Annotated in this window: 52 protein-coding genes and 2 pseudogenes (2 of these 54 cut by a window edge); 29 read left to right on the forward strand and 25 right to left on the reverse strand. The window is 63.9% G+C overall.

The annotated features are described in order from the left end of the window. The 7 genes from ABIB91_RS03565 to ABIB91_RS03595 all read left to right on the forward strand — a co-directional run. Positions 1-1,215, forward strand: partial view of an amidase gene (locus ABIB91_RS03565; RefSeq protein WP_354159899.1) — the 3' portion only. The gene continues 300 nt to the left of window position 1, outside the view; the window shows 1,215 of its 1,515 coding nt (coding positions 301-1,515); the start codon falls outside the window, past its left edge; the stop codon is at positions 1,213-1,215. 108 nt (positions 1,216-1,323) lie between these two features. After that, positions 1,324-2,181: a branched-chain amino acid ABC transporter permease gene (locus tag ABIB91_RS03570; RefSeq protein WP_063992465.1), complete on the forward strand. Its 858-nt coding sequence runs from the start codon at positions 1,324-1,326 to the stop codon at positions 2,179-2,181. 4 nt (positions 2,182-2,185) lie between these two features. Further along, on the forward strand, positions 2,186-3,403 hold the full coding sequence (locus tag ABIB91_RS03575) for a substrate-binding protein (protein ID WP_354159896.1): 1,218 nt from the start codon (positions 2,186-2,188) through the stop codon (positions 3,401-3,403). Between the two features lie 6 nt (positions 3,404-3,409). After that, positions 3,410-4,516 (forward strand): branched-chain amino acid ABC transporter permease, encoded by a 1,107-nt coding sequence (locus tag ABIB91_RS03580; protein WP_354159894.1) that lies wholly within the window; start codon positions 3,410-3,412, stop codon positions 4,514-4,516. Next, positions 4,503-5,237, forward strand: coding sequence for an ABC transporter ATP-binding protein (locus tag ABIB91_RS03585; RefSeq protein ID WP_354159892.1), 735 nt, complete (start codon positions 4,503-4,505; stop codon positions 5,235-5,237). Before ABIB91_RS03580 ends, ABIB91_RS03585 begins: the two co-directional genes overlap by 14 nt. Next, complete coding sequence (locus ABIB91_RS03590) at positions 5,230-5,925, forward strand: branched-chain amino acid ABC transporter ATP-binding protein (protein ID WP_007599215.1); 696 nt, start codon at positions 5,230-5,232, stop codon at positions 5,923-5,925. Before ABIB91_RS03585 ends, ABIB91_RS03590 begins: the two co-directional genes overlap by 8 nt. 209 nt (positions 5,926-6,134) lie before the next feature. Further along, on the forward strand, positions 6,135-6,332 hold the full coding sequence (locus tag ABIB91_RS03595) for a hypothetical protein (protein WP_246648572.1): 198 nt from the start codon (positions 6,135-6,137) through the stop codon (positions 6,330-6,332). 174 nt (positions 6,333-6,506) lie between these two features. On the opposite strand, the pseudogene ABIB91_RS03600 reads toward ABIB91_RS03595, so the two are convergent. From ABIB91_RS03600 to ABIB91_RS03620, 5 genes and pseudogenes are all read right to left on the reverse strand, one after another. Further along, positions 6,507-6,611, reverse strand: a pseudogene (locus ABIB91_RS03600) (AbrB/MazE/SpoVT family DNA-binding domain-containing protein); the annotation flags it as partial. 56 nt (positions 6,612-6,667) lie between these two features. Further along, the gene (locus ABIB91_RS03605) at positions 6,668-8,212 is read right to left on the reverse strand and encodes a L,D-transpeptidase family protein (protein ID WP_354159888.1); all 1,545 of its coding nucleotides are present in this window, start codon (positions 8,210-8,212) and stop codon (positions 6,668-6,670) included. Between the two features lie 453 nt (positions 8,213-8,665). Further along, entirely contained in the window at positions 8,666-9,628 is a 963-nt protein-coding gene (locus ABIB91_RS03610) for an acetyl-CoA carboxylase carboxyltransferase subunit alpha (protein ID WP_007599220.1), read from the reverse strand. A gap of 285 nt (positions 9,629-9,913) precedes the next feature. After that, positions 9,914-10,894 carry a site-specific tyrosine recombinase XerD gene (gene xerD, locus ABIB91_RS03615; protein ID WP_354159885.1) on the reverse strand — a complete coding sequence of 327 codons (981 nt, stop codon included), beginning with the start codon at positions 10,892-10,894 and terminating at the stop codon, positions 9,914-9,916. A 17-nt stretch (positions 10,895-10,911) separates the two neighbouring features. Next, on the reverse strand, positions 10,912-11,058 hold the full coding sequence (locus ABIB91_RS03620) for a hypothetical protein (protein WP_035669499.1): 147 nt from the start codon (positions 11,056-11,058) through the stop codon (positions 10,912-10,914). Positions 11,059-11,242: 184 nt separating this feature from the next. On the opposite strand from ABIB91_RS03620, the gene ABIB91_RS03625 reads away from it, so the two are divergent. From ABIB91_RS03625 to ABIB91_RS03635, 3 genes are all read left to right on the forward strand, one after another. Further along, positions 11,243-11,866 carry a shikimate kinase gene (locus tag ABIB91_RS03625; RefSeq protein WP_354159883.1) on the forward strand — a complete coding sequence of 208 codons (624 nt, stop codon included), beginning with the start codon at positions 11,243-11,245 and terminating at the stop codon, positions 11,864-11,866. Beyond that, a complete protein-coding gene (aroB, locus tag ABIB91_RS03630; protein WP_354159881.1) occupies positions 11,863-13,011 on the forward strand; it encodes a 3-dehydroquinate synthase in 1,149 nt (382 codons plus the stop codon). The genes ABIB91_RS03625 and aroB overlap by 4 nt, the downstream gene beginning before the upstream one ends. A gap of 92 nt (positions 13,012-13,103) precedes the next feature. Further along, entirely contained in the window at positions 13,104-14,408 is a 1,305-nt protein-coding gene (locus ABIB91_RS03635) for an HlyC/CorC family transporter (RefSeq protein WP_354159879.1), read from the forward strand. A 142-nt stretch (positions 14,409-14,550) separates the two neighbouring features. Here ABIB91_RS03635 and ABIB91_RS03640 read toward each other — a convergent pair whose 3' ends face one another. Then, entirely contained in the window at positions 14,551-14,826 is a 276-nt protein-coding gene (locus tag ABIB91_RS03640; RefSeq protein ID WP_354159877.1) for a BolA family protein, read from the reverse strand. A 159-nt stretch (positions 14,827-14,985) separates the two neighbouring features. Between ABIB91_RS03640 and ABIB91_RS03645 the strand changes: the two genes are divergently transcribed. Next, a complete protein-coding gene (locus tag ABIB91_RS03645; RefSeq protein WP_027515160.1) occupies positions 14,986-15,621 on the forward strand; it encodes a J domain-containing protein in 636 nt (211 codons plus the stop codon). A gap of 200 nt (positions 15,622-15,821) precedes the next feature. Here the strand turns inward: ABIB91_RS03645 and ABIB91_RS03650 are convergent, their stop codons facing one another. Further along, positions 15,822-16,916, reverse strand: coding sequence for a citrate synthase/methylcitrate synthase (locus tag ABIB91_RS03650; RefSeq protein ID WP_354159874.1), 1,095 nt, complete (start codon positions 16,914-16,916; stop codon positions 15,822-15,824). 75 nt (positions 16,917-16,991) lie between these two features. On the opposite strand from ABIB91_RS03650, the gene ABIB91_RS03655 reads away from it, so the two are divergent. Further along, positions 16,992-18,212 (forward strand): citrate/2-methylcitrate synthase, encoded by a 1,221-nt coding sequence (locus tag ABIB91_RS03655; protein ID WP_354159872.1) that lies wholly within the window; start codon positions 16,992-16,994, stop codon positions 18,210-18,212. Here ABIB91_RS03655 and ABIB91_RS03660 read toward each other — a convergent pair whose 3' ends face one another. The 3 genes from ABIB91_RS03660 to ABIB91_RS03670 all read right to left on the reverse strand — a co-directional run bounded on the left by ABIB91_RS03660 (position 18,213) and on the right by ABIB91_RS03670 (position 19,500). After that, positions 18,213-18,542: a type II toxin-antitoxin system PemK/MazF family toxin gene (locus ABIB91_RS03660; RefSeq protein WP_354159870.1), complete on the reverse strand. Its 330-nt coding sequence runs from the start codon at positions 18,540-18,542 to the stop codon at positions 18,213-18,215. Then, positions 18,529-18,741 carry a hypothetical protein gene (locus ABIB91_RS03665; protein WP_354159868.1) on the reverse strand — a complete coding sequence of 71 codons (213 nt, stop codon included), beginning with the start codon at positions 18,739-18,741 and terminating at the stop codon, positions 18,529-18,531. The genes ABIB91_RS03660 and ABIB91_RS03665 overlap by 14 nt, the downstream gene beginning before the upstream one ends. A 96-nt stretch (positions 18,742-18,837) precedes the next feature. Beyond that, a complete protein-coding gene (locus ABIB91_RS03670; protein WP_354159866.1) occupies positions 18,838-19,500 on the reverse strand; it encodes a DedA family protein in 663 nt (220 codons plus the stop codon). Between the two features lie 334 nt (positions 19,501-19,834). Between ABIB91_RS03670 and cobS the strand changes: the two genes are divergently transcribed. From cobS to ABIB91_RS03695, 5 genes are all read left to right on the forward strand, one after another. Further along, entirely contained in the window at positions 19,835-20,833 is a 999-nt protein-coding gene (cobS, locus tag ABIB91_RS03675) for a cobaltochelatase subunit CobS (RefSeq protein WP_007599232.1), read from the forward strand. 145 nt (positions 20,834-20,978) lie between these two features. Further along, complete coding sequence (gene cobT, locus ABIB91_RS03680; protein WP_354159863.1) at positions 20,979-22,883, forward strand: cobaltochelatase subunit CobT; 1,905 nt, start codon at positions 20,979-20,981, stop codon at positions 22,881-22,883. Beyond that, complete coding sequence (locus ABIB91_RS03685; RefSeq protein WP_354159861.1) at positions 22,880-23,953, forward strand: esterase-like activity of phytase family protein; 1,074 nt, start codon at positions 22,880-22,882, stop codon at positions 23,951-23,953. The genes cobT and ABIB91_RS03685 overlap by 4 nt, the downstream gene beginning before the upstream one ends. A gap of 266 nt (positions 23,954-24,219) precedes the next feature. Next, positions 24,220-25,332 carry an NADH:flavin oxidoreductase/NADH oxidase gene (locus ABIB91_RS03690; RefSeq protein ID WP_354159859.1) on the forward strand — a complete coding sequence of 371 codons (1,113 nt, stop codon included), beginning with the start codon at positions 24,220-24,222 and terminating at the stop codon, positions 25,330-25,332. Positions 25,333-25,609: 277 nt separating this feature from the next. Continuing rightward, on the forward strand, positions 25,610-26,020 hold the full coding sequence (locus ABIB91_RS03695; protein WP_007599237.1) for a hypothetical protein: 411 nt from the start codon (positions 25,610-25,612) through the stop codon (positions 26,018-26,020). Positions 26,021-26,211: 191 nt separating this feature from the next. On the opposite strand, the gene ABIB91_RS03700 is transcribed toward ABIB91_RS03695, so the two are convergent. The 3 genes from ABIB91_RS03700 to ABIB91_RS03710 form a co-directional block, all read right to left on the reverse strand. Further along, the gene (locus tag ABIB91_RS03700) at positions 26,212-26,457 is read right to left on the reverse strand and encodes a PilZ domain-containing protein (RefSeq protein WP_007599245.1); all 246 of its coding nucleotides are present in this window, start codon (positions 26,455-26,457) and stop codon (positions 26,212-26,214) included. 176 nt (positions 26,458-26,633) lie between these two features. Beyond that, positions 26,634-27,974 carry a T6SS phospholipase effector Tle1-like catalytic domain-containing protein gene (locus ABIB91_RS03705; protein ID WP_354159856.1) on the reverse strand — a complete coding sequence of 447 codons (1,341 nt, stop codon included), beginning with the start codon at positions 27,972-27,974 and terminating at the stop codon, positions 26,634-26,636. A gap of 287 nt (positions 27,975-28,261) precedes the next feature. Further along, the gene (locus ABIB91_RS03710; RefSeq protein ID WP_007599247.1) at positions 28,262-28,393 is read right to left on the reverse strand and encodes a hypothetical protein; all 132 of its coding nucleotides are present in this window, start codon (positions 28,391-28,393) and stop codon (positions 28,262-28,264) included. A gap of 359 nt (positions 28,394-28,752) precedes the next feature. On the opposite strand from ABIB91_RS03710, the gene ABIB91_RS03715 reads away from it, so the two are divergent. From ABIB91_RS03715 to ABIB91_RS03725, 3 genes are all read left to right on the forward strand, one after another. After that, entirely contained in the window at positions 28,753-29,010 is a 258-nt protein-coding gene (locus ABIB91_RS03715) for a hypothetical protein (protein WP_007599250.1), read from the forward strand. A gap of 1 nt (position 29,011) precedes the next feature. Continuing rightward, positions 29,012-29,308 carry a hypothetical protein gene (locus tag ABIB91_RS03720; RefSeq protein WP_007599252.1) on the forward strand — a complete coding sequence of 99 codons (297 nt, stop codon included), beginning with the start codon at positions 29,012-29,014 and terminating at the stop codon, positions 29,306-29,308. A gap of 197 nt (positions 29,309-29,505) precedes the next feature. Next, positions 29,506-29,784, forward strand: a complete 279-nt coding sequence (locus tag ABIB91_RS03725; RefSeq protein WP_354159854.1) for a DUF1488 family protein — start codon at positions 29,506-29,508, stop codon at positions 29,782-29,784. Between the two features lie 8 nt (positions 29,785-29,792). On the opposite strand, the gene ABIB91_RS03730 is transcribed toward ABIB91_RS03725, so the two are convergent. The 3 genes from ABIB91_RS03730 to rpmB all read right to left on the reverse strand — a co-directional run bounded on the left by ABIB91_RS03730 (position 29,793) and on the right by rpmB (position 35,219). Beyond that, positions 29,793-30,776: a DUF4917 family protein gene (locus ABIB91_RS03730; protein WP_354159852.1), complete on the reverse strand. Its 984-nt coding sequence runs from the start codon at positions 30,774-30,776 to the stop codon at positions 29,793-29,795. A 39-nt stretch (positions 30,777-30,815) separates the two neighbouring features. Then, complete coding sequence (locus ABIB91_RS03735; protein WP_354159850.1) at positions 30,816-34,673, reverse strand: AAA family ATPase; 3,858 nt, start codon at positions 34,671-34,673, stop codon at positions 30,816-30,818. Between the two features lie 234 nt (positions 34,674-34,907). Next, positions 34,908-35,219: a 50S ribosomal protein L28 gene (gene rpmB / locus ABIB91_RS03740; RefSeq protein ID WP_354159848.1), complete on the reverse strand. Its 312-nt coding sequence runs from the start codon at positions 35,217-35,219 to the stop codon at positions 34,908-34,910. A 605-nt stretch (positions 35,220-35,824) separates the two neighbouring features. On the opposite strand from rpmB, the gene ABIB91_RS03745 reads away from it, so the two are divergent. From ABIB91_RS03745 to ABIB91_RS03765, 5 genes are all read left to right on the forward strand, one after another. Then, a complete protein-coding gene (locus tag ABIB91_RS03745) occupies positions 35,825-36,634 on the forward strand; it encodes a DUF3108 domain-containing protein (RefSeq protein ID WP_354127132.1) in 810 nt (269 codons plus the stop codon). A gap of 593 nt (positions 36,635-37,227) precedes the next feature. Then, positions 37,228-40,635: a helicase-related protein gene (locus tag ABIB91_RS03750; RefSeq protein WP_354159845.1), complete on the forward strand. Its 3,408-nt coding sequence runs from the start codon at positions 37,228-37,230 to the stop codon at positions 40,633-40,635. An 84-nt stretch (positions 40,636-40,719) separates the two neighbouring features. Further along, the gene (locus tag ABIB91_RS03755; protein WP_354160002.1) at positions 40,720-40,989 is read left to right on the forward strand and encodes an RNA-binding S4 domain-containing protein; all 270 of its coding nucleotides are present in this window, start codon (positions 40,720-40,722) and stop codon (positions 40,987-40,989) included. 132 nt (positions 40,990-41,121) lie between these two features. After that, on the forward strand, positions 41,122-41,460 hold the full coding sequence (gene fdxA / locus ABIB91_RS03760; RefSeq protein WP_007599264.1) for a ferredoxin FdxA: 339 nt from the start codon (positions 41,122-41,124) through the stop codon (positions 41,458-41,460). Positions 41,461-41,804: 344 nt separating this feature from the next. After that, the gene (locus ABIB91_RS03765; protein ID WP_354159843.1) at positions 41,805-42,641 is read left to right on the forward strand and encodes a CarD family transcriptional regulator; all 837 of its coding nucleotides are present in this window, start codon (positions 41,805-41,807) and stop codon (positions 42,639-42,641) included. A 182-nt stretch (positions 42,642-42,823) separates the two neighbouring features. Here the strand turns inward: ABIB91_RS03765 and ABIB91_RS03770 are convergent, their stop codons facing one another. From ABIB91_RS03770 to cyoA, 7 genes are read right to left on the reverse strand one after another with little or no spacing between them, the layout of a single operon-like run. After that, positions 42,824-43,357: a response regulator transcription factor gene (locus ABIB91_RS03770; protein ID WP_007599266.1), complete on the reverse strand. Its 534-nt coding sequence runs from the start codon at positions 43,355-43,357 to the stop codon at positions 42,824-42,826. Continuing rightward, positions 43,347-44,726 carry an ATP-binding protein gene (locus ABIB91_RS03775; RefSeq protein ID WP_354159841.1) on the reverse strand — a complete coding sequence of 460 codons (1,380 nt, stop codon included), beginning with the start codon at positions 44,724-44,726 and terminating at the stop codon, positions 43,347-43,349. The genes ABIB91_RS03770 and ABIB91_RS03775 overlap by 11 nt, the downstream gene beginning before the upstream one ends. Continuing rightward, a complete protein-coding gene (locus tag ABIB91_RS03780; RefSeq protein ID WP_354159839.1) occupies positions 44,698-45,558 on the reverse strand; it encodes an SURF1 family protein in 861 nt (286 codons plus the stop codon). Before ABIB91_RS03780 ends, ABIB91_RS03775 begins: the two co-directional genes overlap by 29 nt. Beyond that, positions 45,555-45,941: a cytochrome o ubiquinol oxidase subunit IV gene (gene cyoD, locus ABIB91_RS03785; RefSeq protein WP_354159837.1), complete on the reverse strand. Its 387-nt coding sequence runs from the start codon at positions 45,939-45,941 to the stop codon at positions 45,555-45,557. The genes ABIB91_RS03780 and cyoD overlap by 4 nt, the downstream gene beginning before the upstream one ends. After that, entirely contained in the window at positions 45,938-46,567 is a 630-nt protein-coding gene (gene cyoC, locus ABIB91_RS03790; RefSeq protein WP_007599270.1) for a cytochrome o ubiquinol oxidase subunit III, read from the reverse strand. Before cyoC ends, cyoD begins: the two co-directional genes overlap by 4 nt. Then, entirely contained in the window at positions 46,568-48,565 is a 1,998-nt protein-coding gene (gene cyoB / locus ABIB91_RS03795) for a cytochrome o ubiquinol oxidase subunit I (RefSeq protein WP_354159834.1), read from the reverse strand. It abuts the gene before it with no gap. 11 nt (positions 48,566-48,576) lie between these two features. Next, entirely contained in the window at positions 48,577-49,737 is a 1,161-nt protein-coding gene (gene cyoA, locus ABIB91_RS03800) for a ubiquinol oxidase subunit II (protein WP_354159833.1), read from the reverse strand. A 182-nt stretch (positions 49,738-49,919) separates the two neighbouring features. Between cyoA and ABIB91_RS03805 the strand changes: the two genes are divergently transcribed. Further along, a complete protein-coding gene (locus ABIB91_RS03805) occupies positions 49,920-51,245 on the forward strand; it encodes an MFS transporter (protein ID WP_354159832.1) in 1,326 nt (441 codons plus the stop codon). A 122-nt stretch (positions 51,246-51,367) separates the two neighbouring features. Here ABIB91_RS03805 and ABIB91_RS03810 read toward each other — a convergent pair whose 3' ends face one another. Further along, positions 51,368-52,759, reverse strand: coding sequence for a M48 family metalloprotease (locus ABIB91_RS03810; RefSeq protein WP_354160000.1), 1,392 nt, complete (start codon positions 52,757-52,759; stop codon positions 51,368-51,370). A gap of 131 nt (positions 52,760-52,890) precedes the next feature. Next, positions 52,891-53,685, reverse strand: coding sequence for a thermonuclease family protein (locus tag ABIB91_RS03815; protein ID WP_354159830.1), 795 nt, complete (start codon positions 53,683-53,685; stop codon positions 52,891-52,893). A gap of 296 nt (positions 53,686-53,981) precedes the next feature. Between ABIB91_RS03815 and ABIB91_RS03820 the strand changes: the two genes are divergently transcribed. From ABIB91_RS03820 to ABIB91_RS03830, 3 genes and pseudogenes are all read left to right on the forward strand, one after another. Further along, positions 53,982-55,187 (forward strand): ABC transporter substrate-binding protein, encoded by a 1,206-nt coding sequence (locus ABIB91_RS03820; protein ID WP_354159828.1) that lies wholly within the window; start codon positions 53,982-53,984, stop codon positions 55,185-55,187. 120 nt (positions 55,188-55,307) lie between these two features. Continuing rightward, on the forward strand, positions 55,308-56,096 hold the full coding sequence (locus ABIB91_RS03825) for an enoyl-CoA hydratase (protein WP_354159826.1): 789 nt from the start codon (positions 55,308-55,310) through the stop codon (positions 56,094-56,096). A 2-nt stretch (positions 56,097-56,098) separates the two neighbouring features. After that, positions 56,099-56,433, forward strand: a pseudogene (locus tag ABIB91_RS03830) (VOC family protein) (its annotated part continues 409 nt past the right edge of the window); the annotation flags it as partial.

Genomic DNA, 56,433 nt, shown 5'->3' on the forward strand with positions numbered 1-56,433 from the left:
CTCGCCGGCGTTCCCATGATGAACGGCTCGGCAACGCTCGAAGGTTACGTCCCCGATTTCGACGCCACCATCGTCACCCGCATGCTCGATGCCGGCGCCGAGGTCGCCGGCAAAGTTCATTGCGAATCCTTCTGCATGTCCGGCGGCAGCCACACCAATGCGGTCGGCGCCGTCCACAATCCGCACAAGATGGGCTATTCGGCCGGCGGCTCGTCGTCCGGCAGCGGCGTCGTCGTCGCGCTCGGCGAGGTCGACATGGCGATCGGCGGCGACCAGGGTGGTTCGATCCGCATGCCGTCCTCGTTCTGCGGCACTTATGGCATGAAGCCGACCTGGGGCCTCGTGCCCTACACCGGCATCATGCCGATCGAGGTGTTCGTCGATCACACCGGCCCGATGACGGCGACCGTCGCCGACAACGCGCTGCTGCTCGAAGTGCTGGCCGGCGACGACGGCTACGATCCCCGCATCAAGGCGCCCAAGGTCGAGGAGTACACCAAGGCGCTCGGCCAGGGCGTCAAGGGCATGAAGATTGGGATCCTCAAGGAAGGCTTTGAGCAGGCGAATGCCGAAGCCGCCGTGAACGAGAGCGTGCGGGAGGCCGCAAAGCGTTTTAGGGATCTCGGTGCCACGGTCGAGACCGTATCGATTCCGATGCATCTCATGGGCCCCGCGATCTGGACGCCGATCGGCACCGAGGGCATGACGCAGACCATGATGTATGGCGACGGCTATGGTCTGTCCCGCTCCGACCTCTATTCGACCACGTTGATGGACTTCCATCGCGGCTGGCGCCGGCAGGCGGATTCCCTGTCCGAGACCACAAAGCTGTTCCTGCTGCTCGGCACCTACATCAACAACACTTTCGGTCCGCGCTATTACGGCAAGGCGCTCAACATCTCCCGACGCCTGACCGCGGCCTACGACAAGGCCTTCAAAGACTACGATTTGCTGCTGCTGCCGACCACGCCGATGAAGGCGACGAAGCTGCCGGAAGCCACGGCCAGCCGCGAGGACTATGTCGCGCGTGCGCTGGAGATGATCTCCAACACCGCGCCGTTCGACATCACTCATCATCCGGCGATGTCGCTGCCCTGCGGCATGGTCGATGGCCTGCCCGTCGGCCTGATGCTGGTCGGCCGCATGTTCGAGGAATCCACCATCTACCGTGCCGCCCACGCCTTCGAGCAGATCGGCGACTGGAAGAAGATGTGAGCGAGGCATTGATGCGGGCCAACGGAACAGGGAAGCGTTTTCGGACGCGTCAAGACAACAAGCCGGAGCCCCGTTCCGATCCCGTCGGAACGGGAAAGGCTCTGGCGCATGGCTAACGCGTTCGTCGCGGCTTTCGAGATCCTGAGCTTTGGCGCGATCATCGTCCTGATCGTGCTGGGGCTCGGGATCATCGCCAGCATGATGGGCATCTTCAACTTCGCGCAGGGCGAGTTCGTCCTGCTCGGGGCCTACATCACTTATCTCGCCTACGCCAAGGGCCTGCCGATCTGGGCCGGCATGGTCGCCGCGCCCTTCGTCGTCGGCGCGCTCGGCTTCGTGCTGGAGGCGCTGATCATCCGACGCTTCTACGCAGCGCCCATCGTCGCCATGCTCGGCACCTATGCGCTCGGCCTGATCATCCGCGAATCCGTGCGCGGCCTGATCGGCGGCTTCTATCTCACCGTGCCGGAGCCGATCGGCGGCTCGATCGATATCGGCGCCATGCACATCTCGGCCTGGCGCTTCACCATCATCGTCATCACAGCGCTGGTGATGGGCGGCTGCTATCTGTTGCTGGCGCGCACCAGCTTCGGCCTGCGCGTGCGCGCTACGCTGGAAAATCCCTCGCTGGCCCGCGCCTCCGGAATTTCCACGCCGCTGATCTACGGCGCCACCTTCGCCTTCGGCGCGGCGCTTGCCGGCCTTGCCGGCGCGCTGATCGTGCCGGTGTTCAGCCTGTTCGCCGATCTCGGCCTGCGCTTCCTGATCCAGGGCTTTGTCGCGGTCATGGTCGGCGGCGTCGGCTCCTTCATCGGGCCGGTCGCGGGCGCCGGCGTCATCGGCACGCTCAGTGCCGCGCTCCCTTGGGTAATGGCGCCCGTCGTGGCCGATGTTCTCGTCTTCGTACTCGCCATCGTTTTCATCAAATTCCGGCCGCAGGGCCTCATCGCTGGAAAAGGGGTTTAGTCACATGTCCGATCGCACTCAGCTCTCCCGCCGCCGCTTCCTCTCGAATTTCGCCTTTGCCTCCGGCGCGGTCGCAACCGGCGTCGGCAGTTGGGTGATCCCCGCGCCCTGGGCCAATGCGGCCGAAGCCCCGATCAAAGTCGGCATCGCCACCGACCTCACCGGACCGATCGCCTACGCCGGCAATGCCGACGCCAACGTCGCCAAGATGGTGATCAAGGAGATCAACGCCGGTGGCGGTCTGCTCGGCCGTCCGCTCGAGCTCTATATCGAGGACACCGCCTCGAACGAATCCGTCGCGGTCGGCAATGTTCGCAAGCTGATCCAGCGCGACAAGGTCGATATGGTGCTCGGCGGCATCACCTCGTCGATGCGCAATGCGATCAAGGATCCGATCGTCGCGCGCGGCAAGACGCTCTACATCTATCCCCAGCTGTACGAAGGCAAGGAGTGCACGCCCTATCTGTTCTGCACTGGGCCGACGCCCGCGCAGCAGTGCGACGAGTTCATTCCCTGGCTGATCAAGAACGGCGGCAAGAAATTCGCGCTGCCGAGCGCCAACTACGTCTGGCCGCACACGCTCAACGTCTACGCCCGCAAGGTGATCGAGGCCAATGGCGGCGAGGTCGTGTTCGAGGAATATTATCCGCTCGACCAGGTCGACTTCTCCTCGACCGTCAACCGCATCATCTCCAACAAGGTCGACGTCGTCTTCAACACCGTCATCCCGCCCGGCGTCGGCCCGTTCTTCAAGCAGCTCTATGAGGCCGGCTTCCTCAAGAACGGCGGACGGCTGGCCTGCGTCTACTATGACGAGAACACGCTCAACATCAATCAGGCGGCCGAGATCGAGGGTCTCGCCAGCTGCCTCGATTATTTCAAGGTGCTGACCAAGGAGAACCCGTTCGACGCGAAAATCCAGACGGCCTACGAGAAGGATTTCCCGGGCAACTTCCTGTTCGCCGCCGGCAGCGCCGCCACCGGCACCTATCGCGGCCTGAAGCTGTGGGAAGCAGCCGTCAAGGAAGCCGGCAAGATCGACCGCGAGTCGGTCGCCGCGACGCTCGACCACGCCAAGATCGCCGAGGGCCCGGGTGGACCTGCCGAGATGGTTCCGGGCAAGCGGCACTGCAAGATGAAGATGTACACCGCGGTCGCCAAGGGCGGGAATTACGAGATCGTCGGACGCAGCGACGGGCTCGTCGATCCCAAGGAATGCTAGGGTCGAATGCCGAAAGCGATAGGCGCAGTGAAGCAGGCAGTCCCCGCCGAGATCGGCGGGGAGCCGAACGTTGCCATGGTTGAACACGGATCAGCAGGGCAAGCCGGTTCGGTGCGGAAAATCCTGCCGATCGTGGAGGGCGTCGTGCTCGCCGCGGCGCTGCTCGCCCCGCTGGTGCTGCAGGACTACCTCACGGTATTCGCGACGCGGGTGATCATCCTCGCGCTGTTCGCGCTGTCGTTCGACCTGGTGTGGGGCTATGCCGGCATCATGAGCTTTGGCCAGGCGCTGTTCTTCGGTTCGGCCGGCTATGGCGTCGCATTGCTCGCGCGCGATCTCGACATCACCAACATCTTCCTGGTGCTGCCTGCGGGTACGCTGATCGGCCTCACCTTCGCGCTGCTGCTCGGCGGCTTCCTGCTGCTGGGACGACATCCTTCCAGCGTGATCTTCGTCTCGCTGGGCACGCTGACCGGCTCCTACGCGGCCGATCGGCTGGCGCGCGGCTGGTACTATCTCGGTGGCCAGAACGGCATCCCGTCGATTTCGTCGATGACGCTCGGCAGTTACGAATTCTCGGAAGGGCCGCCGTTCTACTATCTCGTGCTTGGCCTTCTTGTCGTGGTCTATCTCCTCTGCCGTTTTCTGGTGCGCTCGCAGTTCGGGTTGGCGCTCGCGGGCTTGCGCGAGAACGAGCAGCGCATCGCCTTCTTCGGCTACAAGGCGCAGCACTTGAAGGCGATCATCTTCGCGATCGGCGGCGCGGTGGCGGGTCTTGCCGGCAGCCTTTACGCCTTCCACGAAGGTTTCGTCTGGCCCAACATGGTCGGCGTCGTGGTCTCGACGCAAGTCGTGCTCTACGTCCTGTTCGGCGGTTCCGGCACGCTGATCGGCGCCGTCATCGGCGCCGTCATCGTCGAGGGCGTCAGCTTCTGGCTCTCGGACAATTACCGCGAGGTCTGGCCGATCATCCTTGGCGTGCTGCTGTTGCTCGTGATCCTGTTCCGGCCGCTCGGTCTGATCAGTTTTGTGCTCGGCGAGCGCGAGCGGGTCGGCAGCTTTGGTGGCAAGTCCAGGAAGACCGGGAAGGAGAAGCGCGATGCCGCTCCTTGAAGCCACCGGCGTCAAGAAGATCTTCGGGAAGCTCACCGCGCTCGACGGCGCCGAGCTCACTGTCGGCGAGAACGAGTTTCACGGCCTGATCGGACCGAACGGCTCCGGCAAGAGCACGCTGATGAAGTGCATCGCCGGCGCCGAGGTGCCGACGCAGGGCAAGGTGAGTTTCATCAACACCGACATCACCGCGTTCACGCCGACCGAGCGTGCCCGCGCCGGCATGAGCCTGAAATTCCAGATCACATCCGTGCTGCCGACGCTGACGCTCTACGACAACATCCTGCTCGCGCTGCAGGCGCAATCCTCGCTGTTCGATCTCGTGTTCTCGCGCACGCGCGGGCTCCTGCACGATCAGGTCATGACCATGCTGACGCAGTTCCGCCTCGCCGACCGCGCTTTCGATGCGGCCGCGGCGCTGTCGCACGGTCAGCAGCAATGGCTGGAGATCGCGATGGCGCTGGCCGGCAAGCCGAAACTCCTGCTGCTGGACGAGCCGACCGGCGGCATGAGCCTGGAGGAGCGCCGCGTCACCGGCGAATTGCTGCAGCCGATCAAAAAGCATTGCTCGCTTGTCATCGTCGAGCACGACCTCGATTTCATCCGCGACATCTGCGATCGTCTCACCGTGCTCGACCAGGGCAAGGTGCTGGCGTCCGGCACGGTGTCGGAGATCCAGGCCAACAAGGCCGTCCAGGAGATCTATTTGCGCCGTGCCTGAATTTTTGGACATCAAGCATCTCGACGCCGGCTATGGCCGCAGCCAGGTCCTGTTCGACGTCAACCTCGGCATTCCCTGGCGCGGCGGTGTCGCCGTGCTCGGCCGCAACGGCGCCGGCAAGACCACGTTGATGAAGACCATCGTCGGCGAGTTGCCGGCGTGGAAGGGCGAGGTCGCCTTCGATGGCCGCGACATCAGCCGCCGCGCGACCCAGGAGCGCGTCCGCGCCGGCATCGGCTACGTGCCGCAGGAGCATTCGGTGTTCGCGCGTCTGTCGGTGCGCGACAATCTCGCGGTCGGCTCGCTCGCGAGCAGGAAGGCCGACGCGGTCGACCACGTGCTGACCATCTTCCCAAAACTCGGCCAGCGCCTCGACCAGCCCGCCGGCACGCTGTCCGGCGGCGAGCGCAAGATGCTCGCCATCGGCCGTGCCATGCTGGGCGATCCAAAACTGCTTCTGCTCGACGAGCCGACCGAGGGCGTCTGGATCGGCGTGATCGAGGAAATTACCGAGCGCCTGATCGAGCTCGCGAAAACCATCGCCGTGATCATCGTCGAGCAGCACCTCGACCTCGCGCTTCGCGTCGCGGACTACGCCTACGTGCTCGACCGCGGACGAGTCGCGCTGCAAGGCGAGGCAGGCGAGGTGAGGGGCAATCCGGAGCTGCTGCGGTATCTGGCGCCGTAGGGCGCCCCTGCCAGTCCGGTCATCCCCGCGCAATGGCGAAGCCATTGTCGCTGGAGGCGCTCGCGCAGCGAGCCTCGAAGGATGCACGGCCGCGCGGCCAAGCGGGCCGTCGGCCTTCGAGGGTAGCTGAAGAAGCGGACACCTCAGGGTGACGGTGAAGTGCTTCCGAAAAATGGATTGACGATGGACAGCCCGCCGATGCTGCGTCCGTGCTGCATGTCCTCGCTATACAGGGTCTCGCAGCCAGCCTCGATTGCGGCCGCTACGATCAGAGCATCGTAAAAGGCAAGCGTATGGTCGCGCGCAAGCGCAAGCGCCGTAGCGTGCGTGTCGGCAGTGAGATGACGCCGCCGCCGGCAATTGTGGTCAGCGCGCGCTCGCGCCGGATGTCGGCCGAAAAGGCATAGACCAGGATGTTGCTGTCGAAGAACGGGCTTATCTCTCGTTCGCTTCGTCCCGGTCGATTTGTAACCCTCGGGCAGGGGAATCCGGAACTGGTCGGCTTGCCTGAGAAATTCCGCTCGTCTGTCGACCTTCTCTACTGCGATCTGGCCTGTCGAAGTCTCTACGACATTGAGCTCGTCACCGGGGGAGAGGTTCAAAGCCTCAACGAGTGCCTTAGGCAGGCGGACTGCGAGGCTGTTACCCCATTTGGAGACCAGCATGGAATGATATGCCCTGATCATTCGGGACCGCCGTCAGCTCGGTAAAAATCGGGAAAGGGCGAGAGGTTCCCGCCCGCTTACTTCACCGCCCCGAACCGGCTGTCGAACGAGTTCGACTGGACCACCGGCGCGGCGCCCATGATCTGGGTCGCTTCACCCGCGCCATCGGACACCGACGGCTTCAGCGTCGGGCGGGTCGCCGCGAGGCGGGTGTCGGGCTTCGCTGGTTCGGCGGGCTTGGCGACGGCAACGGCTGGCTTCGGCGCATCCTTCCCTGCATCCTTGGACTTGTCGTGTCCCGGCACGAACCGGGTCACTGCGGCCTTCAGTCGGGACGCCGCGGTCGGTGGCGTCGTGGTCGTCGCGGCCGGGGCGACGGATGCCGTGGCCTGCGGCGGTGGCGTGGTCGCCGTGGCGTCGGCGTTGCCGATGCCCATCTTGCGGCCGAGGTTGGAGAAGAAGCCGGATTTCTCCGCCGGAGCAGCGGTGGCGACACGCGTGTTGGCGGCGGGCGCGCTGACGGCGACGACCGGCTCTTCCTGCGGCGAGGGCGCGGCCGCATCGAGATTCGGCTTCGGCGGATTGACGTGTCCAGGAATCGTGCCCGGCGCCTTCGCCATCGCCAGCATCTGGAGCGTGGTGCCTTCGGCGCCTTCCGACAGGCCGGTCGAGCCCTCCGGAATCTTCGCGGCAAAGATCTTGTTCATGCCGCCGTCGATGCCGGTGTTCATGCGCGCAACGGGCGTGCCGCGCGAGACCAGCTTGTTGTACTCGGCCTGTTCGCGTGCATCCTTCTCGCGCACGGCGCTGGCGATCTCCTCGGGGATCACATAGGCCGGGCACTTTGCGGACGCGTCGAACACCGGATCACGCTTGGCGTCGGGCGGCTTCGCCGCGTCGAACACGTACTTCTTTTCGCAGAAATCGACCTTCGGCTCCTGCCGCGTCACCTCGAAATGATCATAGCCTTCCTTGATCATCTTCCAGAACGGCATGTTCGGATTGTTCCGGTGCTTGGCCATGTTCACCGGCGTCATCTTGAACGGATAGGCCTGCAGCTGGAACGCCTTCTGGCCGCCGAAGAAGGACTCGCGCCCGAGCGAATAGATCTCGGCGATCTGCTCGTCCGTCATCGCGTAGCAGCCGCGCGAGGAACAATCGCCATGCACCATCAGCTGCGAGCCGCTGCGGCCCAAAGCCTTGTCGAACGCGTTCGGATAGCCCGTGTTGAACGACAAATAGTACGCCGACTGCGGATTCATCTGGCCCGGATTGATCGAGTAGAATCCTTCCGGCGCCTGGCGGTCGCCTTCGCGCACCTTCGGCCCGAGGTCGCCGGACCAGCGACAGATCGGATAGGTCTTGAGCAGCGCGAACTGGCCGTTGCGGGTCTGCTTCCAGACCTCAAGCTCGGCCTCCTGCTTGAACAGGCGCACCAGGATCGGCGATTGCAGATCCATGTCCTTCTCGACCATCGCGGCGAGAAGCTTTGGCGGCACCGGCTGGTTGGCCTTGGCATTGGTCGCAAGCGAAACCTGGTCGGTGTCGCAACCGGCCAGCACGAAGCTGGCGGCAAGCGCCACCGAGACCAGAAACGCGCGAGCAAGCGAACGAGAAATCAAGATGGACCCCACACCGTCCAGTGCATCGCGCGCAAACCCCAATCTTGAAGCATGATCCGACCGGAGACCCGGACCCGTCGCGACGGGCTTTTTCGCAATCACGCTCCAGCGCTTATGCCCTGAAGCCATTGATTAAAATTCTAACCTCTGGGTCATGTGGTCGCAACCCGAACGGGGATCACGAGCCCGTTGGCCCAAAGGCGTGGTCAACGAAGACTTAAACTGGGCCGTAACTTGGGCCTCGCGGCCAAACCGGTACAGAGATCGCTGATTTGGGCAAAAAAAGGGTTAACGCGGGGTTACCGGGGGCTCTTCACCTCCCCGCTTGCGGGGGAGGCCGGGAGAGGGCTCGTGCCGCATCGGGAGTATCGCGAGAGGAAATACCCTCTCCCCGACCCTCCCCCGCAAGCGGGGGAGGGAGCGCACCGCCGCTGCGGTCCCAAACCGCCCGAATCAGCCCAGTTTCCGGCCGATATCGAGGAATTTCTGCCGCCGATGCTTGCGGATGGCGTCGCCGTCGAGGCCCCGGAGCTCGTCAAAGGCCTTGGCGATGGCGTCGCCCGTGGTGGCGATCATGGCGGCGGGGTCGCGATGGGCGCCGCCGACCGGCTCCTTCAGGATGCTGTCGATCACGCCGAAGCGGAGCATGTCCTGGGCGGTGATCTTCATGTTGTTAGCGGCTTCCTGCGCCTTGGAGCCGTCGCGCCAGAGGATCGAGGACGCCGCCTCGGGCGAGATCACGCTGTAGATCGCGTGCTCCAGCATCAGGACCTTGTTGGCGGTGGTGATCGCGATGGCGCCGCCCGACATGCCCTCGCCGGTGATGATGGCGACGTTCGGCACGGTCAGCGCCATGCAGGCATCGGTCGAACGCGCGATCGCCTCGGCCTGGCCGCGCTCTTCCGCGCCGATGCCGGGATAGGCGCCGGCGGAATCGGCGAGCGACAGCACCGGCAGGCCGAACCGCTCCGCCATCTCCATCAGCCGCACGCATTTGCGATAGCCCTCGGGCCGCGCCATGCCGAAATTATGCTTGATGCGGCTCTCGGTGGAATCGCCCTTTTCCTGGCCCATCACGCAGATGGCCTCGCCGCGGAAGCGGCCGAAGCCGGCCACCAGCGCCTCGTCCTCGCCGAACTTGCGGTCGCCGGCGAGCGGGGTGAACTCGGTGATCAGGCCCTTGATGAAGTCGTTGAAATGCGGCCGCTGCGGATGTCGCGCGACCAGCGTCTTCTGCCACGGCGTCAGGTTCAGATAGAGGTCGGCCATCGCCTGCGCCGCCTTGTCCTCGATCCGCCCGATCTCCTCGGCGATGTCGCTGCCGGAGGCCGCAAGCGTCCGCAATTCGTCGAGCTTGGAATCGAGCTCGGCGACGGGCTTTTCGAAATCGAGATAGCTGCGCATCTGGTCTGGCATCAACTCAATATAGGGAGAACGGGGCGAGGCGGCGAAGCGGATTCGATGTCGTGGAAAGAAATGTAGGTTCGTCAATGAGTTGGCTTGTGTGCTCGCAACGAGCGCAGGCCAAATCATCGTGAGGCCCCGGCTCTTTCTGCGGAGATGTGGCCGAAGTCAAGGCGGTTTCGGGCTCCGACCCGTACCGTAGCCCGGATGAGCGAAGCGAGATCCGGGGCAGGTCGCCCCAATCGTCAATCCCGGATGTCGCTTCGCTCATCCGGGCTACTGCAGCTAGGGCAGCAACTACTTCTCCGCCAGCGGGTGCAGGTCGCGGACCAGGCTCTTCAGCCGCTCCTCGACCACGTGGGTGTAGATCTGGGTGGTCGAGATGTCGGTATGGCCGAGCAGCGTCTGCACGATGCGCAAATCGGCCCCGTTGTGCAGCAGGTGGCTGGCGAAGGCGTGGCGCAGCACGTGGGGGGAGACCAGCCGGGCCTGCAGCCCTGAAGCGACCGCGAGCTCCTTCAAGTCGCGGGCAAAATGCTGCCGCGTCAGATGTCCGCTCTCGCCGAACGAGGGGAACAACCATTTCGAGGCCGCCACGCTGTTCTTCTTGTCTGCCTTGTTGTCCTTGGCCGCCTCTGTCGCCGCGAGATAATCGGCCATCGCCTGGCGCGAGGCCTCGTTGAGCGGCACCAGCCGTTCCTTGTTGCCCTTGCCGCGCACCACGATCATGCGGGCGTCGCGCTTCGCGGCCGTGCGCGGCAGCGCCACCAGCTCGGAGACGCGCAGGCCGGTGGCGTAGAGGACCTCGAGTAGACAATAGAGTCTCAGGGCGCGCAGCCGTTTCGACGGCGAGGCATCCGCCGCCTCGCTCAATTCCTTGGCGCGGCGGAGCATGCGGTCGACATCCGCGATCGACAGCACCTTCGGCAGGCCGCGGCCGCGCTTGGGGCCGGACAGGATCGCCGCGGGATCGTCGGTTCTGATGCGTTCGTTCAGGAGGAAGCGATAGAGATGCCGCAGCGCCGACAGCCGCCGCGCGACGCTGGTGGACTTGAAGCCGCGCGTGTCGAGATCGGTGAGATAGTCGCGCAGCGTCTGTGTTTCCGCATCCGCGAATGCATGGCCGACGCGGCCGAGAAACTCGGAGAAGTCGGTGAGGTCGCGGCGGTAGGCGTCGAGCGTATTGGGGCCGGCGCCCTGTTCCGCGGCGAGCATGTCGAGGAACAGGCCGGTAAGTTTTGTATCTGAGGGCTTGTTATCGGAAGATCTGGCACGCATGCCCCGGAGGCTAGCCCCTATTTCTTGAGAAACTTATCCGGCGGGATCGTCACCGTCATTTCCCGTGGCTTGGGATTGACGAAGTTCGCCAGCGCGAAGACCACGCCATAGACGATGCCGGCGATCACGGCGACGACCGTCAGGAAGCGGAACAGGCTGGGCATCGGCAGGATCTCGGAGAGGGTCTCGGTCAGGGGCTTGGCGGGCAAATTAACCAATGAAATCATCCAACACGTTCGCCGTTTCGTGGCAAGAGTCCTCTGGCGAGGCCCCCTTTGGGGTCGTATAGGTGGCCAAAGGATGCCGCCTTTGGCGGCAGATCGAGCGAGATCCATTCGAGCGAGACAAATGCCCGACGCCGCGTTGCCGATCCAAGCCTCGCCCGAGGCCGACATCCTGTCGGCGCTGGGGACGCGCTCGATCGTGCTCGTCGGCATGATGGGGGTGGGCAAATCCACCATCGGCCGCCGCCTGGCTCTCCGGCTCAAGCTGCCCTTCGTCGATGCCGACACCGAGATCGAGGCCGCGGCCGGCATGACCATACCGGAAATCTTCGAGCGCCACGGCGAGCCGCATTTCCGTGACGGCGAGGCCCGCGTGATCGCGCGTCTGCTCGACGGCGGGCCCATCGTGCTGGCGACCGGCGGCGGCGCCTTCATGCGCGAGGAGACGCGGGGCCGGATCGCGGCAAAGGCGATCTCGATCTGGCTCAAGGCCGATCATGACGTCATCATGCGCCGCGTGCGCCGGCGCGCCGACCGTCCGCTGCTCCAGACCGCCGATCCCGAAGGAACCGTGACGCGCCTGCTCACCGAGCGCGAGCCGGTTTACGGCCACGCCGACCTCACCATCGCCTCGCGCGACGTGCCGCACGACAGAATCGTCGACGAGACCATCGAGACGCTGCGTGCGCATCTTTGCGGCGAACGGGCGTCCCCGCCACCAGCCGACGTCGCGAGTGCCGCACGATGACCGCGCCTTTGAAACATTCCGATCCCGTCAATGTCGAGGTCGCGCTGGAGAATCGCGCCTATGACATCGTCATCGGCCGCGGCGTGCTGGCCTCGCTCGGCGAACGGGTGGCGCGTTTGCGTCCCGGCGTGCGCACCGCGATCGTGACGGATCGCACCGTCGCGAAATACTGGCTCGAACCCGCCGAGGCTTCGCTCGCAGCCGCGGGCATTCCGACATCGCGCATCGTCGTCGAGGAAGGCGAGATCTCCAAGACCTATGCCGGTCTCGAAAAGGTCAGCGAGGCCCTGATCGCCGCGAAGATCGAGCGCAACGATCTCGTCATCGCGCTCGGCGGCGGCGTGGTCGGCGATCTCGCCGGCTTTGCGGCGGCGATCCTGCGCCGCGGCGTCGACTTCGTGCAGGTCCCGACCTCGCTGCTGGCGCAGGTCGATTCCTCCGTCGGCGGCAAGACTGGCATCAATTCGCCGCAGGGCAAGAATCTGCTTGGCGCCTTCCACCAGCCGGTGCTTGTGATCGCCGACACCGCCGTGCTCGACACGCTGTCGCCGCGGCAATTCCGCGCCGGCTATGCCGAGGTCGCCAAATACGGCGTGCTCGGCGACGAGGCCTTCTTCGCCTGGCTCGAGAAGAATCATTCCGACATCTCCAAAGGCGGCTCGGCGCGCGAGCATGCGATCGCGACCTCCTGCCGCGCCAAGGCCGGCGTGGTCTCGCGCGACGAGCGCGAGACCGGCGAGCGCGCGCTGCTCAATCTCGGCCATACGTTCGGTCATGCGCTGGAAGCCGCGACCGGTTTCTCCGATCGCCTGTTTCACGGCGAGGGTGTTTCGATCGGCATGACGCTGGCGGCGCAGTTTTCGGCGAAGCTCGGCATGATCGGCGACGCGGACGCCGCGCGGGTCGAGCGCCACCTCATCGAAGCCGGCTTGCCGACGCGCTTGCAGGACATCGCGGGATTCGCGCAGGAGGGGCTTGCCGATGCCGACGCGCTGATGGCGCTGATGGCGCAGGACAAGAAGGTCGTGCGCGGCAGGCTCACCTTCATCCTGCTGGAGGCTGTCGGGCGCGCAATCGTCGTGAAGAACGTCGAACCGGCTCCGGTGCGCGACTTCCTCAAGGAGAAGCTCGCCCACAAGGCGTGACACGCGGTTGAACGGCGCTAAAGCGTTTTCGAGCGAAATGGGTACCGGTTCGCGTCAAGAAAACGCGTCAAAACAAGAAACCAGAGTGGTTCATGGATTGGCTCGGATTCACCATCGTCATTCTCTGCCTGCTCGTCTCCGGCTTCTTCGCCGCGAGCGAGACCGCGCTGACCGGCGCCTCGCGCGCCAGCATGCTGCGGCTCTCCAAGCAGGGTAATCGCGACGCCGACGTGGTCTCGCAGCTGCTCGACATGCGCGAGCGCCTGATCGGCGCCCTGCTGCTCGGCAACAATATCGCCAACATCAGTGCATCCGCACTGGCCACCAGCATCTTCACGGCCTGGTTCGGCGACGTCGGCGTGCTCTATGCCACCGGCTTGATGACCGCACTGGTCGTGATCTTCGCCGAGGTGCTGCCCAAGACCATCGCGATCAACGCGCCCGACCGCATGGCGCTGGCGGTCGCGCGCCCGATGCGGCTGACGATGTACGTGCTGGGACCGCTGCTGCGGATCGTGGAAGTCATCGTGCGGCTGTTGATGCGCCTGTTCGGCCTTGCCGGCGAACACCAGGCGATCCTGTCGCCGACCGAGCGCCTGCGCGGCGCGGTCGACCTGCTGCATCATGAAGGCAAGTTCGAGAAGCACGACCGCGACATGCTCGGCGGGCTGCTCGATCTGCGCGAGCTCCAGGTTTCCGACGTTATGATCCATCGCACCGAGATGACGATGATCAACGCCGACCTGTCGCCGGAGGATCTGGTGCGCGAGGTGCTGGCGGCCGAATACACCCGCATCCCGCTGTGGCGCGAGAAGCCGGAAAACATCATCGGCGTGCTCCACGCCAAGGATTTGCTGCGCGCGATCCGCGCGGCCGACGGCGAGACCTCGCGCATCGACGTCTCCACCATCGCGCTGCCGCCCTGGTTCGTGCCGGAGATGCGGCCCGTCTCCGAGCAGCTCAAGGCGTTCCGCCGCCGCAAGACCCATTTCGCCCTGGTCGTCGACGAGTATGGCGAAGTTGAAGGTCTCGTGACGCTGGAAGACATTCTGGAAGAGATCGTCGGCGACATCTCCGACGAGCATGACGTCGTGGTCGCGGGCGTGCGCGCCCAGCCGGACGGCTCGGTCGTCGTCGACGGCTCGGTGCCGATCCGCGACCTCAACCGCGCCATGGACTGGCACCTGCCCGACGAAGAGGCAACGACGGTTGCCGGCCTCGTCATTCACGAGGCGCGCTCGATCCCCGATCGCGGCCAGAGTTTCACCTTCCACGGCTTCCGCTTCCGCGTCCTCCGCCGCGAACGCAACCGCATCACCGCACTCCGTATTTCACCGGTGCCGCGCGAGACGGAATTGGAGGAAGCCAAGCGGCGGCGGGCCGGGACGTCGTTTTGACGCGGTAGCTGTCATCGTCCGCCTTGTGCGCGCTTGCGCACTGGAGCGGACGATCCAGTACGCCGCAGCGGCTCGATTCTAGCCGCGCCGCCTCGGAGTACTGGATGCCCGCCTTCGCGGGCATGACAGCCGTATCGGCGAGCTAGCTCCCGCCTTCCCCCGGCGCTTGCGCGTGGATCGCCAGCGCGTGCACGCTGCCTGAGAGTTCCGCGGCCAGCGCCGAATTTATCATGCGGTGGCGATCGACCCGGCTCTTCCCTTTGAAGCCTTGAGACACGATATATACGCGGAAGTGCGTCTCGCCGCTCGGCCGATGGCCGGCGTGGCCCTCATGCAAATGTGACTCGTCGACGACTTGGAGGCTTTCCGGCGTGAAAGCTTCCTGCAACTTGTTGCTGATAGTGTCTCTCATAGCCATGGGTGTGCCATTAAGGTGCGCGACCGCACTCCGTCAATTCCGTAGGTCGCCCTTGGCGGCCGTTCTCGAGAACGCCGAGGCGAAGCTTCGGGTATGTGTTTTCAGCTAATTGCAATGTCAAGACTTGAAGGTTTTTGCATTGCGTAGTCAAAGTCAGCCATGCCGATCGATTCATCAAAGTTCTTCGACTCCATCCGGATCAAGCCGAAAGGCAAGCAGCCGGAAGTGAAGCCGCGCGACGCCGTGGTCAATTGCGAATGGACCGGGTGTCAGAACAAGGGCGCGCATCGTGCGCCCAAGGGTCGCGACAATCAGCGTGAGTACTGGCACTTCTGCCTGAACCATGTGCGCGAGTACAACCAGAACTACAATTTCTTCTCCGGCATGAATGCCGACGCTGTCGCGCGCTATCAGAAAGATGCGCTGACCGGTCATCGTCCGACCTGGAAGATGGGCGCCAATGGCGGCGTCAAGAAAGGCGCGGAGGCCGAGATCGACGGCGCCTTCGATCCGTTCAGCATGTTCCAGGAGCTCAACGGTCGCACCGGCTGGCGCGCCGGGCCGCAGGCCGCGCCCAAGGCCGAGACGCGCAAGATCATGAATGCCGAGCGCAAGGCGCTCCAGGTGATGGGCCTCGGCCCCGAGTCCACGCTCGCCGACGTCAAGTCCAAGTACAAGGCGCTGGTGAAGCAGCACCACCCCGACGCCAACGGCGGCGACCGCTCCACCGAGGACCGCCTGATCGAGATCATCAAGGCGTATAATTATCTGAAGACCGTGGTGCGCGAAGCCTGAGGCCGCGCACTGTCTTCCCTTCTCCCCTTGTGGGAGAAGGTGGCGCGAAGAGCGCCGGATGAGGGCTTGCTTCCTCAAATTCCAATGCAAGGGATTGTGCGGGGAGAGAACCCCTCACCCGTCTCGCCGCTGCGCGGCGAGCCACCCTCTCCCACAAGGGGAGAGGGAAAGAACGCCGTTCCATCTGGGCTACGCATTCCCTACGCCTTCGGCATCGCCCCCACATATGACGAGCTCGGCCGGATCAGCCGTCCCGTCCGCTGCTGCTCGCGCGCATGCGCCGTCCAGCCGGCGGCGCGCGCCACCGCGAAGATCGGCGTGAAGGCCTGTCTCGGAATCGCCAGCGCATCGAGCAGGATCGCGGTGAAGAACTCCACATTGGTCTCCAGCGGCCGGTCCGGATTCTTCTTGCGCAACGCGCTACGGATATAGGCCTCCACCTCGCCGGCAAACGGCAGGTCGGCGCCGTCCGAGGCCAGCGCCTCGATCGCGGTCTTGAGCACGTCGGCGCGCGGATCGCGCACGCGATAGACGCGGTGACCAAAACCCATCATCCGCTCGCCGCGGGCGAGTGCTGCGTCCACCCAGGGCTGGATGCGCTCGCGCGAGCCGATCGCGTCGAGCATTTCCAGCACCGGCTCCGGCGCGCCGCCATGCAGCGGACCCGTCAGCGCGCAATAGCCGGCGGTGACGGCGGCAAACAGGTCAGCCTGCGTTGAGGCCACCACGCGCGCGGTGAAGGTCGAGGCGTTCATGCCGTGATCGCTGGCGGTGACGAGATAGGCGTCCAGTGCCGTGACCTCGAGTGGTTCGGGCGCGCGCCCGTGCAGCATGCGAAGCGTATCGGCCGCATGGCTCACATTCGGATCGGGCGCCACGGGATCGAGACCCCTGGCGCGGCGGACGAGCGCGCCGGCAATCACCGGGAATGCGCCGACGATCGTCGCCTCGTGGGCGAGGCCGTGCTCGGCGCGAAGTCCCGCGACCGCCGCGCGAAACCCGTCGACGACGCCCATGCCGCGCGTTGCCGGCAGCAACTCATCCAGCCGCGCGAAGGCGCGCTCGCGTGCCGCGCCGAGGCTCGCGCGCACATTGGCTTCGTTCAGCGTGGTTATGCTGGCGCCGTTCCAGAGCCGGGCGGTGACGCCTTCAAAGCTCGACTGCCTGGCGAGGGTGCCTACATGCTCGCCGGCGATGATCAACTCGCCGCGTTCGCCATCGACATGGCTCAGCACGGTTTCGGCCGCGGGAACGCCGTCCAGCCCGATCTGGCTTTTGGTGAGGTGGATGTTCATGGCCCAAATCTCCTTTGCACCAGCCAAAGGTCGGGCCTCTCGACAGATTGATCAATCTTGATTACATAAATCAATATGAAAAATTCGGAAGGTCTCTACCTCTCCGCCCGGGAAGCCGCCGCCGAGCTCGCAATCTCGCCGGCCACGCTCTACGCCTATGTCAGCCGCGGCCTGGTCCGCTCCGAGCCGACGCCGGACTCGCGCAAGAACCGCTATCGCGCCGAGGACGTCCGGGCCCTGAAGGAGCGCCGGGTGCCGTCGCCAGAGCCGCGCGGCCTGCGCAGCTTCGATGCCGATCTGCCTGTCATGGACACGGAGATCTCCACCATCACCGAGGACGGCGCGATCTATCGCGGCGTCAATTGCGTTGATCTCGCGGAGAACGACACGCTGGAGCACACCGCGACGCTTCTGTGGGACGTCTCCGGCGTCGATCCCTTTGCGCCGGATAATCAGCCCGCGGTGTCCGATGAGATGCGCCTGATCGCGCAGGCGGCGCGCCGCGCCGCGCCGATCGACCGCGCCATCGCCGTGCTGGCGCTCGCATCGAGCGCCGATCCTCGCGCCTTCACCCGCGCGCATGACGGACGTGCGATGGTCGGAGGGCGCATCGTCCGGCTTCTGGTCGCGACCATGCTCAACACGGAGCCGTCCGCCGAGCCGCTGCACCAGCAGATCGCGAGGGCCTGGGCTCCCGACAACAAGCACGCGGCCGATCTGATCCGCCGCGCGCTGGTTCTGCTCGCCGAGCATGAATTGAACGCGTCCACCTTCACCGCGCGCTGCGCGGCCTCGACCGGCCTCAATCTTTATGACTCCGTCATCGCCGGCCTCGCCGCGCTGAAGGGACCGAAGCACGGCGGTGCCGGCGTGCTCGCCTCGCAGCTCGTCAAGGCGCTGGTCGATCGTGACGTCGAGCCAATGGTCCGCGAACGCGTCGCGCTCGGCGAACGCTTTGCGGGCTTCGGTCACGGTGTCTACAAGCGGGGCGATCGGCGCGCGCAGTCGCTCCTGAATGCCTTGACCCGCGCAGGCGCACCGCGCAAATTCACCAAGGAGGTGCCCGAGCGCATCGCGGAGGCGACCGGCGAGCTCGTCAACATCGACTATGCGCTCGCCGTCCTGGTGCACGCGCTGCGCCTGCCGGCCGGAAGCGAGCTCGCTTTGTTTGCGATGGCCCGCAGCGTCGGCTGGATCGCCCATGCGAGCGAGCAGCTACAGCACGGCAAGCTGATCAGGCCAAGGGCAAGGTATGTCGGGCCGGCGCCGGGAAGAAGGGTAGGGACGGGTACCTGATCAATCCGCAAGCCCCAACACGAACGCCAAAGCAATCCCGAGCCGAGCCATGTCCTGGCTGCCGAGATGCCCGATCTTCTGTCCGATCCGTTCGCGTCTCACGGTGATCGGCTTGTCGGCCATCGCCTGCGATCTCAGTCGCAATCCATTCTCGCGGGTTGGCTCGATGGTCACGCGAAAGTCCGGGGCGTCCGCCAGTTCGGAAGTCAACTGGCAGATCACCACGGAGGCATGAGTTTCGGGGAAAGCGTCGCTCTGCACGATGACCGCCGGGCGGGGCTTGCCATAGTCGCCCGTTGCAGCGACGGCCACCACGTCACCGCGTTGCATCTGCGTCGAACTCGGAGACCGACTCGATCCACTGCAGCGTGCTGCGCTCGCGATCCGGGTCGAGGCCGGCAACCTGCTTCGCCACCCGTCGTCGAACTGACCGCGAGCGAGCATCAGCGACGACGAGGCGCAGTTCGCGCAATCCCCGGACGCGCCTCCGCTGGCGCATCATTTTCATTCTTTCAGCGGGTGCAGTCATTGGAAACGGTCCCATCGTAACGCGTTACACTGTAACGCGTTACGGGTAGAGAGGCAAGGGCGAGGTCCGCAACCGCAAGCAGCGCGCCGCTTGACGCTATCGAGCCGGCGGCTTCGCCATCGCCACACCGCCACCGTTACGGCGGCGATAGATCCAGGCCGCCAGGCCCAGAACGATCGCGACTCCGACCACGGTCAGGATCCAGATGTGCTTGCCGACATGTCCATGGTGGTGCAGCCCGGCATATTCGTGCAGGGCCGACACCGCCAGCACGCCCGGCAGCACATGCGCCGGCGCCCAGACCAGGATCGCCGGGATGTTGATGGCGTAGAAGCGGGCCGGGGGCATGCCCAGCGCGCCCGCCGTGACCGGGACGAAGGCACGGATCGGCGGCACGAAGCGGGCGAAGAACACCGCCCAGGTGCCGAAGCGGTGGAAGAAATTCTCGCTCTGCTCGACCACGCGCGGATAATTGGTCAGCGGCCAGGTGTTGAGGATCTCCCGTTGCTGCCGGTGCCCGATCCAGTACGCCGAACCATCGCCGAGCACCGCGCCGAGCGCTGCCGCCAGCAACACCCATTGCAGCCTAAGCTCGCCGCCAGGAACCAACGCGCTCAGCGCCAGGATGATGGTCGAGCCGGGGATGACCGACCCCACCACCGGAACCGCCTCCAGCAGGGCCGCCAGGAACAGGGTCAGATAGGCCAGCCACGCATGGGCCGAGACGAATGAAATGAGGGGATCGAGAAAGGACGTCACATCGTCTCTGTGGTGGATTGGGCCTTGTGGATTGGGCCTTGTGGATTGGCCTTGGGGATCGGCCTTGGGGTTCGGACCCTACATAAGTAACGAGCGGCGGTAAAAGTGCCACCCGCGTGGGCAGGACCGTGCCTCCGCACGAAATTCAGGCGTGATTCGCAGGGCAGCCTTCCAAAAATCGCGTTCCTTGCCTATCTAAATGAAAAGACAACGGAACTTTGATTGGGGGGCGGGCTTCTGCCCGCACGTTGTCTCTGATAGGTTCGCAACAGCACCCAGCCGCAGCCAACGTGCAATAACTGGTCTCGGGATCGCCCGGGACCTCGGAGGATTGATGACGACCGCCGCGATGTCCAAAGTTGAGGAAGTTTCCGGTTTGCCCGACATGAAGGTGTCGGTGCGCCAGGTGTTCGGGATCGACAGCGATCTCGAAGTCCCCGCTTATTCCGAAGTCGATCCTCACGTCCCCGAAGTCGATTCCGATTACCGCTTCGATCGCGCCACCACGCTCGCCATTCTCGCCGGCTTCGCCCACAACCGCCGCGTCATGGTCACGGGCTATCACGGCACCGGCAAATCCACCCATATCGAGCAGGTCGCCGCGCGGCTGAACTGGCCCTGCGTGCGCGTCAACCTCGACAGCCACATCAGCCGTATCGACCTCGTCGGCAAGGACTCGATCGTGGTCCGCGACGGCAAGCAGGTCACCGAATTCCGCGACGGCATCCTGCCCTGGGCGCTCCAGCATAACGTTGCGCTGGTGTTCGACGAATACGACGCCGGCCGCCCGGACGTGATGTTCGTGATCCAGCGCGTGCTGGAAGTCTCCGGCCGCCTGACGCTGCTCGACCAGAATAAGGTGATCAAGCCGCATCCGGCATTCCGCATGTTCTCGACCGCCAACACCGTCGGCCTCGGCGACACTTCGGGCCTCTATCACGGCACCCAGCAGATCAACCAGGGCCAGATGGACCGCTGGTCGATCGTCACCACGCTGAACTATCTCAGCCATGACGAGGAAGTGGAGATCGTGCTGGCCAAGGCCAAGCACTATCGGACCACGGAGGGCCGCGACATCGTCAACAAGATGGTTCGCCTCGCCGACCTCACCCGCAACGCTTTCGCCAATGGCGATCTGTCGACGGTGATGAGCCCGCGCACGGTGATCACCTGGGCCGAAAACGCCGACATCTTCAGCGACATCGGTTTTGCGTTCCGGGTCACCTTCCTCAACAAGTGCGACGAGCTCGAACGTCCTCTCGTCGCCGAGTTCTACCAGCGCTGCTTCAACGCGGAGCTGCCGGAATCGGCGGTGAACGTGGCGCTCAGCTGATCTCTCTCGGTGTGTCGTCCCGGCGAAAGCCGGGACCCATACCGCGTGATGTCTCGAGTGAAGCGCCGCCGATAATTTCTCCTGACGCAATGATCGCCGGTGATTATGGGTCCCGGCCTTCGCCGGGACGACGGGTAAGGGCGAGATGAGCACCACCTCCAACTCCAAATTCCGCAACACCAAGGAAGCCCCGACCGAGCCGTTCAAGCGCTCGGTGGCCTCTTGCCTCAAGGCGATCGCCAAGGCGCCCGAGCTCGACGTCAGCTTCGCCGCCGAGCGTCCCGGGCTCGCGCCGGGCAAGGCGCGGCTGCCCGAGCCTGCGCGAAAGATGACCAGGCGCGATGCCGCGATCGTGCGCGGCCATGCCGATTCGATCGCGCTCAAGCTCGCCTGTCATGATCCAAAGGTGCATCGCAAGCTGATGCCAGGCAATCCACAGGCGCGCGGCGTGTTCGAGGCGGTGGAGCAGGCCCGGGTCGAGGCGATCGGCGCGCGGCGCATGGCGGGCGTTGCGAAAAACCTCACCGCGATGCTCGACGACCATTTCCATCGCGGCAAGTTCGACGAGATCACCGATCGCGCCGACGCGCCGCTCGCCGACGCGCTGGCGATGCTGGTGCGCGAACGCCTGACCGGCATGGCGCCGCCGACCGCCGCCAAGAAGATGGTCGATCTCTGGCGCCCCATTCTCGAAGATAAGATCGGCAGGCGGCTCGACCGGCTCGACACCGTGGTCGAGGACCAGACCAGGTTCGGCGATGCCGTGCATGATCTCCTGACGGCGCTCGAGATCGGCGACGAGCGCAGCGCCGACAGCGAAGACAATGACGAGAACGACGAGAACCAGGACGGCGACAACGATCAGTCCGGCGCCGAGGGCTCGCCCGATTCCGACGCCGCGCAGGAGATGAGCGCTGATCAGGCCCAGGCGTCGAGCGAGGAGATGAGCGAGAGCGCGATGGAAAGCGCGCAGGCCTCGACCTCCGACACCTTCGACGACGGCGAACTCGGCGACGACGAGACGCCGGGCGAGGCGACGCGGCCGAATTCGCACGGCAAGAACGAGCCGCGCGGGCCGGAATACCACGCCTTCGCGCCGAAGTTCGACGAGATCATCGCCGCCGAAGACCTCTGCGATCATGACGAGCTGGAGCGCCTGCGCGCCTATCTCGACAAGCAGCTCGCGCATCTGCAGGGCATCGTCGCCCGTCTCGCCAACCGGCTCCAGCGCAGGCTGATGGCGCAGCAGAACCGCGCCTGGGAGTTCGATCTCGAAGAGGGCATTCTGGATCCCGCGCGGCTGTCGCGCGTGGTGACCGATCCCTATCACCCGCTGTCCTTCATGCACGAGAAGGAGGCGACGTTCCGCGACACCGTGGTGACGCTGCTCTTAGACAATTCCGGTTCGATGCGCGGCAGGCCGATCACGGTCGCGGCGACTTGCGCCGACATCCTCGCCCGCACGCTGGAGCGTTGCGGCGTCAAGGTCGAGATTCTCGGCTTCACCACGCGCGCCTGGAAGGGTGGCCAATCGCGCGAGGCGTGGCTTGCCGCCGGCAAGCCGGCCAGTCCGGGCCGTCTCAACGATCTCCGCCACATCATCTACAAATCGGCAGACGCCCCGTGGCGCCGTGCGCGGAAGAATCTCGGCCTGATGATGCGCGAGGGGCTGCTGAAGGAGAACATCGACGGCGAGGCGCTCGACTGGGCGCACAAGCGCCTGCTCGGCCGGCCCGAACAGCGCAAGATCCTGATGATGATCTCCGACGGTGCGCCGGTCGACGATTCCACGCTGTCGGTCAATCCCGGCAACTACCTCGAGCGGCACCTGCGCCACATCATCGAGGAGATCGAGACCCGCTCGCCGGTCGAGCTGATCGCGATCGGCATCGGCCATGACGTGACGCGCTATTACCGCCGCGCGGTGACGATCGTGGACGCCGAAGAGCTCGGCGGCGCCATCACCGAAAAACTCGCCGAACTCTTCAGCGAGACCAACACCGCGCCCACGCAGCCGGCCAACCGCCCGCGACGCAAATTGCATTCGTGAGCAAGCATCGATCCCGCCGCAGCTTTATCGGCCACGCGGCGGCGGGATTTTCCACTCTCGCACTGTCTCGTCTGGCGCAGGCACAGCCCGCGCCGAAGCCGGCGCTCATCGAGCACGCCGTCGCCGCGCCTGTCGGCATTGAGGTCAACGCGCGGCCGATCCCCAATTTCGAGCCGCGCGACCGCGTGCGCACGCGGTTCGGTTCGCTGGACTATCGCGGCGGCCTGGTGCTGACCTCGCCGCATCGCGGCTTCGGCGGCCTGTCCGGCTTCCGGTTTCTCGACAGCAAAGGCGAGCGCTTCCTCGCGATCTCCGACCAGGGCACCTGGTTCACCGGTCGCATCCGCTATTCCGGGCGGAGCATGACCGGTCTCGACGACGTCGAGGCTGCGCCGGTGCTCAATGCGGAGGGGCGGCCGATCACGGAGAAGCGGCTATGGTACGACACCGAATCGCTCGCGCGCGACGGCGACTTCGTCTATGTCGGGCTCGAGCGCGTCAACCAGATCATGCGGTTCGATTTCTCGAAAGGCGGCACACGCGCCCGCGGCGAGGTGCTGCCGACGCCGCCGGCGGTGCGAAAGTTGCCCTATAATAAAGGGCTCGAGGCGCTGGTGTTTGTCCCCAAGGACATACCAAAGGGGCAGCCGCTCGCGGGGACCTTGATCGCGCTGTCGGAGGGCGGCTTCGACGCCGACGGCAATCTGATCGGATTTTTGCTCGGCGGCCCGACGCCCGGCCAGTTCAGCATTCGCCGCACCGAGCAGCAGCTCATCAGCGATGCGGTGCTGCTGCCCTCGGGCGATCTCCTGATTCTCGAACGCAAATTCTCCTGGTTCACCGGCGTCGATATCCGCATCCGCGCGATCCCCCTGAAATCGATCGCGCCGGGCGCATTGGTCGACGGCCCCGTGCTGTTCAAGGCCGATCTCGGCCACGAGATCGACAACATGGAAGGCATCGACGCCCACGTCACGCCTGACGGCGAGACCGTGCTGACGCTGGTGTCCGACGACAATTTCTCGATGCTCCAGCGCACCCTGCTGCTGCAGTTCGCGCTGGTGGAGTAGAGGCTATCTCTTGTCGTCCTGGACAAGCGAGCAGAGCGAGCGCTGATCCAGGACCCATTACCTCAGGGAGAAGTTTGGCGAAGGCTCGTGGTTATCAATCCGCGCAACACTGCTAACTGGGGTAATGGGTCCTGGCTTTCGCCAGGACGACGACTGCGGTGCAATGCGTGGCCGAACGAGCCGCCATGCCCGCCGCGCGGCTGGCAATCGGCGCATCGCTCACTACACTCTGTCCAACTCCCCGCCCCATCCCGGAACTCCCCCGCATGAGCGTCCTGTTTTCCCCGATCAAGCTGCGCGGCCTGACCTTGAAGAACCGCATCGTGGTGTCGCCGATGTGCCAATATTCGGCCGAGGACGGCGTTCCCACCGACTGGCACTTCACCCACATCAACAATCTCAGCCTGTCCGGCGCGGCGATGTTCTGCATCGAGGCGACCCATGTCGAGGCGATCGGCCGCATCACGCCGGGCTGCCTCGGGCTCTACAGCGATGCCGCCGAGGCCGCGCTGAAGCAGATCCTCACCTCGGTGCGGAAACATTCCTCGACCGCCATGGCGATGCAGCTCGCGCATGCGGGCCGCAAAGCGAGCAGCGCGCGGCCCTGGGACGGCGGCCAGCTGATCCCGCAGGACCAGGGCGGCTGGCAGACCGTGGCGCCGTCGGCGCTGCCGCACAAGGAGGGCGAAGCCGCGCCGCTGGCGCTCGACGCCGCGGGCCTCAAGCGCATTCGCGATGCCTTCGTCGAGTCGGCGAAGCGCGCCGATCGCATCGGCATCGACGCGATCGAGCTGCACGGCGCGCACGGCTATCTCTTGCATCAATTCCTGTCGCCGATCTCGAACAGGCGCACCGACGAATATGGCGGCTCGCTCGAAAACCGCATGCGCTTCCCGCTGGAAGTCTACGACGCGGTGCGCGCGGCATTCCCGCACGACAAGCCGATCGGGATGCGGGTGTCGTCGACCGACTGGGTCGAGGGCGGCTGGGACCTGGCGCAGACGATTGAGTTCGCCAAGGCGCTGAAGGCGCGCGGCGTCGACTGGATCGATGCCTCCTCCGGCGGTGTCTCGCCGCTGCAGAAGATCGCGCTCGGCCCCGGCTATCAGGTGCAGTTTGCAGACAGCATCAAGCGCGAGACGGGTTTGCCCACCATCGCCGTCGGCCTCATCACAGAGCCGAAGCAGGCGGAAGACATCGTCGCCTCCGGCAGGGCCGACATGGTCGCGCTCGCCCGCGGCATGCTCTACGATCCCCGCTGGGGCTGGCACGCCGCAGCGGAGCTCGGCGGCGAAGTCGAAGCACCCCCGCAATACTGGCGCTCGCAGCCCTCGACGCAGAAGGCGCTGTTCGGCAAGACCAATTTCGGGGCGCGGTGAGGGGGGCGAATGTGGCGCGACGACCGCGCCGCAAACTCGTCATTGCGAGGAGCCCTTGCGACGAAGCAATCCAGACTGCGTCCGCGGAAAGAGCCTGGATTGCTTCGCTGCGCTCGCAATGACGGTCGGGGAGGCATGCGCCCACGCAAAGGTCGCCGCGCTTGCGTCCTTTGGTCCTAAACCATCCCACCTCACGCATCCGTAAACCCTCTCACCTTCCACCTCCGCCAAATCTGGCCTAACCTCGCGTGCGTCCAACGCCTCGCGGAGGCCTGCCATGCGGTTTCGTATCCGGAAAGCTGCCCACGTCATCGAGCGCGTGGGGCTTGCGATGGCGGGCGCGGCGTGCGGGCTGTTTGTCGGCGCTTACGTGGGATCCGCTATACCCGCGCTCACCACGGAAGGCTTCCTGCTGCTGATGATGGTGCTGGGCTTCGTCGGCTTCTATCTTGGCATCGACACACCGCAGCTGCCCTTCGACGAGGCCCATGGCGACATCGACGCCGCGGAACTGCTGAGCTCCGCCGGCACGCTCTGCGCCACATTCACTGCGCTCGCCTCCGTCGCCATCATCGTGCTCCGCCTCGAACCGCATATCGCGTGGAGCTGGTTCGCCTTGTTCGGCTGGATCGCCGGCGTGGCGATGCAGATCGTCGCGGGGGCGAAGGCGCGGATGCGGAAGTCGTGAGATGAGATAGCCGCGCAACAATCTCCGCGGTCGTCCTGGCGAAAGCCAGGACCCATACCGCGTGATTTATCGATTGTGGGCGGTAGGCGTACCGAACGACGAGCCTTCGCCAAACTGCTCCCTGGGGTATCGCGACGAGCGCAAGGGCGCTCGCGCGGGGGTCCTGGCTTTCGCCGGGACGACGGGAGAGCCTAAAACACCACGCCCACCTTCGTGCCGCGCTTCCATGCCACGCGGCAGCGCTTCTTGGTGTTCACATGCAGCAGCTCGAACCGATCGGGAATCTTCACCTGCCCGCCGAGATCGACGCAGGCGCCGCCCGGCGAATAGTCGATCAGCGTGCAGGGGATCACCGGCGCGCGCGGGTCGGTGATGATCTTGGCCTGCCGGGACACGAGGCCCGCGGGCTTGACGCGGGCATGTCGTCGCGGATGCATTGGCACTCTCCTCCAATTTCCGCGGATGGCGCGGGTGGTTTGTCGATGATGCCAAGGAGATGATTCGATCCGGCTAAGGCGGGGGCGAGAATTTTAATGAAAAGTATCGGCGAATGGAGAAAGGAGCGGTAGCGGGGTGGGTTGCCATCAAAGCCCGTCCGTCATTGCGAGCGGAGTCACCCCACCACGATCTCCCCCGCCTCGCCTCCAGCGCCCACACCCGGCGGCACCGGCATCGGCACCGTCACATAGTCCTTCGGCAAATTCACCGGCCGATAGCCCGGCTCCACCGCCATCCGCTTCAACACGCTCTCGTGCACATGCGCGCCTTCGGGAATGAGGCGCGGTTCGCAATCGGGGATGTAGAGCCCCATAAACACCTTCCGCTCCGGCCATTCCTTGTAGGTCGCGCTCTTCGGCAGATACTCCAGGACGCGCCAGGGCGCCGTCATCGAATCATGCAGCTCGCCGGTCTTGCCGGTGAAGGCGGGCGGCACGTATTGGAACGGCGAGTTCTTGCGCTGGATGCCCCAGGCGAGCTGGTTCACCGTGCGCGGGTTGAAGTTCAACCCGGCCTTGGCCGCCTCCTCGATCATCCAGAGCAGCGGATATTTGGACTCGCCGCTCTCGGCTTCCGGATAGCCACCGCCGACGTCGCAATGCACGCCGGCGAACCACACCTGCAGGATGTCCTGCGGCTCCTTCTTCTCATCGGGCACATAGCGGTTGCGCCAGTAGTCCTGCGGCTCCTCATACGTATTCAGGCGGAACATGCGGCGCTGCTCGTCGATCGCGATCGCCTGGCGGAAGATGTTGACGCTGGGATTGCGCAGCGTGAAGGCGAGCTCCTCCAGGCTGAAGACGAGGAAGAAGACGTCGCGCCGCGGCACGATCACGCTCGCCACCGTGTCCCAGACGCCGATGAAGTGGATGGTCGGCCAGCGCGTCGAGGTGATGCGCGCGAACTGGGCGGCGAGGTCGAATTGATCTTTCGGCAGCGGTCCCTGATCGTCGACGGCGATGTCCTTGAGATCCTCGATGTCGTTGCCGCGCCCGGTGCCGGAATATTGCTTGTAGGCGACGAGGCCGGAGCCCGCGAGGTTGGCCTGCTCCGGCGAGATCAGGCCGATCTTGTGGATCAGCCCCGCCAGCACGCGAACCGTGTAGGCACCGCGCGAAAAACCGAACAGATAGATCCTGTCGCCCGGTGCGTAATGCTCGACCAGGAAACAATAGGCCGAGAGCACGTTGTCATCGAGCCCGTAGCCGGTGGCGAGCCCCAGCACCAGATTGACGTTGGCTTTCCAGCGATGCCACGTCGAGGGCTCCGTCACCGTGCCGACCCCGGGATCGTAGAACACCATCTGCCGCGGCTGCGTCTTGGCCGTCTTGCGCAGGCAGCGATACAGCTTCAGGACGTTGGAGATGTTTTCGGAAATCTCGTTGCCGGTGCCGTCACAGCAGATGACGAGATTTTTCGGCTCGGATGTGTGGTCGGCGTTGCGCTCGTGCTCCACAGGATACCCCTCCCGCTGATGCTACCCGGGCGAGTATAGCGGAAAACGGCGGGGAGAAGGAGATGTATGGCCGGAAGTTCGACTGCGGCCATCCTTCGAGACGCCCGCCTGCGGCGGGCCCTCAGGATGAGGGATGAGTGTGCGGTGGCATTTCAACGCAGATGAGTGCAGGCAAGCCTCATCCTGAGGAGACCGCGAAGCGGTCGTCTCGAAGGACGAGGCGCTCGCTCAGGCGCCGCTGAGGCGTCCTATGCGAGAGCCCCGCCGTTGTGAAAGAGGCCGCCCCGCTACTTCTTCTTCTGCCCGATCTCCGGCTGCCACGCCGCATCCTTGCGGCTGGGCGCTGCGGCGCTGGTCTTGATCTTGTCTTTCTTCGGCTTCTTGGTCTCGCGGTTGCTGCGTTGCTGTCCCTTGGCCATGACGTCGTCTCCTCCTGGGTTTCGAGTTCGTCCGCGTGCGAGATCGGCGCTGCAATGGTCGCTGGCAGGGCTACGCGATGCGCCCGCCCGAGCCATTGAATATCGCCGCTGCGCACACGAGGCGCGAAAGATGCAGCGCAACATCGACGCGCGGCAATTGCGTGAGCTGCGCTGACGTGGTCGAGCGTACGCCTGCGCCCTGCCGATGGCGAGGACTAAAACGCCGCGTGCGAGCACCGCGCTTGCGCCTTAAGTCCCGGCCCGCGCTGACATAAAGCTGGCTATTGCCGGGTAACAAGCGCATGGTCGCGACCAGCTGGCGTCGGTTGGGGCCTCTTCTTTGCGAAAGGCAGGCGCGCATGACCATCCGCTCGCGGCGAGAAACCATCACCTTCAAGCATCCATTCCACATCCGCGGCGTCGCGCGCGAATTGCCGGCCGGCGCCTATGAGGTCGTCACCGACGAGGAGATGATCGAGGGCCTGTCCTTCGCGTCCTATCGCCGCGTCGCCACCATGATCACGGTGCCCTCCGAAGGCGTGCGCGGTGCGACGGAGATGCTGTCGATCGGTTCGGTCGACCTGGCGGATGCCCAACGTATCGACGCGAGTGCCTGAAATGACTGACATCCCGGTCGATCTCGACAGCCACCGCGGCATGGCCGCCCAGAAGGCAACCGACCTGCGCCGCGCGCTGGCCGATGTCGAGGCCCAGGTCAGGGAGCTGCGCGAGCGCGAGGCCGAGCTCGAAAACCGCATGATGTCCGTGCCCGCCACGTCCTGGCCCGAGGCCGCCGTGAAGGCCCGCCATCTTCTCAACCTCTATGCCGCGAGCCTCCCCGCCGAGGACACCCGCCACCGGGCGCTGGTCGCCGCGCTGTTCGACGATTTCGCAAGGCTCAACGGCGACGGCTGAAGGCGACCAACTCGTGGCGCGATAACGCAGCGCTCGCAAACACAGGCGTCGTCCTGGCGAAAGCCAGGACCCATAACCACCGAAGTCAGTTGTTGTGCAAGCTTGTGCAACAGCCTGCTTCGATAACGCCGACCGGCGTCCCCGTGCGCCATCGCGCACAAGCCCGGCACGACGCGCGGCCGCAAAAGGAACACCCCATGACGCTCACCACCAGCCGCTTCATCGCCCACGACCAGGACCGCGGCATCGTCCAGTTCTCGATGCAGGACGGCAGTAAGGAGATCCCCTGCGCGATCTCGACCTCCGCCATGGACGACCTCGAGCGCGGCCCGCGCGCCAGGCCCAGCGAGCGCGAAGAGCAGTTCACGCGCCTGCGCGAGCGCATCGAAGCCTGCACCGGACGCAAATATCAGGCGACGGAGTTCGAAGGCACGCCGCCGGGGATCGTGCTGCGGAGCATTGATTTTCGGGGGTAGGGGCGGCCTTATGGAACCGCGCCCCAGACACTGGCAGAAGCCGAATCTACAAAAGTGAATCCCACGTTCGATTCTGAAAGCGCCCTGTAGCGAACGAGTTCTGCATTTAATTGTGCAAGCCCGGCGGGCGTCGGATTATAGACGCAGAAGTATAGATGATCTATGTCGCTTCGGAAAATCTGCAAGTAGATGTGCTCGTCGTTTCTATCTGCCGAATGGCCAAAAACAAAAAACGCACCTTCGCATAGATTGATTTGTTCGTAGCAGTGCCGCAAATACGGAGAACCGAATATCTTTGCGAGCTTTTGCGAGGAAGCTCCCTCAGCTACGTAGAGCGGTAGCCTTTTGCCTGCGACTATGGTCTTGCCAATAGCCTCGATTATCGCTGGTTCTCCAAGGCGTTTGTGTACGGCTCCATGCTCATCGGAGAATAAATGAAGCCCGCCGCGGACGTTGTATACATTGCACCATGCTTCTTCGCTGAAAGGGCCCAGAAATTCCCCGTCATTCTCGCCGAGACCAAATCCGTCAGTGAATGAGCCTGTATCCTGTAGCCGAATCCAGTGAAGTAAGAAGTCATAGTTCAATGTGAACAGATTGGAGAAATGGTCGATAAATTCAAAAGCAGGCACGAGACCTGCTACCTCTGTGTGGAAGTTCGGATGTACAGCGCGTATCGCGTGGACCAAAGCGCGTCGGAGCTTCTGTGCTTCTTTGCGCAATGCGTAGGCCCGCGCAGCTTTGTTGTATTTCTCCTCGACAAGCGCAGCGGCTTCTAAGGTTTTTATTACATATTCAAAGTCAACTGTTTTGAGAGCATCGAATAAGCTCAACAAACATTCATTCGTCTCGAGTCCCGCATTCTTAAGAAGGTTAGCGTAGTTAAAATAGGTGTATGAGAAGCCGTTGCCGATCAGTATCGAGCGCGTGATATTCTCTGATAAGGCAAGAGCTTCCTGAAATGAGATGACCTTGTGCTCATCGTTGGCCATTTTGGTCTGCCTCGCAAAGAATGCTAGCCGGGGCGTGAACTAGTCGTTTGGCAATTCGAAGAGGATGCCAACAACTTCGAGTGCTTCCGTTAATCTGGGCAAGGAATGCGAACCATCCAAACTGAGTAATTCAGCGGGTGTCAGTCCGTCGGGATTTAGGCTTTCCAAGACCACTAGCGCGCCATGACACCGCAGTCGCTTGAAGTAGCGCGCGCCATCCTCGTCGATGGCCACAATGAGCCTTCCGTCTAATGTCGCTATCTCGCTTGCCTTGGCTGGCTTATTGTTCGTCATGAGAAATTGTCCGTCGAGCGCGACGGGCTCAGCTGAGCGACCTTCAACTTTAAAGAGGCGCGAGTCTTTCAGCGTCCGGCTTAGGATGTCTAGATCCGGTATTTCCAGGAATTCCCTTTCGATATCGGCAGGCGGGAGCGGCAAAAGATGCGACGTAAATAGGGTGCCCACGATCTTTCGGAAGCCAGTGTCGGGTGGCACGATTACAGGTTCAGGAATGGAATATGGGTCCACGGCTTGCCCTGTCAAAACGGCAATTTCGGCGTGGTTCTCGGGTCGATTTAGACGGCGAGCTAACAAACTGTTTCCGGATGCGGCGACCACAAGGTTTCGTGCGTTCACCTTTGCATAGTTACTTACAATAATCAGATCGCCGATGCTTGCGACGGGATCAAGCGTCCCAGCGGCGAGTTGGAAGACGTCGTGGTTGGGCAGCCTGACTTCTTCACCTGTGGTCCATTCGGTAACAGTGATAATCCCGTCTCCGACGCGTCCGTCTGTTTTTGCTGCGGCAGCGACGCCGGTCTGGCGCATGATGCATTGTTTGACGCGATCTTTGTGGCCCTTTGGAAATTCTAAGACATTCTTCGCCCAAGGGAAGGTCCGGGGCTCACCGGTATACCGCTCGAACGTATCGAATACGCCGAATGCAGTATGTATTTTGTCGAGCAATGTTTTATCCCAATACCCTCTAACGACATCAGCCTCTGCGACGCCGAAGCTCTCATCGTCCTTATGATGGGGTTCGTTTATGTATTGAATAGCCTTGTGACTCTCATTCAGCGCATTGATGAGCGCTTCGAACGGCCTTCGATCAAACGGAGCGACGTGGTCTTGGCGTAGTCTCTTGAGTTCTTCCTTCAGTTGGTTGAGGGTCAGGTCGGGTACCTGACTGCTGATGCCTCGAAGCATGAACTTGATTAGGTCCTCACAATAGATGCGGACCTTCCGTATGTAGTCGCGCGCTTTTGCATCGTCGTTGTTAGACTTTGCATCGTCGTAAATTCGACGAAGCTCGCCGCCATTGGCGACGGTAGCCACCCCTGAAATCTTGTTTACGGCCCCGATTAATCCCTGTTGCGCTTTGAATTTTTCGTGGTCGACCAGCATTTGATAGAAGCTGCGTTCGTGCGTCGTTACGATCAGCTGCGAGTGGAGCAACTCAGATTCAGCCAAGTTAGCGCTGCGCACAAGCTCTTGTGCCCATCTTCGCTTATTGCGCGGGTCGAAAGTAGCCTGTGGATCGTCAAGGATTACAAGTGGAAGTGGATTCCATCCCAGTGTTCGAAGTGTTTCCTCTCGCAAGGCCAGAATGAAAGACCACAGAATGGCCCGCAACCAAGATGTGTTCGCAACCAAGGCTGCGTCAATCCGCATGCCAGGACTAAAGCTGCCACTTACACTTACTTCCTTTCTGCTAATTGTCGTCTCCTGATAGGCTAAGCGCTCTCTCAGGACGACCCTCCCACATATTGAATTTATTGTCTCAGAGAGCGCGGTAATTGAACTTGTTGTTTCCGTTGCAACGAGGGCTCTCAAATTCTTGAGCGGCTCCAATGAGTCGCGAATCGCTTCGCGGGTTTGCTGGACCCTCCGAATGGTTATCCAGTTTCCCGCGGCCTCGGCTGCACTAGTCAAGTTTCTGGATAGATCATCTAGGGGGCGTGCATGATCTAGCGCCTGCTCTAGTTCGAGAAGTTTTCCCTCTATGCTCTGTTCTGGAAATGAACCGTCGTCTAGCTGCTTGCCAATCAGGATACTCCAGGCTTCCAAAAACTTCGGTCGGCTTGCCCCCCACCAGCGGACAAGAGCGATAAGCCGTTCCAGTAAATAGAGCTCTTGCCTCAATTTGATTGCAGCCTCGGGTTCGCCGCTAGAGGCCTTGAAGTCTTCGTAAGTGAAGCCGGGAAGAGTTTTATGCTGTTCGTCGATCGTCGACGTAACCGATGTTGAAAGACCGACGAGAACGCTTGCGAACGAATTATCGGATGTAAACGCCTCGCGCATGGCTGACGAGTATGAATCGCTTGGATTCATTTTATCGATGATGTCACGCGAAGTGGTTACCTCCATCGGTATGCAGGCGGCGGTGGTTTCTAGGATACTCAGGCATGCGTCGCTCAATTTGCGCTCGGCCGCGTCTGAGTTCGTTTTCAATTCTTCGAGTTCTCGCGCCAGCGCTCTCTTGTTTTCGTCATCCAATGGAGATGCGCAGAGAGGGCAAGTGGCATCGCCCGACTGCAGAGGCACAAAACTCTGAGCTGCTATGGCTTTCAAACGCAGCTTGTCGTCCGCGGCCTGACGTTGATGCCAGCTAAGGGCTTGGTCGAGATTGGCCGTTGCCGTAGGGATCGCATCGACCAATTTGGAGAAGTTAGGATCGGTAAGGGCGACCGTTAAAGCTCTCCAGACTCGAAACAAGGGGATCGCTTTAGTTCCCTGGGCGACGAGGCCGCGAGCGTTGGAAACGGCTGTCTTGACAGTGGTGCGCCCTTGAGAAGTATTGACGTTTACGTTTAGCGATATCTCGCTTTTCAGCGTCTCAAGGTATTTGCCAGCGGCTTCCGACGCTAGGCGCGCCGGCTCTTGGAGGAGGCCATCTATTCCCTCATCACGGGTCAACGGGGAAGGCAACACGAAATCGAACTCGCTCGCGAGTTGTTTTGCCTTCTCTATGTTCTCGTAGAAGCGGTTTTCATGTAGATCAATGCGGTTGTCTTTTGCGTACTTCATAAACTTTCGATTGGCGGCTCCGAATGCCGAGCAACCTTCTGCGATATTCGCTAATCGGTCGAGGCCTGTAAGCTGCTTGACGGCCTCGTAGAGGGTTAGACTGCTTTTGCCGAAGCCGATCTTGGTGATGCGTGCGGGCATAAGTATGCCGATCTCAGCAAGCCGAAGCGCATCAATGATTGCGGGGTCGATTTGGTCTTCTGACGTTGGAGCTCCTTGGGAGGGGCTAACAATGCGACGAAAGGCTGTTGCGGTGCTGCCGTCGTTGGAAGCGAAAGTGAGGCGGACCGAAACTTGTGCGGATTTCTGCAGGTCCGCAATCTCGGTGGGGTAGGCCGCTAAGGGAGGCCAGGTTCCGAGGCGTTTGCCGTCGTCATCTTCAACGTCGTCGCGCATGCCTTGTTCGAGCACGGGTCCTTCGTGCTCCCGAATGCGATAGCCCGTCAGTGCCCACAGGATAGCGCTCACGAGCGATGTCTTGCCGGATCCGTTTTGGCCTTCAAGGCACCAGTTGTTCCCTCCGACATATAGATCGAAAGGTTTGCCGCCAAATATAGTAAGGCCGCCGAAGCCAGAGGCCTCAACCCGCGTGAGACGCCATGATTTCTGGCCAGATGAGGTTGGCGCTGCTCCCGCTACATTTGCGGGATCGTACTTGTTGTTCTCCCACGCCGATAGCAGGTCCGTGAAAAGACTTTCGTCGCCGTTTGCGACCTTGTCTGGGTCAGCGTTCAATAAGAACTCGAATAGACGGCGCTGTTCAGGCTTTTCTAGCCTTATGGCCCCTGCTTTTTGATCGCCGAATTTTTCCCAAACCACACTTTGGCCGGCCAGCAGTCGTTTGGTCACTTCTGAATATGAAGCTGACATCGACGCAATCCTCAGCTCATGAAATAGACGATGGGCAATAAGGACGAGTACAACCTTTTCGAGTGTGATTTGGCGGTATAACTTTAGGGCGAGGCGATTAGACACAGGTTTATGGGGCGGAGAGATCAGATCTACAAAATAAAACGGCCGGATCTTCCGATCCGGCCGCAATGCAAACTCTATCCGGCGAAGCCTACGCCACCCGACGCAAGCCCTCGCCCAATTCGAAAATTCTTAGCTCGCCTTCTTCGCCGGCGCGGGAGCGGGGCCGACCTTCTTCTGGATGGCGCGCTTCAGCTCGAGGGCGCGCGGCGACAGCACGGCGGCCTTGGCCTTGAGCAGGAAGGGATCGAGGCCGCCATTGTGGTCGACGCTCTTGATCGCGTTGGTGGAGACGCGCAGGCGCACGTTGCGGCCCAGCGCTTCGCTGATGAAGGTCACGTTGACCAGGTTCGGCAGGAAGCGGCGCTTGGTCTTGATGTTGGAGTGGCTGACCGTGTGGCCGACCTGGGGGCCCTTGGCCGTCAATTCGCAGCGGCGAGACATGGCAAAATCCTCAATCTTTCCCAACGATGTGCGGCCGCCATTCGGGGCGCCACGGGCAAATTCTCTGTCCTTGCAGGGAGCGGGCGGACGTATAGGGGGGAAGCGGCGGGACGTCAAGGTTTTGGGGCGGGTTTCGTGCTCCAAGGTAGCTGTCATCGCCCGGCTCGACCGGGCGATCCAGTACGCCGAGACGGTGCGGCTGACCAGAGGAGGCGCGGCGTACTGGATTCCCCGCCCCAGTGCGCAAGTGCGCACAAGGCGGGGCATGACAGCAGGGCATGACGGCGGTGGAGGTGGCGGGGTGAGGTGCGCGCTTCTGACCCGCCCCGATCACCAAAACGGCAATGATTATCGCGCCTTACCATCACATAAAGGGCGTATTCGCGCCCGAAGAGTCCAGTGGAGTTCCGGACGCGGAGTGGCCCGGACACATTGCTTGGCGCGCTATTTGGCTTAAGTAACAACCGTTCGCGCCCCGATTGGATTGTTTCGTGCTCACAACGTCTCATCTTGCGCCAAGCCTGCGCCCAAATGAGCTGCGCTCAGCGAAGCGGCGCGCAAGGAATCCACGCGCAAGTCATCCGCGCTCTGCCGGCCGCTGGGTCATGGCAGCCCTTGGCGGGCTGGTCTTGGCGTGGGCGGCGGAGCCCGCGGCGGCGCAGGGCAAGCTCGAGGCGCAATACGAGGCGACGCTGTCGGGCATTCCCGTAGGCCGAGGCGCCTGGAACATCGACATCCAGGACGACGTGTTCGCGGCCGCGGCCTCCGGCGGCACCTCGGGGCTGTTGAAATCCTTCGCGGGCGGATCCGGCACCGGCGCCTCGCAAGGGCGCGTGGTCAACGGCGCGCTGGTCGCGACCGGCTACCAGGCCTCCACCACCACCTCGAAGAAGACCGAAGAGATCCGCATCACGCTCGACAAGGGCAATGTGAAGGATTTTGCCATCCTGCCGGAGCCGCCGGTCGATCCCGACCGCATCGTCGTCACCGACGCGCATCGCCGCGGCGTCTGGGATCCGATGACGGCCTCGCTGGTGCGCGTAGCAGGCAGCGGCGACGTGCTGTCGGCGGACGCCTGCCACGGCAGCGCCGCCGTGTTCGACGGCCGCATGCGCTACGAGCTCAAGCTCGATTTCAAGCGCATGGAGAGCGTGAAGGCGGAGAAGGGCTATCACGGCCAGGTCGTGGTCTGCTCGCTGTATTTCGTGCCCATCGCCGGCTACATCCCCGACCGTCCCGTGATCAAATATCTCGCCGCCCAGCGCAACATCGAGGTCGCGTTCGCGCCGATCGCGGGCACGCGCATCCTGGTGCCGTTTTGGCTGAAAGTGCCGACCCCGCTCGGGCCGGCCATGCTGGAAGCAACCAGCTTCATCACCACGGCCCAGCCGCCCAGGATCGCGAAGACGCAGTAGGCCGGGCGTCCCGTGCTGAATCTCCCTTTTCGGCGAAAATAAACGCAAGCGATTTCAATGGCATGCCTACTGTGCATGGGGTTGTTTTCGCGCTTTTGTTTTGGAGGGGGTCGAGGGCCGGGAATCCATTTGACTCCTCCCCGATTCTGATTCGACTCCGCGCCGTCCCCAGCTTTAACGATTCCGCCACCGAAACGTCGCTTGTGCGGCGGGGCAAAACTCCATCTAGTGCGAACCCGATAAGCCTCCCGCGACATCTTGCGAGAACGGAACAGGACTCCAGGGGGAGTCAGCGATTCGGCCGCGATTCGTTCTCAACTCGTTCCGAAGCTTAAAGCCAACGGGAAAAGCGTCGCAAAGTGAGACAGTTGCGCGAGGTTCGGGGAAGGGCGCCGCATTCTCCGCCGTCATGCCCCGGCTTGACCGGGGCATCCAGTACGCCGCGCCCTCTCGGTTTGATCTGCGCCGCCTCTGGAATACTGGATCGCCCGGTCGAGCCGGGCGATGACAGCGATGTGTGAGGCCGGCCCTTCGCGCCACCGCCCCAAAACAGCACTGACATTCGCCCCAATCGCCATTACCTAATCCCCCAGATGCCTTTTTCCTCCTCCCCCTTCGCTTCCGAGCGGCTTCCCGGCGCCGGCGTCACTGCGGTGCTTGGTCCCACCAACACCGGCAAGACCCATCTCGCCATCGAGCGGATGCTCGCGCATCCCTCCGGCATGATCGGGCTGCCGCTGCGCCTGCTGGCGCGCGAGGTCTACAACAAGATCGCAGCAAGGGTCGGCCCCGACGCCGTCGCGCTTGTGACCGGCGAGGAAAAGATCAAGCCGAAATCGCCGCGCTACTGGGTCTCGACCGTCGAGGCGATGCCGCGGGATCTCGACGTCTCGTTCCTCGCCGTCGACGAGGTGCAGATCGCATCTGATCTGGAACGCGGCCACGTCTTCACCGATCGCATCCTCAACCGCCGCGGCCGCGACGAGACGCTGCTGCTCGGCGCTGCCACGATGCGTCCGATCATCGAGCGGCTGCTGCCCGGCGTCTCCATGATCACGCGGCCGCGCCTGTCGCAGCTCGAATTCGCCGGCGACCGCAAGATCACGCGGCAGCCGCGCCGCACCGCCATCGTCGCCTTCTCGGCCGACGAGGTTTACGCCATCGCCGAGCTGATCCGCCGCCAGCATGGCGGCGCCGCCGTGGTGCTGGGCTCGCTGTCGCCGCGCACCCGCAATGCGCAGGTCGCGATGTTCCAGAACGGCGAGGTCGATTACCTCGTTGCCACCGACGCCGTCGGCATGGGCCTCAACCTCGACGTCGACCACGTCGCCTTTGCCTCCGACCGCAAGTTCGACGGCTATCAGTTCCGCCGCCTGACGCCGTCCGAATTCGGCCAGATCGCCGGCCGCGCCGGCCGCGCCACCCGCAACGGCACCTTTGGCACCACCGGCCGCTGCGCGCCGTTCGAGCCCGAGCTCGTCAATGCGCTGCAGAACCACACCTTCGATCCCGTGAAGGTTTTGCAATGGCGCAATTCGAAGCTGGATTTCGCTTCCCTCGGCGCGCTCCAGGTCTCGCTGAACCTGGCCCCCGGCCATGAGGCGCTGACGCGCGCGCCGATCGCCGAGGACATGCGCGTGCTCGACCACGCCGCCCGCGACGCCGAGGTGCGCGATGTCACGCATGGCAAGGATGCGGTGGAACGGCTGTGGGAGGCCTGCCAAATCCCCGATTATCGAAAGCTGTCGCCGGCCGCCCATGCCGAGCTGGTCACCACGCTGTACGGCTTTCTGATGCGGAAGGGCTGCATCCCCGACGCCTGGTTCAGGACCCAGATCGACCAGGCCGACCGCGTCGACGGCGATATCGACACGCTGTCGGCCCGGATCGCGCAGATTCGCACCTGGACCTTCGTCGCCAACCGTCCCGACTGGCTGAAAGACCCCGAACGGTGGCAGGGGATCGCCCGCGAGGTCGAAAATAAATTATCGGATGCGCTCCATGAACGCTTGACTGAGCGTTTCGTTGATCGCCGGACCAGTGTATTGATGCGCCGCCTGCGGGAGAACACGAGCTTGAATACTGAAATCGGCAAGACCGGCGAAGTCATCGTCGAAGGCCATGTCATCGGCCGCCTCGATGGCTTCACCTTTGCACCGGATGCGGCGGAAGCCGGCTCCGATGCGAAAGCGTTGCAGGCTGCAGCGCAGGCCGTGCTCGCCGGCGAGATCAACGCGCGCGCCGAAAAACTGGGCAACGCACCGGACGAGCAGTTCGTGCTGACTTCGGAAGGCATCATCCGCTGGACCGGCGATGCCGTGGCGCGGCTGTCTGCCGCAGAGGACGCGCTGCATCCGCGCATCCGCATCATCTCCGACGAACGCCTCACGGGCGCCCCCCGAGACAAGGTGCAGGCCCGGCTCGAGCTCTGGCTCAAGACGCATATCGAAAAGCTGCTCGGGCCGCTGTTCGAGCTCAGCAAGGCCGAGGACGTCACCGGCATCGCCCGCGGCATCGCCTATCAGCTCGTCGAGGCGCTCGGCGTGCTGGAGCGCCCGAAGATCGCCAACGAGCTGAAGGACCTCGACCAGCCCTCGCGCGCGACCTTGCGCAAATATGGCGTCCGCTTCGGCGCCTATCACCTCTATTTCCCCGGCCTGCTCAAGCCGGCCGGGCGTGCTCTGGCCGCGCTGCTCTGGGCGCTGAAGCAGGACAATGTCGATCCCTCCGCGCTGTCGGGCGCGCAGCATCTGGCGAGCTCCGGCCGCACCTCGTTCCCGGTCGACAAGCAGCTGCCGCGCGACGCCTATCGCGTGCTCGGCTACAAGCAGGCCGGCGAGCGCGCCGTCCGCGTCGACATCCTGGAGCGCCTGGCCGATCTGATCCGTCCGGCGCTGGCCTGGCGCGAGAACGCGTCCGGCGAAAAGCCCGCCGGTGCGTTCGACGGCCGCAGCTTCGTGGTGACGCAGGCGATGACCTCGCTCACCGGTTCGGCCGGCGAAGATTTTGCCTCCGTGCTGCGTGCGCTCGGCTATCGCATGGACAAGCGCCCGCCGCTGCCGGCGAAGCCCGCCAAGGCTGTTGCCGAGACGCCTGTGGCCGAGATGCCTGTTGCTGAAGCCTCCACTGAAGAGACACCCGCAACCGAAACGCCGGCCGAAGACGGTGCGGCGCCCGCGGACACCGCGATCGAAGCCGCCGCCGAGCCTGTGACCGTCGAAGACGCGCCCGGCATGGAGCAGCACGACGAGCCCGTGCAAGAAGAGCCGGCGCTTGAGGCTTCCGTCACGCCGGAAGACGCTCCCGGCATCGCACCACCCGCGGAAGAAGCTGTTGCCCCCGCCGAAACCGCTCCCGCCGAAACCGCGCCTGCAGAAACTGCTTCAACCGAAGCCGCTGCGTCGGCAGATGCGGCTGCGCCTGTGGAGGCTGCGGCCACGCCCGCCGAGCCCGAGCTCATCGAGGTCTGGCGTCCCGCCGGCCGCCACGACGATCGCAAGCCGCGCCACGAGCGCCATCGCAACCAGCGTCACCAGCCGCGTCCGCAGGCGGCTGCTGAAGCCGGCGCTGCACCTGCCGAAGGCGAAGCCGCGCCTGCTGCCGACGGCGAGAAGCGCGGTGAGCGTCACCGCCATGGCGGCGGTCATCGCCGAGATGGCGGCAGGGACTTCCGCAAACCGCGCGAAGGCGGCGCCGAAGCTGCGCCGCGTCCCGAGGGCCGCGACGACAAGAACCGTCGCTTCGAGGGCAAGAATGGCGGCAACAAGGACCGCGACAACAAGGATCGCAACAAGGGCAAGTTTGGTGGCGGTGATCGCGACAAGGGTCGCGACAACCGCGGCCGTGACCGCGACAAGGGCCGCGACCGCCAGGGCGGACCGTCGCTGCGCCCCTACGCATCGAGCGCCAATCCGCGCGAACGCGATCGTCCTGTCGATCCGAACTCGCCGTTTGCAAAACTCGCTGCGCTAAAGGAGCAGCTGTCCGGGCGTAAGGAGTAGCGTAGCGTTTTCAAGCGAAATGCGGAGCGGTTCGCGTGAAGAAAACGCGTCAGAGGGAACAGAGTCACGACCGAGCGGCAGCGCATCGACAAATGGCTATGGCACGCGCGGGTGGTGAAGGCGCGCACCTCCGCTGCCGAGCTTGTCGAGTCCGGCCATGTTCGCGTCAACGGTGCACGCGAGAAATCGCCGGGGCATGCGATCAAGGTCGGCGACGTGCTCACCATCGCGCTCGATCGTACCGTGCGCGTCTTGAAAGTCACCGCCTTCAACGAACGCCGCGGCGATGCCGCCTCGGCCCGTGTGCTCTACGAAGAGCTCGGTGAAGGCCATCCGAATTCTCAGCGCAATTAATTGCGCTTTGAATTCATTTCTTGGTCGATCAAGCGCATAAAGCCGTCATGATCGGCCGTTCCTGAGCTTGCGGCGCCGGGCCATCCGCGCTACGCAAGCCGCGACTTTTAAAAGAGCTTTTCGGAGCGTTGGATGACTTACGTCGTCACTGAAGCGTGCATCAAGTGCAAGTACACCGACTGCGTCGAGGTCTGCCCGGTCGATTGTTTCTACGAGGGCGAGAACATGCTCGTCATCCATCCTGACGAGTGCATCGATTGCGGCGTGTGCGAGCCGGAATGTCCCGCCGATGCCATCAAGCCGGACACGGAACCGGGCCTGGAAAAGTGGCTCACGGTCAACGCCGACTACGCCAAGAGCTGGCCGAACATCACCCAGAAGAAAGAATCACCTGCCGACGCCAAGGATTTCGACGGCATGGAGGGCAAGTTCGACAAGTATTTCTCCGCGAACCCCGGGTCCGGCGACTAATTCGGGTCAAACTTAACCCTATTAGCGGCGTTACCGCCGAAAACCAGCCCTTAAGACCCCTAAATTATTGATTTTTGCGGGAAATGTGCTATATTGGGCACATTGAGCCGAACCCTGGTTAGCCCCGTCGGCCCCGTTGGGTTCCCGTGAAACCAAATGTCGAACAGGGGCGTGGCAGTTTCCGCGCGCAGGCTGTGTCACAGAAAACGCGTAAAAAGAGTACTTCAGCGAAGGCTTCCCATAAGGACGCCAAGAAAGTCGCCGCGGCCAGCCGTAGCGCATCCAAGGGTCGGACCGCGACGAAGGCGCCGGCTGCAAAGTCCTCGAAGAACAAAAGAAGCGCAATGCCTAACAAGACTGCCAAGCCGGCCGCGAAAGCGACCGTTGCCAAGCCTGTTGCCGCCAAGCCTGCCGCCAAGCCCGCTGTAACCAAGGCACCCGCTGCCAAGGCACCCGCTGCCAAGCCCGCCGCGCCGAAGGCTCCTGTTGCGGCTGCTCCTGCCAAGGCTCCCGTCGCTGCCGCCAAGCCGGCCGTGAAGCCCGCGGCTGTTGCGCCGAAGGTCGAGGAAAAGAAGGTCGTGACCCAGCGTCAGGGCTTCAAGGCCAACGAATTCGTCGTCTATCCCGCCCACGGCGTCGGCCAGATCCTGGCCATCGAGGAGCAGGAGATTGCCGGCGCGAAGCTCGAGCTGTTCGTCATCAACTTCATCAAGGACAAGATGACGCTGCGCGTGCCGACCGCCAAGGTCGCCAATGTCGGCATGCGCAAGCTGTCCGAGCCCGCGCTGGTGAAGCGTGCGCTCGAGACCCTCAAGGGCCGTGCCCGCGTCAAGCGCACCATGTGGTCGCGCCGCGCCCAGGAATACGAAGCGAAGATCAACTCGGGCGACATCGTCGCGATCGCGGAAGTCGTGCGCGACCTCTATCGCTCCGAATCGCAGCCCGAGCAGTCCTACAGCGAACGCCAGCTCTATGAAGCCGCGCTCGACCGTCTCTCCCGCGAGATCGCGGTGGTGCAGCACTCGACCGAGACCGAAGCGGTCAAGGAGATCGAGGCCCAGCTCGCCAAGAGCCCGCGTCGCACCGGCGCCAAGTCCGAAGCCGCCGAAGGCGAAGCCGACGCCGAGGGCGATAGCGACGAGACCGAGGGCGGAGCCACGGTCGCCGACGAGGCCGCGTAAGCGGCTCGCGCGTCGATCGCAACAGATCAAAAGCCCGGCCGTTTGGCCGGGCTTTTTGTTTGGGGCGCCGGATGATCCTGCTCGGTCCGTAGGGTGGGTTAGCCGAAGGCGTAACCCACGATGCTGCCGCAAAGAAGTGGTGGGTTACGCTTCGCTAACCCACCCTACAAAGTTAACCAACCTCACTTCACCGGCCGCTTCTCGAGCTTCCGCGCCAGCGTCCGCCGGTGCATCCCGAGCCGTCTTGCCGCTTCCGAGATGTTGAAATCGGTCTCGATCAGGGTCTGGTGGATGCGTTCCCATTCCAGCGTCTTGATCGAGGTCGGCCGGGCGTCGAGCGCGACCTCGGCATTGCCTGCGGCCTTGTTGAAGGCGGCCTCGATGTCGTCGGTGTTCGACGGCTTGGCCAGATAGTGGCATGCACCGAGCTTGATGGCCTCGACGGCGGTGGAGATGCTGGCAAAGCCCGTCAGCACCACGATCAACATCTCCGGATCGTGCGTGTGCAAGAGCTCGACGCAGGCCAGTCCCGAGGCGCCGCCGAGCTTGAGGTCGACGACGGCATAGCCGAACGATCGCTCCTCCAGAACTTTCCGCACGTCCTCGATCGAGGCGGCGAGCACGACCTCGTAGTCGCGGCGCTCGAACGAACGCTTCAGGGTGCGGGCGAAGCCGGCATCGTCCTCGACGACGATGAGCGAACGGTCAGGCGTCAAAGCTGCCTCCGATCGCGAGCGTGGCGAGCGGCAGCGTGAGGCGGACCGTGGCGCCGCGCTTCCTGTGGTTCTCGGCGGTCACGCTGCCCCCTAACTTGCGCACCACGTTCACCACCAGGAACAGGCCGAGCCCGCCGCCGGCGCGGCCCTTGCTCGACTGATAGGGCTTTCCGAGCTGTGCCAGCATCTCCGGCGCAAAGCCGGGGCCGCGATCGCTGATCGACAGCACGAGATTATCGCCCTCGCGCTCGGCAACGAGCTCGACCCAGTCGCGCGAGACCTCGTAGGCGTTGTCGAGCACGTTGAAGATCACCTGCTTCAGCGCGACGTCTGAGACGATCGCGACGTCTTCGCCGAAGGTGTTGACGAAATACAGCGTGCGCGCCGAGCGCGCGTCGCGCCACTCTTCCACCAGCGCCGTGACGAAAGCCGCCACCGTCGTCGGCGACGATCCCTCGCCGCGGGCTTCGCCCGCCGACACCAGGATGCCTGTCACGATCGACTTGCAACGTTGCAGCGAAGTCTCCATCTCCGCGAGGTCCTCGGCCAGCTCCTGATCGGCGGCGAGGTCGGGCATGCGGCGCCAGTCGCCGAGGATGACCGAGAGCGAGGCGAGCGGCGTCCCGAGCTCGTGAGCCGCGCCGGAGGCGAGCAGGCCCATGCGCACGATATGATCCTGCTCGGCGGCATGCTGGCGCAGCGCCGCCAGATGCGCGTCGCGCTCGCGCAAATTCCTGTTGATGCGGGTGACGAACACCACCAGCAGCACGGCGTTGAGCACGAAGCCCAGCAGCATGCCGGCAACCGTGAGCGTGTAGGTCTCGCTCAGCGGGTTCGGCGGCAGATCGAGCGGCCGATAGGCGACGGTCAGCCAGACGAAGCTCGCGCAGGTCAGCGCGACCAGCGACCAGGTCGAGCGGCCATCGAGCAGCACCGCGCCCAGCGTCACCTGGAGCAGGAACAGCGAGGTGAAGGGATTGGTGGCGCCGCCGCTGAGATAGAGCTGCGCGGTCAGCGCAGCGACGTCCAGCATCAGAGCGACCAGCAGCTCGTTGTTGGTGATCGCGGCGCGATGGCGCACCCACACCAGGCTGGAGACGTTGAGAAATATCAGTGCGCCGATCACCGCGCCCATGCGGGTGAGAGGCAGGGGAATGCCGAGCCAGACATGCACGCCGCCGATGGTCACGATCTGCCCGACCACTGCCGTCCAGCGCAGCTGGATCAGCAACGCCATGTTCTTGCGGTTGGTCTCGTCGTCGGTCGGCGCAGCGCCGATCAGCTCGCTGCGCGCGTCCGCCTGCGATTGCAGCGTGACGGCGCCCTGCGTTCTTCCGTCGTCAGGTGGGCTCGACGATCGTTCCAGCATCTGATCCCGTCCTGCGGGCGCCGGCATCGGAGCCGCCGGCCGCTTCGTGGACGAAGCCGCTCCAGGGCTTCCTGCGGCGGAACAGCCCGCCGCCGAATGTGACGATAAGTCTGCCGGCTAGCATGAAAGCCAGGGCAAACCACGTCAGCGCGTAGATCAGGTGGTTATTGGGAAAGCTGATCACGGTCAATCCGGCGATTGGGCCGCTGCCGGATTGTGATCCAGCGTCGGCATCGACGAAGAAGGGCGCGACATGGTCGAGGCCGCGTGCCGCCGCAATCGCGGTGACATCCCGCGAGTACCAGCGATTGTGCTCAGGCACGTTGGTCCTGAGGAATCCGCCTTTTGGCTCGGTGACGCGCAAGAAGCCGGTGATCTCGACCTCGCCTTGCGGATTGCCGTCCCGGCGCGTCGAGACGTCGCGCCGGTCGGACGGCGCGAAGCCGCGGTTGACCAGTACCAGCGTGCCGTCGTCGCGCCTGAGCGGTGTCAACACCCAATAGCCCGGGCCTTCTTCGGTAACGGCCTGAACCAGCGTCTCACGGTCATGCATGAAACGGCCGCTGACGCTGACGTGCCTGTATTCGTCGTTTGCGGCGGAGACGGTCGGCCATGCCGCTGGCGAGGGGATCGGCTGCGCCGGGGCATGAACGCGCTGCTCGACGCGGTCGATCAGCGCCAGCTTCCAGGCGCGGCGTTCGATCTGCCAGACGCCGAGCGCGATCAGAAGTGCAATGGCCGCGAGCGAGAGGACCGTGAGCCACAAGGACGGGTGCGCAGCGTCGCGGCGCGCCCCGTTTGCCTTGCTCGTCTCGGTCCGGATTTCGTTCATTTCATCCCGTTCATCTGGTGGATCGGCATCATGTTGCTGTTGAGATGGTTCATCACCCACAGCGAACCGGACAGGGCGATCACCACCATGACGATGGTGAAGATCAGCGCCATCATACTCCAGCCGTTCTCGGACGTCGTGTTCATGTGCAGGAAGTAGATCATGTGCACGACGATCTGCACGACCGCGAAGGCCATGATCACGAGCGCGGTGATCTGCTTGCTCGGAAGCGCGCCGCTCATCACCAGCCAGAAGGGGATCGCGGTGAGTACGACCGAGAGCACGAAGCCGAGCATGTAGGTCGAGAACGAGCCGTGCGCGTTGGCATGGCCGTCACCATGGTGATGATCGTCCGCGTGGGCGGCGTGAGTATCGGTGTTCATCGCAGAACTCCCAGGAGATAGACGAAGGTGAAGACACCGATCCAGACCACGTCCAGGAAGTGCCAGAACATCGACAGGCACATCAGGCGGCGGCGGTTGGCCTCGATCAGGCCGAACTTCCAGACCTGCACCATCAGGGTCACCAGCCAGATCAGGCCGCAGCTGACGTGCAGGCCGTGCGTCCCGACCAGGGTGAAGAAGGCGGACAGGAAGGCGCTGCGCTGCGGCGTCGCGCCTTCGTGGATCATGTGGGCGAACTCGGACAGCTCGATGCCGATGAACGCGGCGCCGAACAGGCCGGTGATCGCCAGCCAGATCTGGGTCTGGGCGATCTTGTTCTGCTGCATCGTCAGCATGGCGAAGCCATACGTGATCGACGATAGCAACAGCATCGAGGTGTTCACCGCGACCAGCGGCAGCTCGAACAAATCCTTCGGCGCCGGACCGGCGGCGTAGTTGCCGCCGAGCACGCCGAAGGTGGCGAACAGGATCGCGAAGATGAGACAGTCGCTCATCAGATAGATCCAGAAGCCGAGCGAGGTGCTGTAGCCTTCCGGATGCGGGTGTTCGTCGGCGAGGTAGAACACCGGCTCGCCGGTTTGCGTGGGATTGACAGCGACAGTCATTTACTTGGCTCCGGCGAGCAGTTTGGTGCGCGCGTCTTCGGCCCGGATGACGTCGTCGGCCGGAATGTCGAAATCGCGGTGATAGTTGAAGGTGTGACCGATGCCGACGGCGAGCATCGCGATGAAGCTCGCGGCCGCCAGCCACCAGATGTACCAGATCAAACCGAATCCCATCGCGGTGGCAAAGCCGGCGAGAATGATGCCGGTGCCGGTGCTGCTGGGCATGTGGATAGGCTTGAACCCGGTGAGCGGGCGCTGATAACCGCGCTTCTTCATGTCCCACCACGCGTCATTGTCGTGAACGACGGGAGTGAAAGCGAAGTTGTAGGCCGGCGGCGGCGAGGAGGTCGCCCATTCCAGCGTGCGTGCATCCCAGGGATCGCCGGTGACGTCCTTGAGCTGCTCGCGCCTGAGGAAGCTCACTGCGAACTGCATCAGCATCGAGAGGATGCCGAGGAAGACCAGGAAGGCGCCAATGCCGGCGACGATGAACCAGACCTGCAGGCTCGGGTCGTCGAACACGCGGAGCCGGCGGGTCACGCCCATCAGGCCGAGCACATATAGCGGCATGAAGGCGAGGTAGAAGCCCGTGACCCAGAACCAGAACGACAGCTTGCCCCAGAACGGATCGAGCTTGAAGCCGAACGCCTTCGGGAACCAGTAGCCGATACCGGCGAACGCACCGAATACGACGCCGCCGATGATCACGTTGTGGAAGTGAGCGATCAGGAACAGGCTGTTGTGCAGGACGAAATCGGCCGGCGGCACTGCGAGCAGCACGCCGGTCATGCCGCCGAGCACGAAGGTCAGCATGAACGCGATCGTCCACATCATTGGCAGCTCGAAGCGGATGCGGCCGCGATACATCGTGAACAGCCAGTTGAACATCTTCGCGCCCGTCGGGATCGAGATGATCATCGTGGTGATGCCGAAGAAGGAGTTGACGCTGGCGCCCGACCCCATCGTGAAGAAGTGGTGCAGCCAGACCAGGTACGACAGGATGGTGATGACCACCGTGGCGTAAACCATCGAGGTGTAGCCGAACAACCGCTTGCCCGAGAAGGTCGAGGTCACTTCCGAGAAGATGCCGAAGGCGGGGAGAACCAGGATGTAGACCTCGGGATGACCCCAGATCCAGATCAGGTTCACATACATCATCGGGCTGCCGCCGAAATCGTTGGTGAAGAAGTTGGTGCCGACGTAGCGGTCGAGCGAAAGCAGCGCGAGCACGACGGTCAGAACCGGAAAGGAAGCGACGATCAGCACGTTGGTGCAGAGCGCGGTCCAGGTGAACACCGGCATCCGCATCATGGTCATGCCCGGGCACCGCAGCTTGACGATGGTGCAGATCAGGTTGATGCCGGACAGCGTCGTTCCGACGCCCGCGACCTGCAGCCCCCATATGTAATAGTCGACGCCGACATCCGGACTGTAGCCGATGTTCGACAGCGGCGGATAAGCGAGCCACCCGGTGCGGGCGAATTCGCCGATGAACAGCGAGGCCATCACCAGCACCGCGCCGCCGACCGTCATCCAGAAGCTGAAATTGTTCAGGAACGGGAACGACACGTCGCGCGCACCGATCTGGAGCGGCACGACGAAGTTCATCAGGCCGGTGACCAGCGGCATCGCCACGAAGAAGATCATGATCACGCCGTGGGCGGTGAAGACCTGGTCGTAGTGATGGGAGTTGAGATAGCCCTCCGAGCCGCCGAAGGCGAGCGCCTGCTGCAACCGCATCATCAGCGCGTCGGCGAAGCCGCGCAGCAGCATCACGATCCCGAGGATCATGTACATGATGCCGATGCGCTTGTGGTCGACGCTGGTGAACCACTCGCTCCAGAGATAACCCCAGACGCGGAAATAAGTCAGGCCGGCAAACATGATGAGGCCGCCGGTCGCCACCACGGCGAAGGTGCCGACGACGATCGGCTCGTGCAGCGGCAGCGATTCGACGGTGAGCCGGCCGAAGATGAGCTTGAGAAGATCAGGAGACATGCGGGATCTCTTTACGAATCTGACTTCGGACGTTGTCCGAGGAAGAAGGACGAGGACTTCAGCGGCGTGAAACTCGGCCGCTTCAGGCCGGCGCCGAGCAGCGGCGCGGTGTCGAGAGGCGCCGTGATGGAGGCGGTGGTCCTGCCCTGCGGCGCATCGGGCGTGCAGGTGCCGGCGACGAAGGTCGGCTCCGGCCCAAGCGCCGTGCCGCGGCGGGCGTACTTGTCGTAGGCCAGCGGCAGCGTGTTGTTCAGGCCCTCATGGCCGAGGCCGCCCTTGGCGTCGATTGCCATCATCTCGCTCTGGCACATCTTGCCGGTCTCGACGCACATGTTGAGGATCAGGCGGTAGAGATCGGAATCGACGGTGCCGTAGCGCCGCACCGGCTCGTTCTGGCTGGGTTTTTCGAGCTGGAGATATTCGGCGCGGCCGAGCGAGCCGCCGCCGGACTTGGCGCTGGCGATCCAGGCGTCAAAGCCCTTGTCGTCGAGGCCCTGGAAGTTGAAGTGCATGCCTGAGAAGCCGGCGCCGCTGTAGTTCGCCGAAAAGCCCCGATAGGTGCCGGCGTGGTTCACGACGGCGTGGAGCTTGGTCTCCATGCCCGGCATCGCGTAGATCTGGCCGGCCAGCGCGGGGATGTAGAACGAGTTCATCACCGAGGACGCGGTGATGCGGAAGTTGATGGGACGATCGACCGGAGCTGCCAGATCGTTGACGGTGGCGATGCCGTAGTCCGGATAGATAAAGAGCCACTTCCAGTCGAGCGCGACAACGTCGACCTCGAGCGGGGCCTTGGACTGGTCCACGGCGCGGTCGGCATGGATGCGGCCGAGCGTGCGATAGGGGTCGAGCAGATGCGTGCCCATCCAGGTCAGCGCGCCCAGGCAAACGATGATCAAGAGCGGCGCCGACCAGATCACCAGCTCGAGGCTGGTCGAGTGGTCCCATTCGGGCTCGTAGCGGGCCTCGGTGTTGGACTGGCGGTAGCGCCAGGCGAACAGCACCGTCAGCGCCATCACGGGCACGACAATCAGGAGCATCAGGACGGTGGAGATGATGACGAGGTCGCGCTGCTGCGCTGCGATATCGCCGGCCGGCGCCAGCACGACGTAGTTGCAGCCGCTGAGCGCAACCGCCAGGGGTAGCAGCGCCAGAATCTTGAAACGGGACAAGGGCCGAGCCTTATGAGAATGAGTTTCTTTTGCGGGGCCAAGGGGTAGCTGCGGCGCAGCAATCCGGACATTGGACAATTTGTCCAATGTTGCAGTGCGGGATGTTGCGCCAGACAAGGCTAGATTGCCTGGCGCCTCGCCGGGCGGTCAGCTTTGGTTTTCAGGACGTTAAGGGCGCGCGAATGGCGATGGCACAGACCCCCGCAATGGCAGACCACTCGGGCGAGCACGGCCACGACCAGGCCAGTCCCGGCGAGATCGCTATCGGCGTCATCATCGGCCGCACCTCGGAATTCTTCGACTTCTTCGTCTTCGCGATCGCCTCGGTGATCGTGTTCCCGCGCCTGGTCTTCCCGTTCACGAGCGAACTGACCGGCACCCTCTATTCCTTCATGATCTTCGCGCTGGCCTTCATGGCCCGGCCGATCGGCACCGTCATTTTCATGACGGTCGACCGCGGGTACGGCAAGACGGCCAAGCTGATCTCGGCGCTGTTCCTGCTCGGCACCGCCACCGTCGCGATCGCGTTCCTGCCCGGCTATCACGAGATCGGCGTTGCGGCGATCTGGCTGCTGGCGCTGGCGCGCATCGCACAGGGTCTGGCCTGGGGCGGCGCCTGGGACGGCATGGCCTCGCTGTTGGCGCTGAACGCGCCGCCTTCGAAGCGCGGCTGGTACGCGATGGTGCCGCAGCTTGGCGCGCCGCTCGGTCTGATCGTGGCGAGCGGGCTGTTCGCCTATTTCGCCGGGAATCTCTCGGCCGACGACTTCTTCGATTGGGGCTGGCGCTATCCGTTCTTCGTCGCCTTTGCCATCAACGTCGTGGCGCTGTTCGCGCGCCTGCGCATGGTGACGACGGAAGAATATGCCTCGCTGTTCGAGACCCGCGAATTGCAGCCCTCGCGCATCTCCGAGACGGTGGCGCGCGAAGGCCAGAACATCATGCTCGGTGCGTTTGCGCCGCTGGCAAGCTTCGCTCTGTTCCATATGGTCACGGTGTTTCCGCTGTCCTGGGTGTTCCTGTTCACCCGCGAAAGCCCGGTGCGCTTCCTGATCATCGAGATCGTCGCCGCCGTGTTCGGCGTCGGCGCGATCGTGCTCTCCGGCGTCATCGCCGACCGCGTCGGCCGCAAGTCGCTGCTGATGGGATCGGCGATCGCGATCGCGATCTACAGCGGCTTTGCCCCGCAGCTGCTCGATGCCGGCGCGTTCGGCGAGACCATCTACATGGTGATCGGCTTCATCCTGCTCGGTCTGTCGTTCGGCCAGTCGTCGGGTGCGATTGCCTCGAACTTCAAGCAGGCCTATCGCTACACGGCTTCGGCGCTGACCTCCGACATGGCCTGGCTGTTCGGCGCCGGCTTTGCACCGCTGGTCGCCCTGTTGCTGGCGACCAATCTCGGCGTCATCGCCTCGGGAGCGTACCTGCTGTCGGGCGCGTTCTGGACCTTGCTCGCGCTCTGGCTCAGCGGCCAGCGCGAGGCCGGCGATATGGACGCGGGGCGCTGATCGGGCGGAGCTTGTAGGGTGGGCAAAGGCGCGTAAGCGCCGTGCCCACCATCTTTCAATAATCCTGATCGGGAATGGTGGGCACGCTTCGCTTTGCACACCCTACGGCAGTTTAGCGTACGTCAATCCGCCACGACCTTCACACGATCGCGCACCTTCACCTGCGCGTTGCGATCGAGCCCGTTGAGGACGCGAAAACGCTCGGCCGGGTGATCGACTCCGGCCATGCGGTGGGAGAGCGATTCCACGGTGTCGCCCGGCTGCACGGTGATGACCTTGATGCGCAGCGGGCGCGCGGCCTGGATCTCCTCGAGCGTCAGGCGGCGGAATGAACCGACGGTCTCGCGCGCATTGCGCTCGCTCTCGGTCGACTTCTGCCGTGCCGCGAAGATGAAGCGGTAGACGTCGCTGCCGAAGCGTAGCGCATAGACCTTGAACTGCCACTGGTCGCCCTTGGCGGTGGCGGACGCAGCCGGAAAACCGTTGATGGTGATGTCCTCGGTGGAGGCCTTCTCGACGCCCTCCATCCAGCCGGAATTCAGGTAGTCGCCGAGCGACTGTTCCGCCGGCACCCGCACGACATCGAACCGCATCGCCTGCGAGCCGCCGTCGCGCACGCCGATCACGGCCTGCGCAGTGTTGTCGAGCGTAAAATTGTCCGGCGCCTGGAAGGTGAAGCCGAGCTTCGGATGCAGGAAGCGCCGGCCGCGGACAAAACCTTCGCTGGGGTCTTCGCCGTAGACGAGGTTGTCGATCGCGGCGAGATAGGTCTCGCGGTCGCGCTCGCCGCCCTCTGGCGCTGCGTATTGCCGCGCGATGGTCTGCGCGTTCTGCACGCGCTCGGGCGTCGCCGGATGCGACGAGGTGAAATCCTGCGCGCGCGGATCGAGCGAGGTCTTGCCGACCTTCAGCTCGGCATTGCGCTCCATCGCCGAGAGAAAGCGTGCGGCACCATAAGGGTCGAAATGGGCCTTGGCGGAAATCCCGACGCCGACGCCGTCGGCCTCGAACTCCTGATTGCGCGAAAAGCTCGCCATGGTCAGCTTGGTCTTGGCGAGCGCGAGCGCGGTGAGATCGGGATCGTTGCTCATGTCGGTGACGACGCGGGTGACGATCGCGGCCTGGCGGGCCTGGTCCTCGCGCATCGCCGCGTGCTTGGACAGCACATGCGCCATCTCGTGGCTGAGCACGGAGGACAATTCCGACGTGTCGCTCGCGAGCGCAAGCAGGCCCCGCGTGACATAGAGCTGGCCGTTCGGCAGCGCGAAGGCGTTCACCGCGCCGGAATTGAGGATCGTGACCCTGTAACCCTGGTCGGGGCGGTCGGACGCCGCGACCAGCCGGTCGACGGTCTTGATGACCAGGGATTCGAGCCTGGGGTCGTCATAGGTGCCGCCATAGCTCGCCAGGATGCGCTCGTGCTCCTTCTCGGTGGCGGGGGTCTGCGCGACGGCCGGCTTCGGCTTGGGCATCGCGACGGTCGGCGGGGCCGCCGCGGTCTGGAAGCGGCCCATATCGCCGCAGCCGGCAAGGGCTGAACCCAGCACGAGGCATAGCGCAGCAGGCGCTGCCCGCAGGCGGCGTTCATTTTGTCCGTGCCGTCCTAGCACCCCATTCACGTCGCTTAACCCGTGCCTGGCCCTTTTTAGGGCCTTACCCCTGTCGGCTCGTTTGCGCCCAGCAACTCGATTTGTCCTACGAGGCGTATATCGATACGCGGCCCCGTATTCCCCTCAGCCCAGCCCCGGACACGAATACGCTTATTTTCCAGAGACTTAAGAGCGATCCCGGCGCTTTCGAACGCGGGTACCATGCGCTTTGAAATAGTCACGGCGAAGCCGCGTGTCCAGTTTCGTCCGAAGTTGAGGTAGGTCATTGCCCCAGCTTGCCGGACCGACAGGACTTTGCCCTCGACCACCACAAAACGCCCGATCCCCGCCAAAATATCGTCCGGACTTTCCGCGTTTTTTATGGCCAACGGGTCAGCCCAGCTGCCCTTTTTTTGGCGTCTCGCCTCGGCCTCCGACGCCATCAGGGCGGCCGCGCAGTCCTTATCGCCGATCTCGGCGGAGACGATGGCGTCGCCCTGAGCGAGGAGCGTCGCCTGCACGGAGATGTCGCTCTCGCCGACAAAGACCAGCGCGCCCTGGCGGCCATAGCGGTCAGGCGTGTCGTCGGCGCTGCGCAGGATCACGTCGCGCCCGACCAGCAGCGAGGTCAGCGCCTGCTTCGTGGTCGCGGTCGGCTCGATGCCGGTCAAGCGGATTTCCCGGCCGTCATCGAGCCGCAGACTGCGCGCATCGATCGCGGTGACGCGGCCTTCGCCCTGGGACTCGAACTGGCACGGGCTCGCGAATGCGCTCTGCCCCGCGACGAGAAGGATTGCGATCAGCTGAAGCCGTTGCGTCACGTTGCCCGGTGAGGTTGCGTTGCGCTCCAATTATAACTCAAGCGCGGTGGGGCGCGAAGACTGTTTGTTCATACTCCGTCATTGCGAGCGCAGCGAAGCAATCCAGAGTCCCTCAGAGGAAAGATCCTGGATTGCTTCGCTGCGCTCGCAATGACGGCGGAGGCACTCTTCCGCATCTCGTCATTCCGCTTTGCGGAAAGCGCGTGTTGATCGCTCATCTGCATCGTCCCGCGCGCTTGCTGCGCTGTCGCGCATGCGGCATGATTGCGGCAACACAATAACCAAGCCGCCATCAGAGTACGGCGCGATAAGGGAGGTCTTTTTCGATGAAGCATGTTGTGTCGGGTATTTTTGCTGCTGCGTTGGCGCTGAGTGCAAGCGCCGCACAGGCCCAGGACAAGCCGCCACTGAAGATCGGCGGCATCCTCGACATGTCGAGCCTGTATGCCGACATCACCGGCCCCGGCAGCGAGACCGCGGCCAAGATGGCCGTGGAGGACTTTGGCGGTGAGGTGCTCGGCCGCAAGATCCAGGTGCTGGCTGCCGACCATCAGAACAAGGCCGATCTCTCCGCCAATATCGCCCGCGACATGCTCGACAATCAGGGCGTCGAAATGATCTATGACGTCGCGGCGTCCGCGACCGCGCTTGCCGCCGGCGAGATCGCGAAAGCGCGCAACAAGATCATCATGTTCAACGGCCCGGGCTCGATCCGCCTCACCAACGAGGCCTGCGGTCCCTACACCATTCACTATGTGTTCGACACCTACGGCCAGGCCAATGTGACCGGCCTTGCGGCCGTGGAGTCGGGCCTCGACACCTGGTACTTCCTCACCGCCGACTACGCCTTCGGCCAGGATCTGGAAAAGGACACCAGCGCCGTCGTGACCAAGACCGGCGGCAAGGTGCTCGGCAGCGTGCGCCATCCGCTCAACACGTCGGATTTCTCGTCGTTCCTGCTCCAGGCCCAGGCCTCGAAAGCAAAGGTGATCGGGCTCGCGAACGCCGGCGGCGACACCGTCAACGCCATCAAGCAGGCGGCCGAGTTCGGCATCACCAAGGGCGGCCAGAAGGTCTCGCCGCTGCTCGCCTTCGTGACCGACATCGACTCGATCGGGCTCGAGACCGCGCAGGGCCTGTTGCTTGCGGAAGCCTTCTACTGGGATCTCAACGACGACACCCGCGCGTTCTCGAAGCGCTTCCAGGAGCGCATGAAGCGGCCGCCGACCTCGGCGCAAGCGGGCGTCTATTCGTCTGTGACGCACTATCTGAAAGCAGTGAAGGCGGCCGGCACGACCGACGCCGCGACGGTGATGAAAGTGATGAAGGAGACACCGATCAACGACTTCTTCGCCAAGAATGGCAAGATCCGCGAGGACGGCCGCATGTTGCACGACATGTACCTGTTCGAGGTCAAGAAGCCGTCGGAATCCAAGGGCCGCTGGGACGACTACAAGCTGCTCGCCACGGTGCCCGGCAGCGAGGCGTTCCAGTCGCTGGAGCAGTCGCGCTGTCCGCTGGTGAAGAAATAAACACCGTCATTGCGAGGAGCGAAGCGACGAAGCAATCCAGGCTGTCTCCGCGGAAACGCTTCGCTCGCAATGACGAGTGTGGTGATAGATCAAGCAAAACAACGACAAGGGAGACGTCCCATGAACGACATGGTTCTGCAGAAGCTCGAGGGTGGGCTGCTCACCATCACCATGAACCGGCCCGAGCGTAAGAACGCGCTCAACCCCGACATGGTCGCCGGGCTGGTCGTGGCGGCGCGGCGCGCGGCAGACGATCCCGAGGTGCGCGCGGTCTTGTTCAAGGGCGCGGGCGGCTCGTTCTGCGTCGGCGGCGACGTCAAGTCGATGGCGGAGGGCCGGGCGCCGCTGCCGTTCGAAGTGAAGATGGCGAACCTGCGCCGCGGCATGGAGGTGTCGCGCATCCTGCACCAGATGCCGAAACCCGTGGTGGCGCAGCTCGATGGCGCGGCGGCCGGCGCGGGTCTGTCGATGGCGCTGTCGTGCGACCTCCGCGTCGCCTCCGAATCCTGCAAGATCACGACCGCGTTCGCAAAAGTCGGCTTCTCCGGCGATTACGGCGGCACCTATTTCCTCACCCAGCTGCTCGGCAGTGCGCGGGCGCGCGAGCTCTATCTGACCTCGCCGGTGCTGACCGCGAAGGAGGCTCATGCGATCGGCATGGTGACCAAGGTCGTCCCCGACGCCGAGATCGACGCGGCCGCGCACGAGCTCGCGCTGTCGCTGGCGCAAGGCCCGTCGATCGCGCTCGGCTTCATCAAGCGCAACATCAACAATGCCGAGCATCTCGCGCTGGAGGATTGCTTCGACGGCGAGGCGATCCACCACACCCGCTGCAGCGACACCGAGGATCACAAGGAGGCCGCAAAGGCGTTCGTCGAGAAGCGCAAGCCGACCTTCAAGGGCGCATGACGATGGCGCCCTATATGCGGTTGCGGCAGATCTGCCTGGTCGCGCCGCAGCTCGCGCCCGTGATCTCCGACATCGCTGATATCATGGGCCTCGCTGTCTGCTACCGCGACGGCAATGTTGCGAAATACGGCCTGGAGAACGCGCTGCTGCCGGTCGACACGATCCTGCTGGAGGTGGTCGCGCCGTTCAAGGACGGCACCACGGCCGGCCGCTTCATCGAGAAGAGCGGCGGGCGTGGCGGCTACATGGCGATCTTCTGCTGCAACGATCCCGACGAGCGCGGTCGTAACGCCAACGCGCTGGGCGTGCGCACCGCCAACGTCATCGACCACGCGCC

This window comes from Bradyrhizobium sp. JR4.3 (genome assembly GCF_040547695.1).
Taxonomy (GTDB): Bacteria; Pseudomonadota; Alphaproteobacteria; order Rhizobiales; family Xanthobacteraceae; genus Bradyrhizobium; species Bradyrhizobium canariense.

Bases quoted from the DNA above. Each gene is read 5' to 3' on its own strand.
- ABIB91_RS03570 (WP_063992465.1), top strand. From the start codon at position 1,324: ATGGCTAACGCGTTCGTCGCGGCTTTCGAGATCCTGAGCTTTGGCGCG.
- ABIB91_RS03575 (WP_354159896.1), top strand. From the start codon at position 2,186: ATGTCCGATCGCACTCAGCTCTCCCGCCGCCGCTTCCTCTCGAATTTC.
- ABIB91_RS03580 (WP_354159894.1), top strand. From the start codon at position 3,410: ATGCCGAAAGCGATAGGCGCAGTGAAGCAGGCAGTCCCCGCCGAGATC.
- ABIB91_RS03585 (WP_354159892.1), top strand. From the start codon at position 4,503: ATGCCGCTCCTTGAAGCCACCGGCGTCAAGAAGATCTTCGGGAAGCTC.
- ABIB91_RS03610 (WP_007599220.1), bottom strand. From the start codon at position 9,628: ATGCCAGACCAGATGCGCAGCTATCTCGATTTCGAAAAGCCCGTCGCC.
- xerD (WP_354159885.1), bottom strand. From the start codon at position 10,894: ATGCGTGCCAGATCTTCCGATAACAAGCCCTCAGATACAAAACTTACC.
- ABIB91_RS03620 (WP_035669499.1), bottom strand. From the start codon at position 11,058: ATGCCCAGCCTGTTCCGCTTCCTGACGGTCGTCGCCGTGATCGCCGGC.
- ABIB91_RS03625 (WP_354159883.1), top strand. From the start codon at position 11,243: ATGCCCGACGCCGCGTTGCCGATCCAAGCCTCGCCCGAGGCCGACATC.
- aroB (WP_354159881.1), top strand. From the start codon at position 11,863: ATGACCGCGCCTTTGAAACATTCCGATCCCGTCAATGTCGAGGTCGCG.
- ABIB91_RS03635 (WP_354159879.1), top strand. From the start codon at position 13,104: ATGGATTGGCTCGGATTCACCATCGTCATTCTCTGCCTGCTCGTCTCC.
- ABIB91_RS03640 (WP_354159877.1), bottom strand. From the start codon at position 14,826: ATGGCTATGAGAGACACTATCAGCAACAAGTTGCAGGAAGCTTTCACG.
- ABIB91_RS03645 (WP_027515160.1), top strand. From the start codon at position 14,986: ATGCCGATCGATTCATCAAAGTTCTTCGACTCCATCCGGATCAAGCCG.
- ABIB91_RS03650 (WP_354159874.1), bottom strand. From the start codon at position 16,916: ATGAACATCCACCTCACCAAAAGCCAGATCGGGCTGGACGGCGTTCCC.
- ABIB91_RS03655 (WP_354159872.1), top strand. From the start codon at position 16,992: ATGAAAAATTCGGAAGGTCTCTACCTCTCCGCCCGGGAAGCCGCCGCC.
- ABIB91_RS03660 (WP_354159870.1), bottom strand. From the start codon at position 18,542: ATGCAACGCGGTGACGTGGTGGCCGTCGCTGCAACGGGCGACTATGGC.
- ABIB91_RS03665 (WP_354159868.1), bottom strand. From the start codon at position 18,741: ATGACTGCACCCGCTGAAAGAATGAAAATGATGCGCCAGCGGAGGCGC.
- cobS (WP_007599232.1), top strand. From the start codon at position 19,835: ATGACGACCGCCGCGATGTCCAAAGTTGAGGAAGTTTCCGGTTTGCCC.
- cobT (WP_354159863.1), top strand. From the start codon at position 20,979: ATGAGCACCACCTCCAACTCCAAATTCCGCAACACCAAGGAAGCCCCG.
- ABIB91_RS03690 (WP_354159859.1), top strand. From the start codon at position 24,220: ATGAGCGTCCTGTTTTCCCCGATCAAGCTGCGCGGCCTGACCTTGAAG.
- ABIB91_RS03695 (WP_007599237.1), top strand. From the start codon at position 25,610: ATGCGGTTTCGTATCCGGAAAGCTGCCCACGTCATCGAGCGCGTGGGG.
- ABIB91_RS03700 (WP_007599245.1), bottom strand. From the start codon at position 26,457: ATGCATCCGCGACGACATGCCCGCGTCAAGCCCGCGGGCCTCGTGTCC.
- ABIB91_RS03710 (WP_007599247.1), bottom strand. From the start codon at position 28,393: ATGGCCAAGGGACAGCAACGCAGCAACCGCGAGACCAAGAAGCCGAAG.
- ABIB91_RS03715 (WP_007599250.1), top strand. From the start codon at position 28,753: ATGACCATCCGCTCGCGGCGAGAAACCATCACCTTCAAGCATCCATTC.
- ABIB91_RS03720 (WP_007599252.1), top strand. From the start codon at position 29,012: ATGACTGACATCCCGGTCGATCTCGACAGCCACCGCGGCATGGCCGCC.
- ABIB91_RS03725 (WP_354159854.1), top strand. From the start codon at position 29,506: ATGACGCTCACCACCAGCCGCTTCATCGCCCACGACCAGGACCGCGGC.
- ABIB91_RS03730 (WP_354159852.1), bottom strand. From the start codon at position 30,776: ATGGCCAACGATGAGCACAAGGTCATCTCATTTCAGGAAGCTCTTGCC.
- ABIB91_RS03735 (WP_354159850.1), bottom strand. From the start codon at position 34,673: ATGTCAGCTTCATATTCAGAAGTGACCAAACGACTGCTGGCCGGCCAA.
- rpmB (WP_354159848.1), bottom strand. From the start codon at position 35,219: ATGTCTCGCCGCTGCGAATTGACGGCCAAGGGCCCCCAGGTCGGCCAC.
- ABIB91_RS03745 (WP_354127132.1), top strand. From the start codon at position 35,825: ATGGCAGCCCTTGGCGGGCTGGTCTTGGCGTGGGCGGCGGAGCCCGCG.
- ABIB91_RS03750 (WP_354159845.1), top strand. From the start codon at position 37,228: ATGCCTTTTTCCTCCTCCCCCTTCGCTTCCGAGCGGCTTCCCGGCGCC.
- fdxA (WP_007599264.1), top strand. From the start codon at position 41,122: ATGACTTACGTCGTCACTGAAGCGTGCATCAAGTGCAAGTACACCGAC.
- ABIB91_RS03765 (WP_354159843.1), top strand. From the start codon at position 41,805: ATGCCTAACAAGACTGCCAAGCCGGCCGCGAAAGCGACCGTTGCCAAG.
- ABIB91_RS03775 (WP_354159841.1), bottom strand. From the start codon at position 44,726: ATGCTGGAACGATCGTCGAGCCCACCTGACGACGGAAGAACGCAGGGC.
- ABIB91_RS03780 (WP_354159839.1), bottom strand. From the start codon at position 45,558: ATGAACGAAATCCGGACCGAGACGAGCAAGGCAAACGGGGCGCGCCGC.
- cyoD (WP_354159837.1), bottom strand. From the start codon at position 45,941: ATGAACACCGATACTCACGCCGCCCACGCGGACGATCATCACCATGGT.
- cyoC (WP_007599270.1), bottom strand. From the start codon at position 46,567: ATGACTGTCGCTGTCAATCCCACGCAAACCGGCGAGCCGGTGTTCTAC.
- cyoB (WP_354159834.1), bottom strand. From the start codon at position 48,565: ATGTCTCCTGATCTTCTCAAGCTCATCTTCGGCCGGCTCACCGTCGAA.
- ABIB91_RS03805 (WP_354159832.1), top strand. From the start codon at position 49,920: ATGGCGATGGCACAGACCCCCGCAATGGCAGACCACTCGGGCGAGCAC.
- ABIB91_RS03810 (WP_354160000.1), bottom strand. From the start codon at position 52,759: ATGGGCCGCTTCCAGACCGCGGCGGCCCCGCCGACCGTCGCGATGCCC.
- ABIB91_RS03820 (WP_354159828.1), top strand. From the start codon at position 53,982: ATGAAGCATGTTGTGTCGGGTATTTTTGCTGCTGCGTTGGCGCTGAGT.
- ABIB91_RS03825 (WP_354159826.1), top strand. From the start codon at position 55,308: ATGAACGACATGGTTCTGCAGAAGCTCGAGGGTGGGCTGCTCACCATC.